Here is a 55,719-nt window from a genome sequence, read left to right as displayed (position 1 = left end):
GATCGAATGCCGGTAATATGGCCGACGCGCCGGCCATCACACAATGGGCAGGGAGATATAACGACAAGTGGCTCCCGGCGCGAAATTCAGGTGAAGACGGCTTTCGAGCCATTGATCAAACAGGGAGGAACAGCCCATGCCTCTGACCATCGGAGTGCTAGCGGAGACTGCTTCCGGCGAACGACGCCTGTCGGTCGTACCGGATGTCGTGAAAAAGTATCTGGGCCTGGGGGCCCGGGTGGTGTTGCAGCAGGGCGCGGGAGTGCCGGCGCACTTTCCGGACGCGGTGTTTGCGGACGTGACGTTTGCCGCGAGCGCGGCCGAGGTGTGCGCGCAGTCGGACGTGGTGTTCTGCGTGCAACCGCCGACCGAGGACGTGATTGCGCAGCTGAAGCCGGGCACCGTGCTGCTGGGCATGCTGCAGCCGTGGGCGAGCGCCGCGCGCGCGCGCCAGCTGGCCGAAGGCCAGGTCACCGCGTTCGCGCTCGAACTCCTGCCGCGCATCTCGCGCGCGCAGAGCATGGATGCGCTGTCCTCGCAGGGCGCGGTGGCGGGCTACGAGTGCGCGCTGATCGCCGCCGACCATAGTCCGAAGTTCTTTCCGATGCTCACCTACGCCGCCGGCACGATCCGCCCGGCCAAGGTGCTGGTGATCGGCTGTGGCGTGGCGGGGTTGCAGACCATCGCCACCGCGCGGCGCATCGGCGCCATGGTCGAGGCCTACGACGTGCGGCCCGAGACGCGCGAGCAGGTCGAGTCGCTGGGCGCCAAGTTCGTCGACACCGGCGTGTCGGCGGCGGGCACGGGCGGCTACGCGCGCGAGCTCACCGACGAGGAGAAGGCCAGGCAGGCCGAGCGCCTGGCCAAGGCCGTCGCGCAGTGCGATGCGCTCATCACCACCGCGGCGATTCCGGGCAAGCCCGCGCCGCGCATCATCACCGCCGAGATGGTGGCGAAGATGAAGCCGGGCGCGGTCGTCGTCGACATGGCGGCCGAGACCGGCGGCAACGTCGAAGGCACGGTGGCGGGCGAGAAGGTCTGGATCCACGACGTGCTCGTGATCGGACCGGTCAACATCCCCAGCCGCATGCCGGTGCATGCGTCGGAGATGTACGCCAAGAACCTGTTCAACTTCATCTCGCCCTTCATCCAGGACGGCGCGCTCGCGCTCGACTGGGACGACGAGGTGATGGCCGGTGCCTGCCTCACGCACGCGGGCGAAGTGCGCCACGCTGGCGTCAAGCAGGTCCTGGGGCTGTAAGGGAGAACGATCATGGAAGGAATTGCAGCGCTGTATATCTTCATGCTGGCCGCGTTCACGGGATACGAAGTGATCTCGCGCGTGCCGGTGATCCTGCACACGCCGCTGATGTCGGGCTCGAACTTCGTGCACGGCGTGGTGCTGGTGGGGGCGATGGTGGTGCTCGGCCACGCCGACCCGGACGATCCGGTGCAGCTTCTCATCGGTTTCGTCGCGGTGTTCCTCGGTGCGGCCAACGCCGCGGGCGGCTACGTCGTCACCGAGCGCATGCTGGCGATGTTCAAGGGTGGCAACAAGAAGGAAGGGGGCGCATAAATGGTCAACGGATTCATTCAGGCGTCCTACTTTGCGGTCGCGGTGGTGTTCATCCTGGGGCTCAAGGCGATGAGCTCGCCGGTCACGGCGAGAAAGGGCATCGTGTGGGCGGGCTACGCGATGGTCGCGGCGACGGTGGTGACCTTCTTCACGCCCGAGCTGAACAACGTCGGGCTGATGGTGCTGGCCATCGTGTCGGGCGGGGCGGTGGCGTGGTGGAGCGGCAAGACGGTGAAGATGACCGACATGCCGCAGATGGTCGCCATCTACAACGGCATGGGCGGCGGGGCGGCGGCGGCGATCGCCGCGCTCGAGTTCGCCCGCGGCGAGGTGCATGGCCCGGTGGTGGCCACGCTGGCGGTGCTCGGCGCGCTGATCGGCTCGGTGGCGTTCTCCGGCTCGTGCATCGCCTACGCCAAGCTGCAGGGCATCATGAAGAACGCCTACCGGCTGCCGCAGCAGAACCTGGTGAACGTCGCGCTCGCCGCGGTCACCGCGCTGCTGGGCCTGGCGATCATCGTGTCGGATGCGCCCGCGTCGGTGCTCATCGTGCTGTTCTTCGTGCTGGCGCTGGCGCTGGGGGTGGTGCTGACCAGCCCGATCGGCGGGGCCGACATGCCGGTGGTGATCTCGCTGCTGAACGCCTTCACCGGACTGGCGGTGGGCTTCGAGGGCTACGTGCTGGGCAACCCGGCGCTGATCGTGGCGGGCATCGTGGTGGGCGCCTCGGGCACGCTGCTCACGCAGCTGATGGCCAAGGCGATGAACCGGCCGATCTCCAACGTCATCTTCACACCGCTGAGCGGCGCGGCCGCGGGCGGCGAAGGCGAGGCGATCGAGGGCACGATGAAGGAGTTCTCCGCGCTCGACGCCGCCTCGGTGATGCGCTACGCGAGCAAGGTCATCATCGTGCCGGGCTACGGCATGGCGGTGGCCGGAGCGCAGCACAAGGTGTGGGAGATGGCGCAGCTGCTCGAAGAGGGCGGCGTGGAGGTCGTCTTCGCGATCCACCCGGTGGCCGGGCGCATGCCGGGCCACATGAACGTGCTGCTGGCCGAGGCCGGGGTGCCCTACGACAAGATCTTCGATCTGGAGGAGATCAACGCCGACTTCCCGCAGGCGGACGTGGCGCTGGTGATCGGGGCGAACGACGTGGTCAATCCGGTGGCACGCACCGACAAGACCAGCCCGATCTACGGCATGCCGATCCTGAACGTGGACATGGCGCAGAACGTGATCGTCGTCAAGCGCGGCAAGGGCGCAGGCTACTCGGGCATCGAGAATGCGCTGTTCTACAAGGACAACTGCCGCATGCTCTACGGCAGCGCGCAGCAGGCCATCGGTGAGGTCATCACCCACGTCAAGGCGCTGGAGGCCTGATCCTGTAACCGCCGGCCGTCAGGCTGGCGGGAAGGGCTCAAGCTTAGGTACGATCGGGCCGTAATCGGAGGCATCTTTCCTCCGGTTGCGGCCCGATGTCATTTCAGCGTGCTCTGATTCTTGTCGCCCTGTTGGGCGCGTCTGCCGTTCAGGCCCAGCAGGGCGGGCAGCCGGCCGCGCCCGCCGCCCGCGATGTGGAGCCGGTCAAGCTGCCTGCCGTCCCAGAGTGGCGCCGGACGGACAATTACCGCTTTCCGGCCATCGGCAGGACGGTCGCAGATATGCAGAACCTGGCGTACGCGATGCAGTTGCGCGATTACTGCGCAGACCGCCGCGTGAGCGACGATTTCGTGCGCGAACAGTTGACGCGCTTCGGCCGCCTGACCGGGCGCGACGAAACCTGCGCCAGCTTGATGGACTACTGAATGGCAGTGCGTAGGCTGCGCACGAAGGCCTGTGCGTCGAGCGGCGGCCCGAACAGCGGTCCCTGCTGCAGGTGGCAGTCGAGTGCACACAGGAAGTCCTGCTGGGCGCGGGTTTCGACGCCGCGTGCAAAGACCTCGAGCCCCAGTGTCGCAGCCATGCCTGCCATCGCCTCCACCACGGCTTCGCATTCCTCGTCACGACCGACACCGCGCACCAGGTCAGGATCGAGCTTCACCGCCTTGAGCGGATAGCGCTTCAGGCGCCGGATGGAAGACATGCCGCGACCGAAGTCGTCGATCGCGAGCCGGACACCCATTGCCGACAGCGTCGTCATTGTCTGCAACAAGGAGGGGCTGTCCGTCTCCAGGATTCGCTCGTCGAGATCGAGCTCCAGGCGGTCGGGGGCGAGATTGCTGTTCTCGAGTACGAGGCGCACGCATTCCGCGAAGTCGCCGTGCAACAGTTGTTCGGTGGCGACGTTCACGGTCAGTCGCGGAGGCTGTCGACCGGCAGGGCCCGCGGGCCACAGGCGGCCATAGCGGCAAGCGGTGTTCAGGACCCAGTCGCCGAGGCGCGCGATCAGCTGCGGGTCGCGGAGTGCACCCTTGAAGCGGCCGAAGGGGATCAGTCCCAGTTCGGGGTGCTGCCAGCGCAGCAAGGCCTCGCCGGCGCACAGTCGCCCGGAGCGGGTCTCGACGAGCGGCTGAAAGTGCAGGGTGAGGTTGCCGTTGTCCAGCGCCGAGCGCAGGCCGGTTTCAAAAGCATCCAGCCCCGACTGCCAGGCGGTGCCCTCGAGCATGCGCGTGCCAGGCAGGGCAGACCGCAGCTGGCTGGATTCGATGTGCGAGGCGAAGTGCTGCGACGTGGGGTCTGCCGCGAGTTGTCCGAGTCGCTGCGGGTGTGTGCCAGCCGGGCTGAGAATGAGGGCGTGCAGGCCTGGACGCAGGCGCGGGGCGCACAACACCTGGAGTTCGCGCGTGCCGCCTTCGGGCAAGGCGACGGTGATCAGGCTGCGGCGCTCGCCCTGGATCAGCAGCCGGGCGCGCACGTCGAGGAAAGCTTCTTCCGTCGGGAACAGCGCGCTGAGCGAGCGGCCGGCAACCTGTCGATAGTCACGTCCGAGCAGGTGGCAGGCGGCACTGTTGGCGTCGAGGATGAACTCGTCGCCGGTGATGATAAGGCCTTCGTCGATGAGTTCGAGCAGCGCGAGATAGACGCCAGCCTCCGCGCCTTCGGAAAGGTCGGGTACGAAGGGTTCGGCAGGGGATGGCGCGCCGGGCGGGCGTCCTGGAATGTTCACGGGCGGCAGGTTCTCGAAGGATGTTCAGGATCTACGGCAACGATCCGAGAATACTTTACGCCACTGTGCCGCCGATGATCGAATAAGCCGCCCCGAATGCCCTATTTCCGGCCCAGGCCTCCAAGCAACACCGCAATGGGGCGTTGCGGGCGACGCAGTGGATCGGGTTTGCCCTGCGCTGCCAGCGTGGGCTGGAGTTCGGGTGGGGGCGCCGAACCGGTTGCTGCGGTGGGTTCGTAAGGCTTGCTGAAGTCGAAGCCGTCTGCCGCGATGGGCGATTTATGCCGCGAGGGGCGCGTACCGACCGGACCCGGCGCACGTCCGCTGCTGGCGCGCGGCGTACGGGGCGACTCCTCGGCCGGGGTGGAGGCCGGCCGCCGGGAACGCGAGCGGCTGCCCGCCTCGAAGAACTCCGGCTCGGGGTCGAAGCCGGGCACGACTTCCTGTGGAATCTCGAGCTTGATCAGCTTCTGGATCTCGGCGAGGCGGTGCTTTTCTTCCGCGCACACGAGCGACACCGCGTTGCCCTGATGGCCGGCCCGGCCGGTACGGCCGATGCGGTGCACATAGTCTTCGGCCGTGTGCGGCAGCTCGAAGTTGATCACATACGGCAGTTCGTCGATGTCGATACCGCGTGCCGCCACGTCGGTGGCGACCAGTACGCGCAGCTTGCCGCTCTTGAAAGCCTCGAGTGTTTCGGTGCGTTGTTGCTGCCCCTTGTCGCCGTGGATGGCGTCGGCGGAGATGCCGTGGCGTTCGAGGAAGTGCGCAAGCCGGCCACAGGCGAGCTTGGTGTCGACGAATACCAGCGCCTGGGTGTCGGGCTGGTGGCGCAGGAGATGCGCCAGCAGGTTGCGCTTCATACCTGATGACACCGGATGCACGCGGTGGGTGATCGTCTCCGACACCATGTTGCGGCGAGCGACCTCGATCAGCTGCGGGTTCTTCAGCATCTGGTCGGCGAGTTTCTTGATCTCGTCGGAGAAGGTGGCCGAGAACAGCAGGCTCTGGCGATTGGCCGGCAGCAAGGCGAGGATGCGCTTGATGTCGGGAATGAAGCCCATGTCGAGCATGCGGTCGGCTTCGTCGAGCACCAGCACTTCGACCTGGGACAGGTTGATCGATTTCTGTTCGACGTGATCCAGCAGGCGGCCCGGTGTGGCGATGACCACCTCGATGCCGCGGCGCAGCTCGGCCTGCTGGGGCTTGATGTCGACCCCGCCATAGACGCAGATCGAGCGCAGCGGCAGATGCTTGCTGTAGGTCTTGACTGACTCGTAGACCTGCATCGCCAGCTCGCGCGTGGGCGCGAGGATCAATGCGCGCGTGGCGTGGCGTGCCGGCGAGGTGCTGGTGTTGGCGTGGCGGGCGATGCGGTGCAGCAGCGGCAGGGTGAAACCGGCCGTCTTGCCCGTGCCCGTCTGGGCGCCGCCCATGACATCGTGGCCGGCAATGACGGTGGGGATGGCCTGGCGCTGGATCGGCGTCGGCTCGGTATAACCGGCGTCGGCGACGGCCTTGAGAAGTTCGGGTATGAGGCCGAGATCGGCGAAACTCATGGGTGCCTTTGGGGTGGACGCGGTCGACAGCCGACCGCCGGATTGCGGAAACCCGGATTATACACAGCACACAAAACCGTTACGGGACAGGGGCTTCGCACATGCCAGCGCTCCCTTCCCCTGTGCGCTCAGCGTTTGAGCGTGAGGAAGGCCGTGACCTCCTCGCGGTCGTGGTACAGGTGCTTGATCCGCAGGTCGAAGGGGCCGACGCTGTTGAGCCGCTTGCGGATCAGCTCGCGGCATTGCTCCACCGCCTCGAGCCGCCGCTTCATCGGCAGCTTGAGGTTGAAGACGGTGTAGCGGCAACGTCCGGTGGCGATCCACTCGGCCATCAGGGAGGCGATGCGCGAGGGCTGTTCGACCATGTCGCACACCATCCAGTCCACCGCGCGCTGAGGGCGCCAGGTGAAGCCGTCGGCCTTCAGGTGCTCCACCATCTCGGTCGCCATCACGCTGTCGCGCAGCGGACCGTTGTCGATGGCAGTGACGCGCAGGCCGCGATGCACCAGCTGCCAGGTCCAGCCGCCCGGGGCCGCGCCCAGGTCGACCGCGCGCTGGCCGGCGCGCAGGATGCTCTCGCGCTCGTTGTCATCGAGCAGGGTCATGAAGGCCTCGGCGAGCTTCATCGTCGAGCGGCTGGGGGCGTTCGAGGGCATGCGCAGGCGCGGGATGCCCATCGGCCACGGCGCGCACTGGTCGCTCTGTCCGGCGGCCAGCCAGGCCGTGGTGGCGTCGGTGAACAGCACGTGCAGCACGGGCAGGCCGGTGCGGCTGCTGCGCAGGCAGCCGGCCTTCTCGAGTGCCTTGGTCAGGGGTTCGGTAAAGCGCTTGCAGAAACCGGAACGCTGCTTGGCTTCATCGGTGTCCGGGGTTTCGAGCACCACGCTGCAGAAGCGTTGTCCCGAGGCCTTTACGGCTTCGACGATGGGGGTGGCGCGATCGCGCTCGGGCAACTCCTCGACGCGTGCGAACCACGGCAGCAGCTGGCGGGCGAAGCAGGGGCGGCGCCAGTCCGTGGCGTTGCCGAAGCTGCCCAGCGGCGTGGGTTCGAAGGTCTCGAAGACGACGTAGCCGGTATCGGGCTGGGCGCGCACGTAGCCGATCAGGCCGGCTTCGGCTGCGAGGTCGTCGAGCTCTCCGGCCAGTTCCTTCTCGAAGCCGGCGCGGCAATAGCCGATCAGGCCCGAGCTCAGCAGGCCGGCGGCGGGGGTGTGTTGATTCATCGGGATGGGGCGCGTGGGCGCGATAGGATGGCGGGGCCCGGTTCGACGGGCGAGGCTGCCGATGATAAGCCGCCGCGACCGCGCAGGCGAGCGCGGATGTGTTCGTCAGCGTGTCGCGGGCTTGGGTGTGTCGTTGGCCGCCGTGCCGTTCGTCGGTGCGGGCGCAGTCCTGGCTTCGCTCGGGACGAGCTTGGACGGCACGATGTCGAGCTTGTGTTCCATCATGTAGTCGTTCATGTCGCGCCATCCGGCGAAGACCGCGGCCTTGTCGGCTGCGGTGTTGAGGGTGTAGCAATCTTCGAGCGAGCGTCCCGAGTGGCGGCATGCGCCGCCGATGGCGCGCCCTTCGGCCTCCTTCGCCGCAGCTTCGCGCGCGGGGTTCGGGAGTTCGAGCAGGTCGGCGAGCATGTCGCAGCCGCCCAGCGCGGGCAGCAGGGCAATGAGGACGATCGCGTGCAGCAACGGCAGGAAGGGCGTGGGGCGCATGGGGTCGGACCGGATGAGGGCTTGAGGGGTATAACGGCAGGGCCGCGGGGATCTTGAAGAGGCGTCCGGCGCGGCGGCGTCGCGGCGCAATCGTCACGGATGTTACAACTGAGACCTCTCAAGGCAAGGCGCCCGCACTATAATCCGCGCGTCCGATTATGGGCGCCTGCCCGACCTCTCTTATCAAGCGGCATCTCCATGAATATTCAGCGTTTCAAGACGGTCGTTGCATCCCTCGCTGCCATCGCGACGGGCTGCGCTCTGGCGCCTGTCGTACAGGCGAGCGCCGAGCAGCAGATCCAGCTCTACCATCGTTTGCCCGAATCGAAGGCCACTGCGGTGAAGGAGCTCGTCGAGCGCTTCAATGCGCAGGCGAAGGGGGTCAAGGTCGTCCTGTCCGATGCGGATTGGCGCAGTGGTTCGCCCCATCTGCTGATCCTCGAGGGCGAGGACGAGGAGAGCTTCGTTGCCGGCAAGCCGCGCTACAAGCCCCTGCATGCGCTGATGAAGGAAGCCAAGGTGCCGCTGCAGACCTTGCGTCCGCCGGCGATGATGACGCGCACGCCCGTCGATGCGAAGGGGCAGTTGCTCGCGCTGCCGGTGGGCCTGTCGACGCCGGTGCTGTTCCTCAACCGCGATGCGCTGCGCAAGGCGGGCGTCAATCCCGATACCGCGCCGGTCGCGACCTGGTTCGAGCTCCAGGAAACGCTCGGCCGACTCGCCGACTCTGGCCATAGCTGCCCCTATACCGTGGCAGAACCGGGGCGCGTCATGGTCGAGAACCTCAGTGCGTGGCATAACGAGCCGGTGGCTGCGGCGCGGGGCAAGACCGTTGCGCCGTCGTTCAACGGTATGTTCCAGGTCAAGCACGTGGCGATGATGGCGAGCTGGGCGCGGGCGCGTTACCTGCACGTGTTCGACCATCGCAGCGAGGCCGAGCGACGCTTTGCAGCCGGTGATTGCGCGGTCATCGCAGCGCCGTCCGAAAGCTGGGTCGATTTCCGTCGCTCGGGCAAGATCGATATCGCGGTCTCGCGCCTGCCTTACCACGAGGATTTCCCGGGGGCGCCGCAGAATACCGTGGCCGACGGTCCGGCGCTGTGGGCGGCCGCCGGCAAGAAGCCCGACGAGTACAAGGCGGTCGCACGTTTCATCGCCTTCTGGCTGCAACCCGAGAACCAGGTGGCCTGGCAGCGCGAGACCGGCTATCTGCCCCTGAACCGGGCCGGCATCCTGGCGTCGCGCAGCGAACTGCTCGGCGATGACCTCGATAACGTCCGCGTCGCGGTCGAGCAGCTCACGAACAAGCCCGCGACGGCCGACTCGGGCGCCCAGCCCGTGGTCGAGCGCGAACGCGTGCGTCGCATTCTCGACGAGGAACTCGCGGGCGTCTGGGCCGACAGCAAGGCCGCCAAGGAGGCTCTGGACAACGCGGTGGCGCGCGCTTCGATCGGCAACTGATTCTCAGGGAGAGCGGGTGCGGCTTGACGGCGGTCGACGCCGGCGCCTACCATCCGCTCTTTTTCCGCCAGCGTGTCCGCCTTGTCCGTCAAGCAGCTTTTCGCGCCGATCGCCGCCGACATGCAGGCGGTGGATGCGGTCATTCGTAACTGCCTCCACTCCGACGTCGTGCTGATCCGTCAGGTGGCGGAGTACATCATCCACAGCGGCGGCAAACGCCTGCGTCCCGCGCTCGTGCTGTTCACGGCGGGGGCCATGGGCTACAAGGGCACGCAGCATCATGAGCTTGCCGCCGTGGTGGAGTTGATCCACACGGCGACGCTGCTGCACGACGACGTCGTCGACGAATCCGACCTGCGTCGCGGCAACAAGACCGCCAACGCCATGTTCGGCAACGCCGCATCGGTGCTGGTGGGCGACTTCCTCTACACGCGTGCGTTCCAGATGATGGTCGACGTGGACAGCATGCACGTGATGCGCGTGCTGGCCGATGCGACCAACGTGATTGCCGAAGGCGAAGTGCTGCAATTGCTCAACTGCCACAACGCCGACGTGGTCATCGACGACTACCTGCGCGTGATTCGCTACAAGACGGCCAAGCTGTTCGAGGCCGCCTCGCGCCTTGGCGGTATCCTGGGTGGTGCGGATGAAGCGCTCGAGGCGCGCCTTGCCGCGTTCGGCATGCACCTCGGCACGGCGTTCCAGCTCATCGACGACGTGCTCGACTACTCTGCCGAGGAGGCCGACACGGGAAAGCATCTGGGTGACGATCTCGCCGAAGGCAAGCCCACACTGCCCCTGATCCACGTCATGCAGCACGGTACGCCCGAGCAGGCCGCACTGGTGCGTGGCGCCATCGAGAATGGCGGTCGTGACGATTTCGCCGCGGTGCTGGCCGCGATCCAGGCCACGGGGGCGCTCGACGAAGCGCGTCGTTACGCCCAGGCGGAAGTGAAACTCGCGATCGACGCGATTTCGATTCTTCCCCCTTCCATTTTCAAGGATGCGCTGCTACAATTATCGGACTTTGCAGTTGCGCGGAATCACTGATATATTAGTGGGCTTCGCGAAGAAGTAAAAAGCGTCGGGGAATAGCTCAGCCTGGTAGAGCACTGCGTTCGGGACGCAGGGGCCGGAGGTTCGAATCCTCTTTCCCCGACCACCAATTCCCGTCAAGAAACCGCCCTCGTGGCGGTTTTTTGTTTTCCGCGCCCTGTTCTCCGTGGGGGCGTGTAGCCAGGCGGCGATGCGCAAGATCATCCACTGCGATTGCGATTGCTTCTACGCCTCGATCGAGATGCGCGACGATCCCTCGCTGGTCGGGCGGCCGATTGCGGTCGGCGGGCGTGCCGAAACGCGCGGCGTGATCGCAACCTGCAACTACGAGGCGCGTGCCTTCGGCGTGCATTCTGCGATGTCTACCGCGCGTGCGCTGCAGTTGTGTCCGCAGCTGGTGCTGCTGCCGCCTGACTTCGAGCGCTACCGTGCGGCGTCGCGTACGATCCTCGACATCTATCGCGACTACACGCCGCTGGTCGAACCGCTGTCGCTGGACGAAGCCTACCTGGACGTAACGGGCATCGATCGCTGCCGGGGATCGGCCACCCTGATGGCGCAGGAGATCCGGGCGCGCATCCAGGCCGAGGTGGGTATCACGGCGTCGGCCGGCATTGCCCCCAGCAAGTTCGTCGCCAAGGTGGCCAGCGACTGGCACAAGCCCAACGGGCAATTCGTCGTACGCCCGGAGGAGGTCGACGCCTTCGTTGCCGCGCTGCCGGTGAAGAAGATCTTTGGCGTCGGCAAGGTCACCGCAGCCAAGCTTCGTCGCAGGGGCGTGGAGACTTGTGCCGACCTGCGGGCATGGAGCCTGGCGGAATTGACGCAGGCATTCGGCAGCTTTGGCGCGAGCCTGTACCGTCTGTGCCGCGGCATCGATGACCGGCCGGTGAAGCCGGACCGCATCCGCAAGTCACTGTCCGTCGAAACCACCTACGCGAGCGACCTGGCCGATCTTGCGGCCTGCCAGGCGGCGCTGCCGGCCCTGATCGCCGAGTTTCGCGTCCGGTTCGAGCGGGCACGCGAGACGCGGCCGGTGCACAAGGCCGTCGTCAAGGTCAAGTTCGCCGATTTCACTCAGACGACGGCAGAGTGTGTCGCTGCAATGCCCGATGATGCGGTGTGGGGCGCACTGCTCGACGAGGCGCACGCACGCCGGGGCCGGCCCGTGCGGCTGCTCGGGGTGGGTGTGCGCTTCGTCGAGGATGAGGACGGCGTGGGCGGGCAGGAGGCGCAGATGCCGCTGTTCGATGCCCTGCCGGACGAGGCGTGCGGCGGACCGTAGCGCTGCCCGGGCTGGTCAGCTCAGGCCGTCTTCAGGCGTTCTTGCGCTTCTGCCACAGCACGTCGCCACGGCCGCCGGCGCGGTTGAGCACGCGGCCAAGCACGAACAGCAGGTCGGACAGCCGGTTCAGGTACTGACGCGGGGCATCGTTGACCGCCTCTTCCAGTGCCAGTGCCACCAGCGCGCGCTCGGCGCGGCGGCACACGGTGCGGGCGTGATGGGCATAGGCTGCGGCGCGGGTGCCGCCGGGCAGGATGAAATCCTTCAGCGGCTCGAGGTCTTCGTTGAAGCGATCGAGTTCGTTCTCGAGGTGGGTCACCTGCTTCTCGGTGATCATGCTCATACCCGGGATGCAGACTTCGCCGCCGAGGTCGAACAGATCGTGCTGCACGTCGGTGAGCAGCGTGCGCACGTCCTCGGGCAAGTCCTCGCACAGCAGCAGGCCGACGATGGCGTTGGTCTCGTCGACCTCGCCCAGTGCGTGGATGCGCAGGCTGTTCTTGGAGACGCGCTTGCCGTCGCCCAGGCCGGTGGTGCCGGCGTCGCCGGTGCGGGTGTAGATCTTCGAGAGGCGATTACCCATGGTGTGCTCGTGTCCCGTTCGTAGGTTGACGTGAACGTCAATTATAGGCGAAGCCCGTCGTGGCGCGGGGCGGCAAATGACGCGCTTAAGCTCATGATAAACTTGCGCATTCGCCTGCAGCGCGGGCCAATCGTCCAGAAAACACGTAAACTTCCATGAAATCCGCCGAAATCCGCGACGCCTTCCTCAAGTTCTTCGAGTCCAAGGGTCACCAGATCGTTGCCTCCAGCTCGCTGGTGCCGCACGAGGACCCCACGCTGCTGTTCACCAACGCCGGGATGAACCAGTTCAAGGACGTGTTCCTCGGCTTCGACAAGCGTGCCTACACGCGTGCCACCACCTCGCAGAAGTGCGTGCGCGCCGGTGGCAAGCACAACGATCTCGAGAACGTCGGCTACACCGCGCGGCATCACACCTTCTTCGAGATGCTGGGCAACTTCAGTTTCGGTGACTACTTCAAGCGCGACGCGATCTCGTACGCCTGGGAACTGCTCACCGAAGTCTTCAAGCTGCCCAAGGAAAAGTTGTGGGTCACGGTGTATGCCGAGGATGACGAGGCCTACGACATCTGGACCAAGGAAGTCGGCGTGCCGGCGAAGCGCGTGATCCGCATCGGCGACAACAAGGGCGCGCGCTACGCCTCGGACAACTTCTGGATGATGGGCGACACCGGTCCCTGCGGTCCGTGCACCGAGATCTTCTACGACCACGGTGAGCACATCTGGGGCGGTCCCCCCGGATCGCCCGAGGAAGACGGCGACCGCTACATCGAGATCTGGAACAACGTGTTCATGCAGTTCAACCGCGACGAGCAGGGCGTGATGCATCCGCTGCCCAAGCCCTCGGTGGACACCGGCATGGGGCTGGAGCGCATCTCGGCGGTGTTGCAGGGCGTGCACGCCAACTACGAGATCGACCTGTTCCAGGCGCTGATCAAGGCGGCCGCGCGCGAGACCTCCGGTGCCGACATGGACTCTCCGTCGCTGAAGGTGCTGGCCGACCACATCCGTGCCTGTTCCTTCCTGATCGCCGACGGCGTGATCCCGGGCAACGAGGGCCGCGGCTACGTGCTGCGCCGCATCATCCGCCGCGCCATCCGCCACGGCTACAAGCTCGGCGCGCGTGCAGCCTTCTTCCACAAGATGGTGCCGGACCTCGTGGCCGAGATGGGCAGCGCCTATCCCGAGCTGAAGGATGGCGAGCGCCGCATCATGGACGTGCTGCGCCAGGAGGAAGAGCGCTTCTTCGCCACCATCGAGAACGGCATGGCGATCGTCGAGGCCGAGCTCGCTGCGATGGAAACGGCCGGCAAGAGGGTCTTCGACGGCGATACCGCCTTCAAGCTGCACGACACCTACGGGTTCCCGCTCGACCTCACCGCCGACATCTGTCGCGAGCGCGAGGTGACGGTGGATGCCGCGGCCTTCGATGCGGCGATGGCGCGCCAGAAGGAGCAGGCGCGTGCCGCCGGCAAGTTCAAGATGGCGGCCAACCTCGAGTACGAAGGCCCGGAGACCACCTTCCACGGTTACACGCTGCTGGAGGAGAAGGGCAACATCCTCGCGCTGTACAAGGACGGTGCGGCGGTCAACGAACTGCTCGAGGGCGAGATGGGCGTGGTCGTGCTCGACCACACGCCGTTCTATGCCGAGTCCGGCGGCCAGGTCGGCGACCGCGGCGAGCTGCGTGGCGCGGCCGGCATCTTCGGCGTGGAGGACACACAGAAGATCCAGGCCGCGGTCTTCGGCCACCACGGCGTGGTGCGCACCGGCAAGCTGGCCGTTGGCCAGGGCGTGCTCGCCCGGGTCGATGTCGCCGCCCGTGCCGCCACCGCGCGCAACCACTCGGTCACCCACCTCATGCACAAGGCCCTGCGCGAGGTGCTCGGCGCCCATGTGCAGCAGAAGGGCTCGCTGGTCGATCCGGACAAGACCCGCTTCGACTTCGCGCACCCCGCGCCGATGACGGCCGAGGAGATCCGCGAGGTCGAGGAGATCGTCAACCGCGAGATCCTCGCCAACTCGGCGACGCAGGCCGAGGTCATGGCGCTGGAGGCGGCGCAGAAGTCCGGCGCGATGATGCTGTTTGGCGAGAAGTACGCCGACGAGGTGCGCGTGCTGTCGATCGGTACGTCGAAGGAACTGTGCGGCGGCACCCACGTCTCCCGCACCGGCGACATCGGTCTGTTCAAGATCATCGGCGAGGGCGGTGTCGCTGCCGGCATTCGCCGCGTCGAGGCGATCACCGGCGAAAACGCCCTGCGCTACGCCCAGGAGCAGGAGCGCCGCGTGCAGGGGATGTCGGCGCTGCTCAAGGTCCAGCCCGACGAGGTCGCCGAGCGCGTCGCCGGCATTCTCGACAACGTGCGCGCGCTGGAGAAGGAACTCGCCCGCCTCAAGGCCAAGCTTGCTGCCAGCCAGGGCGACGAACTGGTGAGCCAGGCGGTGGAGGTCGGCGGGATCAAGGTGCTCGCTGCGGTGCTCGAAGGCGCCGACGTGCCGACCCTGCGCGATACCATGGACAAGCTCAAGGACAAGCTCAAGTCCGCCGCGATCGTGCTGGCGAGCGTGCGCGAAGGCAAGGTCAGCCTGATCGCCGGCGTCACCGCCGACCAGACGGCCAAGGTCAAGGCGGGTGAGCTGGTCAACTTCGTCGCCCTCCAGGTCGGCGGCAAGGGCGGCGGTCGGCCGGACATGGCGCAGGCGGGCGGTACCCAGCCCGAGAACCTGCCGGCAGCGCTGGAGGCGGTGCAGGGCTGGGTCGCTGCGAAGCTCTGATCCGGCGATCTCGCTTGAAGCAAAAAGGCCGCAGGGATGCGGCCTTTTTTTGGTTCTTCGCGCGATGCTGGGTTGCAGTTCAGGCGGTTTCGGCGTCCATCTCGCGGTCGAACTCGTAGATCAGATCGTCCGCCAGGTCGTCGAGTTCGGCGAGCGTCAGGCTGAGGTACTGGGCCACCGGCGCCCTTGCCTTGCTCCAGTCGGTGTCGTTGCGTGTGCGCAGGTGGGTGCTGGCCACGTGCTCGCCGATCGCATTGATTGCCACCAGCGTGCGGGCGTCGTCGCCGAGATCGTTCAGACCGTCGAAGATCGAGTAGTCATGGTGGCACAGGATGCCGAGGCTCACGGCGTCGTTCAGGCCCCAGGTTCGTGCCAGGAAATACCCGACGATGGCGTGATTGGTGCCGAGCGCCTGGTCCTCCACGTCGGTGAACCAGCCCTCCGTGCAGGTGTTCGCCTGGCCGAGCACCGCCTTGTAGCCGTCGAAACGCTGGATCAGCAGCGGCATGCCGCAGTCGTGGAACAGGCCGAAGGTGTAGGCCGTTTCAGGTCGTGCTGCGCCGGTGCTGCGGGCCAGCCGCGCGTTGGCTGCGGCGGTGATGCGTGAGGTATCCCAGAAGCGCTCGAGCGAGACGTCCTCGACGGCGATCGCGCTGCGCAGCAGGGCTTCCTGCACGAGGTTGGTCACGGTGCCGAAACCCAGCAGGCGGGCCGCATCGGCCACCGATGCAATGCGTTTGCCGCGACTGAACAGGGGGGAGTTGGCCGAGCGTACGACCAGCGAGGCGATGCCCACGTCCTCGCCGATGAGGGTTGCGATGCGACGGTCGCTCGCGTCCGGGTTGTTCAGCTCGTCCATGATCTGGACGAGCACCGCCGGGCAGGCCGGAATATTGACGCCCTTCAGCGCGTGTTCGAGCGCCCCGAGATTGAGACTGTTCGTCTTGTACGACATTTTTCTTGTTCTTCCCTCGCCACACAGAGCACTCATGATGAAGCTGCGGGCGATGGCCGGCAAGCCTTGTCGCGTTGCACTGCGGAAATATTCCTCGCGGGTGCGTGTTGTCGGCGGCGGCAGGCCCTTGCGGGCCACCGCGGACGTTCAGAAGGGTAGGTCGAGCCCGGGCCACACGCCGTTGATCGCAGTGCGGAATGCGGACTGGATCCGGGTCAGTGCGTCCGCATCGTCTGCCTCGAAGCGCAGCACGACGACCGGCGTCGTGTTGGACGGACGGGCCAGGCCGAAGCCGTCGGCGTACTCGATGCGCACGCCGTCGAGGGTGATCACCGCTTGTGCGCCGTCGAACCGCGCCGATGCTTTCAGGCGCTTCACGAGTTCGAAGGGCTCGCCTTCGTTCATCTTCAGGTTCAGCTCCGGCGTGCTGACGGCGTTGGGCAGCGCCTTCAGGGCGGCATTGGCGTCAGGACGTGCGGACAGGATCTCGAGCAGGCGGGCGCCCGAATACAGGCCGTCGTCGAAACCGAACCAGCGTTCCTTGAAGAACATGTGGCCGCTCATTTCGCCGGCCAGCGGGGCGCCGGTCTCCTTGAGCTTTGCCTTCACCAGTGCATGCCCGGTGTTCCACATCGTCGGCTTGCCGCCGCGCGCGCGGATCCAGGGCGCCAGGTTGCGCGTGCATTTGACGTCGAAGATGATCTCGCCGCCCGGTACGCGCGACAGCACGTCTTCGGCGAACAGCATCAGCTGGCGGTCGGGGTAGATGATCTCACCGTCCTTGGTCACGACGCCGAGACGGTCGCCGTCGCCATCGAAGGCCAGCCCGAGTTCGGCGTCGGTTTCGCGCAGCATGCGGATCACGTCCTGCAGGTTCTCGGGCTTGGACGGGTCGGGGTGGTGGTTGGGGAAGCGGCCGTCGACGTCGCAGAACAGTTCGACGACCTCGCAGCCGAGGCGGCGGAAGAGTTCGGGGGCAATGCCGCCGGCAACGCCGTTGCCGCAATCGACGACGATCTTCATCGGGCGTGCGAGCTTGACGTCGCCGGCGATGCGCTCGATGTAGGCGGCGCATACGTCCGCGGTGCGCACTTCGCCCGCGCCATGGGCGAGGTCGTCCTCCGCGATGCGGCGGCGCAGATCCTGGATCATGTCGCCGAACAGGGTCTGGCCGCCCAGGACCATCTTGAGGCCGTTGTAGTCGGGCGGGTTGTGGCTGCCGGTGACGGATACGCAGGAATCGCAGCCGAGCTCGTGCGCGGCGAAATAGGTGAGCGGCGTGGGCACGCAGCCGATGTCGACGACGTCGACGCCCGCGGCGCGGATGCCGTCTGCCAGCGCGGTGGCAAGTGCGGGGCCCGACAGGCGTCCGTCACGGCCCACGGCGATTGCCGTCTGCTTCCGCGCCCGGGCTTCGGAGCCGAGTGAGTGGCCGATTGCGCGGACGGCATCGGGCGTCAGGACGGTGTCGACGATGCCGCGGATGTCATAGGCCTTGAAGATCTCGGGGGCGGGCGTGGCGTAGCGTGGTGTGCTCATCGGGCGGCTGCGTGGCGGAAACGAAAAGCGCGATTCTATGCCGAGTGGCGGTCATTCGTTCGCTTGCCGGGCCCGCATCAGCCAAACACGTGCGCGGGCATCGCCTGGCGTGCGCCAGCCGTCCGGCTCTCAGCGCAGCGTGTCGAAGTGGGCCAGCAGGCGCTGGCCGAGCCAGTCCTGCGTTCCCGGCCAGTCGCCGCCAAGGAAGCCGACGTGGCCGCCGCCCGCCGGACATTCGAAAGTGACTGTTGCGGGCAGGGTCAGCACATCGGGCAGGGCCTTGGCCGGCACGAAGGGGTCGTTGGCCGCGTTCAGGACCAGCGTGGGGCAGCGGATGCCGCGCAGCCAGGGGCGCGCCGAGGCGCGGCGCCAGTAGTCGCCGACGTCGGCGAAACCATGCGCGGGCGCGGTGTACGCGTCGTCGAAGGTTTCGAGGCTGCGCGCCTGGGCGATGCGTGGGGCATCGAAGCGGCCCGGGTGTTCCGCGCACTTGGCCAAGGCCTTCGTCTTCAGCGTTGCCAGGAAGTGCCAGGTATAGACGAGGTTGAAGCCGCGCCCGAGTGCGGCGCCGGAGAGGGTCAGGTCGAGGGGCGCGCACACGCTGGCTGCAGCGGTGACAAGTTCTGCCGCCTCGTGTTCGCGTTCGCCCAGCCATTTCAGCAGGGCGTTGCCACCGAGCGAGACGCCCGCGGCGAACAGCGCAGCTCCATCCGCAGCAACACGAAGGCGGCGGAGGATCCAGTCGATCTCCTCGCTGTCGCCCGAGTGGTAGGCGCGTGCGAGACGGTTCGGACTGCCGCCGCAGCCGCGGAAATGCACCACCACGCCGCGCCACCGACGCGCCGCGACGGCGGACATCAGCGTGCGTGCGTAATGCGAACGGCTCGAGCCTTCGAGGCCGTGGAGCAGGACGACGAGCGGCGCCTGTGCTTCGCCCGCCGGAAGCCAGTCGAGTTCGATGAAGTCGCCGTCCGGCGTGTTCCAGCGCTCGCGCCGGTAGGGCGGTAGCGGCCCTTTGCGGGCGACCGGCCAGATGGTCTGCACATGGCCGCCGGGTAGCCACCACGGAGCGCGATACGCGGCGACGCGAGTCATCCTTCAGTGCACCACGCGCGGTGACAGGTCGCCGAAGTCGGCGGCATCGGGCACTGGAGAGGCATGGTGCATGACCATCCGCCAGCCCAGTGCGCCACGGATGTAAACATTGGTGGCCGCGATCAACGGTGAGCGCGCCGTGGCGCCCGCGACGCGGATGTTCTCGAACACGCTATGTACCGCCACCATCGCGTTGCCGCTGACCACGGCTTCGCTGACGTCGACCTGCAGGTGGGCGCCGCCGGACAGCATCTGCCGCCAGGCCTCACGCACGGCCTGCAGGCCGACGATGCGGGGGCCGCCCGGATGGATGCAGGCGATCTCGTCGTCCTCGGACCACACCGACATCATGGCGTCGAAGTCGGCGCGGGCGAGCGCGTCGTAGAACGCGGCTTCGGCGTCCGCCGCGGAGGTGTAGATCGGTTTCTTGATGCTCATGGTCCGGCTGGAAAAGACCGGGGGCCGAATACCGCGGTATTGGCCCCCGTGTTGATCGTTCGTCAGCGTTCCGTCGGTTCCGGCCCGTCGGTCAGTGATGGCCCTTCGGGCGCTCGCCGGTGAAGACGTAGTGTGCGCTGCAATACGGGCATACCGCTTCGCCCGTTTTCAGCACGTCCAGGAAGACGCGCGGGTGGCGTGCCCACAGCGGCGCGCCGGGCGGCGGACAGTGCAGGGGTAGATCCTTGGCGCTGATGGCGACGGCCTGGGTCTTGTCGGTGTTCTCAACCATGACGCAAATCCTCTGGACGGGAAATCAGACGTAGGCGAGCCAGTGCTCGTATTCCGGGGCGCGGCCATTGACCACGTCGAAGAAACGCGCCTGAAGCTTGGTCGTGACCGGACCGCGCTTGCCTTCGCCGATGATGCGGTCGTCGAGTTCGCGGATCGGGGTGACTTCGGCTGCGGTGCCGGTGAAGAAGGCTTCGTCAGCGAGGTAGATGTCGTCGCGGGTGAGACGCTTGGATTGCACTTCCAGGCCGAATTCGCGGGCGATGGTGATGATCGAGTCGCGCGTGATGCCGGTGAGCGCCGAGGCGATCTCGGGTTCGTAGATCTTGCCGTCCTTGATGATGAACAGGTTCTCGCCCGCACCTTCGGCGACGAAGCCCTGGTTGTCGAGCAGCAGCGCCTCGTCGTAGCCCATCTTGGTCACTTCTAGGTTGGCGAGGATGGAGTTCGGGTAGGTCGCTGCCAGCTTGGCGCGCGGCATCGTCGAGTTGACGTGGTGGCGGGTGTAGGACGAGGTCTTGACGCGGATGCCCTTCTCCAGGCCTTCCTCGCCGAGGTAGGCGCCCCACGGCCAGGCAGCGATGGCGACATGCACGGTCGCGCCGCGGGTGGAAATGCCCATCTTCTCCGAGCCGTAGAAGGCCAGCGGACGCAGGTAGCAGGACTCGAGCTTGTTGGCGCGCACGACCTCCTTCTGCGCCTCCATGAGTTCATCCTTCGAGTAGGGGATGTCCATCATGTAGATCTTGCCGGAGTTGATCAGGCGCTGGGTGTGCTCGGCCAGGCGGAAGATTGCCGTGCCCTTGGCGGTGTTGTACGCGCGTACGCCTTCGAAGACGGCCAGACCGTAGTGCAGGGAGTGGGTCAGCACGTGCGTGGTCGCTTCGCGCCACGGAACGAGCTTGCCGTCTTGCCAGATGAAACCGTCGCGATCAGCCATGGACATGATTGGGTTCTCCACCTCAGGAAGTTGATTCGGCAGCCCGCGTCCGGCGGGCGTAACCTGCGGATTCTAGCGCAAAGGCAGGGTCTGCGAACGCCGCTTTGCTGGCGCGGAAGCCTTGCTGCGGTGGGGAAAGGCGCTGTCGCGCGCTAGAATGCACGGCTGGAATCAAAGGAGTGCGAATTGAGCGATCGCGAGTGGAAGCCCAACGTCACCGTTGCCGCAGTCATCGAGCGTGAGGGCCGTTTCCTGCTGGTCGAGGAGCATACGCCCGAAGGCTTGCGCTTCAATCAGCCGGCCGGCCACCTCGAGCCGGGGGAGTCCCTGCTCGAGGCGACGGTGCGCGAGGCGCTCGAGGAGACCGCGCACCGCTTCTTGCCCGAGTACCTGGTCGGCATCTACCAGTGGACGCGTCCGCAGGGCGACATCACCTACCTGCGCTTCGCCTACGGTGGCCGTATCGAGGGCGCGGAGCCGGGCCGCAAGCTCGACGACGGCATCGTCCGGGCGGTGTGGATGACGATCGACGAGGTGCGTGCGACGGCCGACCGCCATCGCAGTCCGCTGATCCTGCAGTGCATCGAGGACTGGCTCGCCGGGCAGCGTCACCCGTTGTCGCTGGTGCGGCACTACTGATCCTGCGGAGCGATGATCCGTCTGCTCCTGGTCGTGCTGCTCGGTACACCGCTGCTCTCACAGGCGATGACGCTGCGCGGCGATGCGGGGAATACGGACGAGGGCCGGGTCAGCATCTGCTACAACTACGGCTGCAAGCAGCAGGGGGAGGTGCGCTACGCTGCCAGCACGCTGGCCCGGCTCGGGCACCGCCTGGCCAGCGCGCGCAGTGCCGCCGAGGAGCGTGATTCGATTGCCGAGGTGCTGGGGCGGCTGTACCGGGTGGCCGCGACGCAGACTCCCGTGGGCGCGGATCGCAGCGGCAACTTCCTCGATGGGGGCGTACATGGGCGCATGGATTGCATCGACCACTCGACCTCGACCACGCGCCTGCTGCAATTGCTCGAAGCGCGAGGCGGGCTGCGTTTCCACCGTGTGGTGGAACCGGCGCGGCGCACGAGCGTGATCTTCCAGCACTTCAGTGCGGTGATCGAGGAACTGTCGCTGGCCGAGCGCCTCGAGCGTCTGCCACCGGGCGAGGCCCTGGCCGGATGCAACTGCACCGAGGACGGACTGGTGATCGAAGGGCCGGACGGCGCGGAAGCGGCCCGGCCCGGCGAACGTTATGCGGTCGACAGCTGGTTCGTCGACAATGGCGAGCCGGCGGTCGTGCTGCCGCTTGCCGAATGGCTCAATGGAGGGGGACCGAATGTCCAGTAAGTACGGGATTCAGGAAGGAAATGGCATGAAGGTCGTGGTCGGCATGTCCGGCGGCGTGGACTCCTCGGTGACGGCCCTGCTGCTCAAGCAGCAGGGCTACGCGGTCACCGGCCTGTTCATGAAGAACTGGGAGGACGACGACGATTCGGACTACTGCTCGACGCGCCAGGATCTGGTCGATGTCGCCTCGGTGTGCGACGTCATCGGCATCGACCTCGAAGTGGTCAATTTCAGCGCGGAGTACAAGGACCGCGTGTTCGCCGACTTCCTGCGCGAATACGAGGCCGGCCGCACGCCGAACCCCGACATCCTGTGCAACTCCGAGATCAAGTTCCGCTGCTTCCTCGATCACGCCATGCAGCTCGGCGCCGAGCGCATCGCCACCGGTCACTACGCCCAGGTGCGCGAGTGGACCAACGACGGCCGCACCGAGTACCAGCTGCTCAAGGCCGAGGACGGCACCAAGGACCAGAGCTACTTCCTCTACCGCCTCAACCAGGCGCAGCTGGCGAAGACGCTGTTTCCGCTCGGTGCGCTGTACAAACGCGAGGTGCGCAAGATCGCCGAGCAGGCCGGCCTGCACGTCGCAGCCAAGAAGGACTCGACGGGGATCTGCTTCATCGGCGAGCGCCCGTTCCGCGAGTTCCTGATGCGCTACCTGCCGACGAAGCCGGGCGAGATCCGTTCGCTCGACGACGAGCGCGTGCTGGGCGAGCATCAGGGCCTGATGTATCACACCATCGGCCAGCGCAAGGGCCTGCACATCGGCGGCCTCAAGGGCAACCAGGACGAGGCGGGCGAACACGACGCCTGGTACGTGGCGAAGAAGGACATCAAGGCCAATGTGCTGTACGTGGTCCAGGGCCACGACCACCCGGCCCTGTTGCGCGACCGTCTGGTGGCGACCGACCTCAACTGGATCGCGGGCCGCGACCCGCACACCAACTGGGTGTATACGGCCAAGCCGCGCTATCGCACGCCCGACCAGCCGTGCGAGATCGACCGCATCGCGGACGGCAGGGCCGAGATCGCCTTCGCCCAGCCGCAATGGGCGCTCACGCCGGGGCAGAGCGTCGTGGTCTATGAATCCAAGGTCTGCCTGGGCGGCGGCATCATCGTCTGAGCTCCGCCGGCACGCCGGTCTTCCTAGTAGGGCAGCTGGCCGGCCAGCGGGGGCTGGCCCTGCAGGCGGGCGCGGGCGGCGAAGGTTTCCATGCGCTCGATGAACTCACGCGTGCTCTTGGGCATCGGCACGCGGGCGCGGGTGATGAAGGTGACGAGGTCGCGCCCCTGCAGCAACAGGCGCTGGCCGTCGGCGGCGAGTTGCTGATCCGCGGCATTCACGCTGTGCGAGAGTTGGGGCGCGAAGGCGGCGAGCTCTTCGGATGCGACGACGAAGTCCGACCACACGTCGAAGATGTCCGGGTCGGTACGCAGGGTCTCGCACTTGACCTTGGCAGCTGTCGTGAAATGGGCGATCAGTCGCTGGATGCCGTCGTACATCGGAATGGCCCCGAGGGTCGAGGACATGACGGCGCCCAGTCGGTCGATGTCGCGCAGTGTCTGGGCGATCTTGATGTAGCGACTGTCGTAGAAGGCCTCGACCGGAATCGAGAAGGCGCGGAAGGGTTCGCCCCACAACTCGTCGATGCCTTCCTCGCCGCTGCGGTGCAGGACCAGGCGTCCGAGGTTGAGTGCCTCCTGCAGGCAGAAGCCGCACTCGCGCATCAGCGCGTTGTCGGTGTCGATCTCGATGCCGAGTTCCTGCAACTCCACCAGCTTGGTGAAGATGTCGGTGGCGCGATTGAATAGCGCACCCGCCAGCATCGCGCCCTTGACGCGCTTGCGCGCGGGATCCTGTTCGGCCTCGTAGGCGCGCCGCGTGTCGTCCAGACGTTTGCCGGGGATGTTGATGCCGTGCTCGACGTGATTGAACAGCCGGCGCGTCAGCGCCTGGATGAGCTGCTTCTTCGCCTTCAGGGAGTCGGCCGGCGGATCGTAGACCTTGATCCAGTAGCCGTCGTAGTACACACGACGCATGCCGTCGATGATGGCCACCGTCCCTTCGGCGATGGGCGGGTTTATGTCCGTCTCGACTTTCATTGCGTCCGGAACCGTTCCAGTGTGCTGGCCGCGACCGTCAGGTGCTGCTGACGGGGCGGTTGTCGGCGTGGGCCGAAAGGCGGCGGGTCGCCAGGGTGCGACGACGCTTGGCGATCACCTTGAAGCGCCAGAACGCCTGTGCGCCCAGGTAGCCGATGAGGGCGCCGGAAACGGCCATGATCGCCATGCCCAGCAGCAAGGGCTGCCCGATGCCGGTGATCCAGGTCCAGGCCTGGCTGAGCGAATCCAGTACCGCGAAAGGGGCTTCCGCCGTCTGGGCCTCGACCGCGGCCGGTACCGGCGCACCGATGATGTGCGCACCCAGCCGATAGGCGAAGTAGTAGAGCGGGCCGTAGGTGAAGGGGTTGCTGACCAGCGTCGAGACCGCGGCGATCCACAGGTTGCCACGCAACAGCAGCGACGCGATGGCGGCGGCGGGAATCTGCGCCACCGGGATCATCAGCCCGAAGAAGGCGCCGACCGCTACACCGCGCGCCACGGCGCGGCGGTTAATGTGCCACAGCAGCGGGTCGTGGATGCGCGGTCCGAGCCAGCGCAGCAGGCGACTCTGCTTGATGGTGTCGTGCGAAGGCAGGAAGCGTCCGAGCATGGTCCGGTCCGGGGCGAATGCGGCATCTTACGCAATGCGGAGGAAAGAACAAGCTCCCCGCCCGAGGGAGCTTGGACCGTCGGTTTCCGTCTTGCAAGTGGATGATTCTCGGCCAGTTCGACCGCATCCGCCGTGAGGAATTCACCACCTGGACAACAATCCCTCCGCGCCCTGTGACGGGGAGGGCGCCATCACGCCTCAGAGCAACTCGGAGGGGATCACGGCCCGCAAGACCGTCTGGGTTTCGTCGTCCCTGACCCGGTTGGTGAACCACCACAGCGCCCCCTTCTTGATCGTCCAGTCCGCTTCCTCGCCGGATAGCAGCAGGGCAGCGAGACGGCCGAGCGCCGGCTGGTGGCCGACGACGAGCGCGGCACCGCTGGCGTCCGGCCAGCCCGTGGCCGCCAGGATGTCGGCCACGCTGCCGTCGGGGGCGAGGCTGCTGACGATCTCGAAGTCGTCGGCGAAGGCGCTGGCCGTCTGCCGGGTGCGCAAGGTCGGGCTCACCAGCACGCGCAGGTGCTTGGGCTTGTTCTCCGTCAGCCAGGCGGCCATGCGCCTGGCCTGCTTGTGGCCGCGCTGGGTGAGCTCCCGGGCGTGGTCGGGGCTGCCGTCGACCGCTTCGGCGTGGCGCCAGAGCAGGAGATCCATTCGCTTCTCCGTTGAATCAGGGGCCCGCATCATGCGTCCTGACTGTTGCAGGGGCATGACGTCGCTGCCTTGCGCTGAGGTCGTGCTCACCATGGCGCCTTGCCCCACAGCAGCGGCTCGCAGTCATGCAGCACGCGCCGCCGCAGCCGTGCGTAGCGGGGAGCGTGCCAGCCCAGCACGAAGGCTGCTGCCGCCTGCAGCGACGGGTCGGTCTGGCTCCAGGCCCGCAGCCGCCCGCGCGCGATGTCGACGTCCTGCAGGAAACCCAGTGTGCCCTGCGCCCGCACCAGACCTTCCTGATAACGCGCAACGGCTTTGTGGGGGAACAGCGGGGCGAAGAACTCGATGCCGTAGCGCAACTGCTTGAAGCCGATGCGCAGGACGTGCAGGCGCGTCGGCTCGAGCGTGCTGGCCGCATCGAACTGACGGCGCGCGCGCTTGCGCAGCCGTGCCATGCGCAGCCGGGCGAAAGTGCGCAGATCGGCCGCGGCGACGAGGCTGCCGCCGGGAAGCTGCAGCAGTTCGGCGCTGAGTTCGAGCAGGAGCCGCCCTTGCATGGCCGTGTCGAGGGCCTGTGCGGCGGCGTGGCGGGCGTGCTCGCGCGCACGCGCGACCGTTTGCAGCAGGCCGGCGTACGAGGCCTCGTCGGCGAGTCCCTCGGCGATGACGGGTTCGAGCAGCTCGGTGTAGAACACGTCGAGGTCGCGGGCGTCGCCGAAGCGGTTGGCATTGTCCCGCAGGCGCGCGTTCCACTGGCCGGCGAACTCGGCAGGCAGCGCAGGTGCAAAAAGCTTGATCAGGGCCCGCAGGCGGCGCAGTGCGACGCGCAACTGATGGATGAAGTCCGGAGGAATCGCGTCCGCGTCATCGATCGACAGTGCCGCTGCGGCGTTGGCCTGCCACTGGCGTACGCAGGCGAAGGCGAGGCTGCGAAAGGCTTCGACCACGTTCTGCCCGGCTTCGAGCGTCGATGGCTCGGCGCGTGCGGCTTCGAGCGGTGTGCCGAGGAACAGGCGGTAGCCGCGTTCCGCCTTGGAAATGTCGGCCGGCATCAGCGGCAGGGTCTGTGCAAGTTCGCAGGCGAGAGCGAAGAGATCGGCCGGCTGTCCCTGTTCCAGCTCGAGCTCCAGCTCGCAGATCGGCGCCTGTCGCGCGATGCCGTCGGGCGTGGTCACGCTCACCTCGCCCTGGTCGATCATCAGCAGGATGCTGACGCCTTCGCGCGGGCTCAGGCGACGCGTTTCACGGCGAAAGCGGGTGGTGAATACCGGCACCAAGGCGTCGGCATGGCGCGCGAGCAGTTTGGCGGCCTCAGGCACGTCCACCTGCGAGAAATCGAAACTGCCCGAGTAGGGCTGCTCCCATTCGGGGCGCTGCGACAGGCCGCCGCTCGACACCGCGGCGCACTTCACCGTCTGCAGCCAGATGCGTCCCTGGCGGCGGGTGCGCAGCGCGACCTTGCGCGCCTTGAGCTGGAGTTCGGGTGTGTCGTAATACGTGTTGTCGAGGGTGACGGCATTGCCGAGCTTCTCGGCGCCGGCCAGCAGGGGATGGCGGCGCAGCGCAGGCAGCGCGGATCTTGGCAGTGCGAGCTTCAGCTCGATTTCGTGGCTCATGACGCTTTTCCCCCGGCAGGGGACTCGATGGAGGGCGGCTTGATTCTAGTCGCCCGCTTCCGGCGCGTCATGCACGGCTTGATGACAGCCCGGGGCCGCCGTTCTCACTCGTCGAACACCTGCCCCCACAAGGCGATGACCGGTCGGCGTGCCGTCTCGGCCTCGTCCTCGGGAACGCGCGAGGGCAGGTCGTTCAGGCGTTGCCGGTGCTGCAGGCGGCGCAGTTCGCGATAACTGTCGGCGCAGGCCGCCGCCAGGTCGGCCGGGATCAGCCCGAGTTCGCCGCTGATCCGCAGCAGCGCGATGTTGCCGAGGTTGCCAGTGAGCTGGGGGTGTTCATGCGCATGACCCAGCACCAGGTACTGGATCAGGAACTCGACGTCGATCAGGCCGCCGGTGTCGTGCTTCAGATCGAACAGCTCGCCACCCTTGCTGCCATGGGCGTCGCGCATCTTGTGGCGCATGGCGAGCACTTCCGCGCGCAGCGTATCAAGGTCGCGCTTCATGCGCAGCACCTCGCAGCGGATGCGTTCGAAGGCTTCGCCGATGGCGCGATCCCCGGCGGAAAAGCGGGCGCGCGTGAGCGCCTGGTGTTCCCACACCCAGGCCGATTCGAGCTGGTACTTGCGGAAGGCTTCGAGCGAGGTCGCGATCAGGCCGGAATCGCCGTTGGGGCGCAGCCGCAGGTCGGTCTCGAACAACTGCCCGGCCGCGGTCTGGCTGGACAGCCAGGTGTTGGTGCGCTGCGCGAGGCGCGTGTAGACCTCGGCTGACTCCGGCGCGTCGTCGTCGTACAGGAACACGATGTCCAGGTCCGAGGCATAGCCCAGCTCCTTGCCGCCGAGCTTGCCGTAGCTGATGACGGCAAAGCGCGGCGTCTCGCGGTGGCGGATCTTGATCCGGCTCCAGCAGCGCGGCAGGGTCAGGTCGAGCATGATGTCGGCCAGCTCGGACAGATGGTCGGCGAGCTTCTCGACCGTCAGCAGCCCGGCGATGTCCTGTGTCAGCAGGCGGAACACCTGGGCGTGGTGCTGCTCGCGCATCACGTCCATCTGGCGCTCCATGTCGGGCTCGAGGGCGTCGAGTTCGGCGGAGAGGCTTGCGCGGAGGGCCTTGAAGTCCGGCGCGGTCTTGAGGTTGCGCGCGTCCAGCATCTCGTCGAGCAGGATCGGGTGGCGGGTCAGGAACTGTGCGCCCCAGCGCGATGCGCTCATCAGGTCGGCGACGCGGCGCAGGGCCTGCGGATACTGCTGCAGCAGCGCGAGGTAGGCGCCGCGTCGGCCGATACCTTCGAGCAGGTCGAGGCAGCGGGCGAGCGTGTCGTCCGGTCCCGGGGTGGCCGCGGCCGCCTCGATCACGCGCGGCATCAGCGCGTCGAACCGGCTCTTGATGTTGTTCGGCAGCTGGCGGTAACGGGGGCTGGCATGAATGGAGGCGAGGCGTTCGGCCCCGGCGCGGGGGTGACGGTAGCCGAGTTCGCCCAGCGCGTGGGCCACGCTGTCGACGTCCTCCGCGCCGGCCCAGGTCGCGTCGAGGCTATGGTCTTCCTCGGACGGGTCGCCGAAGACCGCCTCGAAATGACGGCTGACGACGGCACGGTGTGCGTCCAGCGCGTCGATCAGTGCCGGATAGTCGGCGAAGCCCATCGCCTCGGCGATCAGGGCCTGGTCGGACGCCTTGCCCGGCAGGTCGTGCGTCTGTGCGTCGTCGAGGTACTGCAGGCGGTGCTCGAGCCGGCGCAGGAAGTCATAGGCCGCGGACAGCTCGTTTACGGCTTCGGCCGACAGGATGCCGCGCTCGGGCAGCAGGGCGAGCGCCTTCAGCGTCGGGCGCACCTGCAGCGCCTTGTCGCGACCGCCGCGGATGAGCTGGAACACCTGGGCGATGAATTCGATCTCGCGGATGCCGCCCGGGCCCAGCTTGACGTTGTTGGCACGGTCGCGGCGGGCCACCTCGCGCCGGATCTGCGCGTGGAGGTCGCGCATGGCGTTGATGGCGCCGAAGTCGAGGTACTTGCGGAACACGAAGGGCCGGGCGATGTTCTGCAGCTCGGACCAGCGCTCGCCGCGCAGCACGCGCGCCTTGATCCACGCGTAGCGCTCCCACTCGCGGCCCTGGGTGACGAAGTAGTTCTCCAGCATGTCGAAGCAGCACACCAGCGGGCCCGAATCGCCGTTGGGGCGCAGGCGCATGTCGACCCGGAACACCTGGCCGTGTTCGGTGATCTCGGCCAGCGTCTGGATCAGCTGCTTGCCCAGCCGTTCGAAGAACTCGAAGTTGCTGATGACCTTCTTGCCGCCGGTGTCGCCATCCTCGGGGTAGATGAAGATCAGGTCGATGTCGGAGGAGACGTTCAGCTCGCGCCCGCCGAGCTTGCCCATGCCGATCACCAGCAGTTCCTGTTCCCAGCCGGTGGGCGACAGCGGCAAGCCGTAGCGTTCGACGAGCGCGGCGCGCAGCACGTCGTGGGCATGGCAGATCGCCACCTCGGCCAGCACCGTCATCGTCTCGGTGACTTCGGCAAGCGGCGCAGCGCAGCTCAGGTCGCGCACGATCAGGTGGCACAGCACCCAGATGCGCAGCTGGCGCAGGGCCGGTCGCAGCGCGATTTCGGCGCTCCCGGACGCCGCTTCGCGTGCGGCCAGGAAGCGCTCCATCGTCGCCGCGTCGATCGCGCCGCCGATGCTTTCCGTCAGGGCCCCGCCCAGCCACGGATGGCAGTCGAGCATGCGCGACAGATAGCGAGAATGGCGGCGGGCATCCTGCACGGACTGGGGCAGCGGCTGCGATGCGTTCTGGATGGCGGACATGTTGCGGCTCCGGTGCCTTGGGTGTGATCGTTGGTAGAATGTGGCCCCTCGCGGCAGTTGGTGCCGGCGGGCGCAGAAAGACTAGTTTAGCCGCGCCCGGCCGTCCGGCGTGTGCCTGCGGGAGCCCGGGAGCGGGGCCATGCGCAATCCTGCGCGGTGTGGTCGTCCGTCCTTCCCGAATTCCGGCCCGGCAAGCCGGTGCGATCCCTGATGAATCCGCTGCCCGAGCCCCCCTCCGCATCGCCCGCGCCGCCTGTGCCTTGCCGCAGGCCTTGGGCGCGCGTGCGTGCGGTGGGCGGCGGCGCGTTGCGCGCCCTCGTGCTGCTGTGGATCGTGTTCGCGGGTGTGCTGCTGCTTGTCCGCCACGTGGTGCTGCCTTCGGTGGGAGAGTTCCGTGCCGAGATCGCGGCCGCGGCCAGCAAGGCGCTCGGCATGCCCGTGGCGATCGATGCGATCGAAGGACGCTGGGATGGCTGGCGCCCGCGCCTGGTACTGCAGCGCGTGAGCTTTACCGACGAGGCCGGACAGGCCGTCTTGCAGCTGCCGCGAGTGGATGCGACGCTGGCCTGGTCCTCCCTGCTGCGGCTGCAGCCCCACTTCCACCGCCTCGAGATCGCCTCGCCCGAGATCGCGTTGCGACGCGAGCCCGATGGCCGCCTGCGGGTCGCCGGGCTGGCGGTTTCCGCCGGCGGTGAGCGTGACAGCGGCACGCTCGACTGGCTGCTGGCACAGCGTCAGATCGTGATCCACGACGCCCGGGTGCGCTGGGACGATCGCCTGCGTGGCGCTCCGGAGTTGCTGCTCGAGCAGGTCGAGTTCCGCCTTGACCAGCGTCTCGGTCCCCGGCGCTTTGCGCTGCGTGCGCAGCCGCCGCAGGCGCTGGCCTCGACGCTGGATGTGCGTGGGGAGTTGCGGCGCTTCGATCCGGCCAGTCCGTTGGCGTCGACCGGACGCCTCTACGTGTCGCTGGATCGGGCCGATCTTGGCGGGTGGCGACCTTGGGTCGATTACCCATTGCCGCTGGAGGGCGTGGGCGGCGTTCGCGCGTGGCTCGAGTCGCACACCGAGTCGCGCTTCGATTTTTCGCGCGGGCTGGATTTTGCCCGAGCACCGGCGCGCGGCTTGTCCGTCGCGGCCGATCTTGCCCTCGACGGCGTGCGCACACGGCTCGGTGAGACACTGCCGGTGCTCGAACTGGAGCGGCTCGACGGACACCTCAGCGTCGACGTCGAGGCCGACGGCTACAAGGTCGCCACGCGCGGCCTCGCGTTCCGCACGGGAGACGGGGTGGCGCTCGCGCCGACCGACCTCGACCTGGCGTTCCGCCACCGCGATGGGGGGGGCGGGGGCAGCCTTGCGGCAAACCAGCTCGATTTCCCCGTGCTGGCGCGGCTGGCCGCCCATCTGCCCTTGAGCGATGGGGTGCGCGCGCAACTCGCGGGCCTCGCCCCGCAAGGCGTGCTCAGCGCCCTGCGTCTGCGCTGGCAGGGTGATCCCGCGGCGCCGGACAACTGGGGCGTTTCCGCTCGCTTCGCCGGGCTCGGGCTTGCCGCCCGCGACAGCCTGCCGGGGCTCGGCGGACTGAGCGGCAGCCTCGACGGAGACGAGCGCGGGGGACGTTATCGCCTCGACAGCCGCGATGCCCATATCGATCTGCCCGAGGTGTTCGAGTCGGGCCGCCTGGCGTTTGCGCAGTTGCGCGCTGAAGGGGGATGGCAGCGGCGCGATGGGCGGCTCGAGATCACGCTCGACAGCGCGCGCTTCGAGAACGTCGATGCGGCCGGGACCGCGTCCGGCGTCTACCGCCCCCAGCCCGATGGAGCGGGCGAGATTGACCTGCAGGCGCGTCTCTCGCGTGCGGAGGGGACGTCCGTCTGGCGCTATCTGCCGCGTGTGGTCAACCAGGACACGCATGAATGGGTCCGCAGGGCGATCCGTCGTGCCGAGGTGCCCGAAGCCAACCTGCGCTTGCGCGGCGCGCTCGACGACTTTCCGTTCCGCGAGGGAGGAGGCGAGTTCCGCGTGACGATCCGGGTCGTCGACGCCTTGCTCGACTACGCGCCGGGCTGGCCCTTGATCGACGGTATCTTCGGCGAGGTGCGCTTCGAGGGGCCGGGCCTGCGCATCGAGGCGGCCCGCGGGCGCATCCTGGGCGTGGTGCTGTCCGAGGTCGTGGCCGAGGTGCCCGATCTCGATGCCATGCCCTCGCCGGTGATGCGCATCGCGGGCAAGGCCGCGGGGCCGACCGCCGAGTTCCTGCGCTTCGTTTCCGAGAGCCCGGTGTCGGCACGCATCGGCGGCTTCACCGAGGGCATGCGGGCCGAAGGCCGGGGTGCGCTGGACCTGCGCCTTGCGCTGCCGCTCAAGGAGATGGACGCGTCCACGGTAGATGGCGAATTCCGCTTCGGTGCCAACCGCCTGTGGTTGGTCGAGGGGCTGCCCGTGCTGGAGGATGCCGGGGGGCGCCTGCGCTTTACCGCCGATTCACTGTCCATGCCGGAGGCACGGGCGCAATTCCTCGGCGCGCCGGCGCGAATCACCGCGCGGACGCAGCCCGATGGCGTGGTGCGTTTCGATGCCGGCGGCGCGCTGAATGCGTCGGCGCTGGCGGCCGTGTGGGACCTGCCGGTCGCGGACCATCTGTCGGGCAGTGCGCCATGGCGCGCCGTGGTGCAGATCGACAAGGGCGCCACACGGCTGGAAGTGGATTCGGAACTGGCCGATCTGAGCTCCAGCCTCCCGGCACCGCTCAACAAGCGGGCCGGCGAGCGCTGGCCATTGCGCGTGCGCTTCGAGGCGCCTGCTGAAGCGACGGCGAAACGGCCCCCGCGCACGCTGACGCTGAGCCTCTCCGATTGGCTGAAGGCGGAACTCGAATGGCCGGGGGACGGGACGCCCGTGCGCGGGGGGCTCGGTCTCAATGCCGCAGCGCGTGAGCCCCTGCGCATGGCCGAGCGTGGGCTGATGGTGGCGGCGACTTTCGAGTCGCTGGATGCGGATGCGTGGCGCAGGGTGCTCGACACCGGGAGCGACGCGCCGTCAGCCGGGGTCGGCGCGGCCGGTTCGCTGCCGCTGGCGGGCGTGTCCGTGCAGGCAGGGCAGCTGCAGGCCTTCGGCCAGCAGTTGAAGGACTTCAGCCTGCGTGCCGTCGCGGACGAAGGCGGCTGGAAGGCCAGGCTCGCGAGCGATCGCGCGGTCGGGGAACTCGACTGGCGCGACGCGGGCGCGGGCGCGCTCCATGCCCGCCTGGAGCAGCTCCGCGTCGGTGATGCGCAGGAGGGCGACGGCGAGAGGACAGCACCGGGTGCCGAGTCGGCCAACGAAGAAGACCAGACGCCACCGCGCCATTTGCCCGCCCTGGACGTGGTCGCGGAGCGTTTCGTGCTGCGCGGCAAGGAGTTGGGGCGTCTTCAGCTGTTTGCCCGCAATCGCGCGGGCGTGTGGCAACTCGAGCGTCTCGACGTGGCCAATGCGGACGGTCGCCTGCGCGGCAGCGGCGAGTGGCGTACCGCGGGTCGCCAGGCCACCGCGCTCGACTTCAATCTGGAGACGGCCGACATCGGTCGATTCGCGAAACGCCTCGGTTACGACGAGGTGGTACGCGGCGGCAAGGCGACACTGAGCGGCCGGCTCGACTGGCAGGGCGCCCCGACACGCATCGACTATCCGACCCTGGGAGGCAGCATGAAGCTGCGGGCCGAAGCCGGACAGTTCAACAAGCTGGAGCCGGGGGTCGGGCGGCTGCTCGGCATCCTCAGCCTGCAGTCTCTGCCGCGGCGCATCACGCTCGATTTTCGCGATGTCTTTTCCGAAGGATTCGCCTTCGATGGCATTTCCGGTAGCATCGACGCGGTCCGCGGTGTGATGCGCACTGAAGACCTCGAGATTCGCGGACCTGCTGCCCGCGTGCGCATGCGGGGCGCAACCGATGTGCAGGCGGAGACGCAGGACCTGCGCGTAGCGGTGCAGCCGACCCTGTCCGAGTCGGTCGCCATCGGCGCTGCGGCCGGCCTGCTGAATCCGGTCGCTGGGGTCGTGACCTACCTCGCGCAGAAAGCGCTGAGCGACCCGATCGAAAAGCTCTTCGCCTACGAATATGCGATCACTGGCTCCTGGGACGACCCTCAGGTCCAGCGCATCAGCGCGACGCAGCCGGCGCCCGCGCAGTGAGGCCGAATCCGCCCGGCACGAACGCAACCACGAACCGAAGTCCTGCATGAATCCAGCACGCTCCGCGCCTCCTTCCCCACGTTCCGCAGCCGGAACGTTCCGCATCGCCGCCATCCAGACCGTGTCCGGGCCCGACGTGGCGCAGAACCTGGAGGTGGTTGCCGGCCTGGTGGCCGAGGCCGCCGCCGCGGGTGCGCGACTCGTTGCGCTGCCCGAGTACTTTCCGGTGATCTCCGCCGACGAACAGGCCAAGGTCCGCATTCGCGAGCACGACGGCAGTGGTCCCCTGCAGTCCTGCCTTGCCGATCTGGCGCAGCGGCACGGGGTGTGGCTCGTCGGTGGCACGATCCCGCTGATGGCCGAGGCCGACGACAAGGTGCGCAACAGCACGCTGGTGTTCGACGATCAGGGCCGGCGCGTCGCCCGTTACGACAAGATCCATCTGTTCGGCTTCCAGCGCGGCGCGGAGCGCTACGACGAATCGGCCACCATCGAGGCCGGCGGCGAGGTGTGCGCCTTCGACGCGCCGGTCGGGCGCGTTGGGCTGTCGGTGTGCTACGACTTGCGTTTCCCCGAGCTTTTCCGCGCGATGCGCGAGGTCGATCTGATCATCCTGCCGGCCGCATTCACCTACACCACCGGCCGTGCGCACTGGGAGGTGCTGCTGCGCGCGCGCGCGATCGAGAACCAGTGCTACGTCATGGCGCCGGCACAGGGCGGGCGCCATCCGAGCGGGCGCGTCACCTGGGGGCATACGATGATCATCGACCCTTGGGGCGAAGTGCTGGCGTGCCAGGAAGAGGGGCCCGGCGTGGTGCTGGCCGATCTCGATCCGGCGCGCATCGCCAGCGTGCGCGAGAGCCTGCCCGCGCTGCGTCACCGTTGCCTCGGCTGACGCCCGAGAACCGAACACGGCGCGATCGTTTTCGCGCACCGCCGGTCCAATCCGGCAACGAATCCAAGGATTACGCATGAGCAAGAGCCAGAACCCGCTGAAGATCGCCGATCGCTACCTGCTGTCCCCGCATGGCCTCGGGGAGGCCGAGCTGGAGAAGACTTTCCGCAAGCTGATGCGCCACGACATCGACTTTGCCGACCTGTACTTCCAGTACCAGCGCTCCGAGGCCTGGAGCCTGGAGGAGGGCATCGTCAAGTCGGGCAGCTTCGACATCGAACAGGGCGTGGGCGTACGTGCGATCAGCGGCGAGAAGACCGCCTTCGCCTACTCCGACGACATTTCGCTCGATGCGCTGGTCGGCGCTGCGACCGCGACGCGGGCGATCGCCGCAGCCGGTGAGCGGCGCCGCGTCGGCATCGTGCCGCACAAGCTCAAGACCCGCCTGTACCGTGCCGACGACCCGCTCGATTCGCTCGACGACACGGCCAAGGTCAAGCTGCTGGAGCGCCTCGAAAGCTTCGCCCGCGCCGAGGATCCGCGCGTCACCCAGGTCATGGCGCACATCGCGGGTTCGTGGGAGGTGGTGATGGTGGCGCGCAGCGACGGCCATCTGGCAGCCGACGTGCGTCCGCTGGTGCGGGTGTCGATCACCGTGATCATGGAAGAGAACGGCCGCCGCGAGCAGGGCAGTGCCGGCGGCGGCGGCCGTTACGACTACGGCTACTTCTGCGACGACCGCCTGCACGACTACGCCCGCGCCGCGGTGCATCAGGCCAGCGTCAATCTGGCGGCCGACCCGGCGCCTGCGGGCACCATGCCGGTGGTGCTTGGGCCTGGCTGGCCGGGCATCCTGCTGCACGAGGCGATCGGCCATGGGCTGGAAGGCGACTTCAACCGCAAGGGCAGCTCTGCCTTCTCCGGGCTCCTAGGTCAGCAGGTCGCAGCCAAGGGCGTCACCGTGGTCGATGACGGCACCCTGCAGGACCGCCGCGGTTCGCTGTCGATCGACGACGAGGGCAACCCGACCGAACGCACCGTGCTGATCGAGGACGGCATCCTGACCGGCTACATGCAGGACATGATGAACGCACGACTGATGGGCATGCCGCTGACCGGCAACGGCCGGCGCGAATCCTTTGCCCACCTGCCGCTGCCGCGCATGACCAACACCTACATGCTGAACGGCGACAAGGACCCGGAAGAGATCATCAAGTCGGTGAAGAAGGGGCTGTACGCGGTGAACTTCGGTGGTGGCCAGGTGGACATCACGTCGGGCAAGTTCGTGTTCTCGACCGCCGAGGCCTACCTGATCGAAGACGGCAAGGTCACGCGACCGGTGAAGGGCGCGACGCTGATCGGCAACGGTCCCGACGTGCTCACCAAGGTGAAGATGATCGGCAACGACATGATGCTCGATCCGGGCGTGGGCACTTGCGGCAAGGACGGCCAGAGCGTGCCGGTCGGTGTCGGCCAGCCGACCATGCGCGTCGACGGGCTGACGGTGGGCGGTACGGCCTGAGAAGGTCTTACCCCGGCGGTGCCCGGTCTCGGGTTCAGCCACCGCCATGTGAGTTCAGAAAAGGGCCAGCTGTGGCCCTTTTTGCCGTGGCGGTCGAAAGGCCGTGGTGTCCAGGTTGCGACGCGAACGCCCCAGGCCCAGTCGGGCATGCAGCCGGTTCATGCGCTGGCGGTAGAGTTCGGCCACCACCCCTTCGCCGCGCATGCGACTGCCGAAGCGCGGATCGTTGGCGCGTCCGCCGCGCAGGTCGGCGACGCGGCTCATGACGTGCCGCGCACGGTCGGGGACATGGGCGTGCAGCCAGTCCTCGAATACGTCCTTCAGTTCGAGCGGCAGACGCAGCACGACATAGCCTGCGGTACGCGCACCGAGCGCGTGGGCCGCCTCGACCACCGCTTCCATCTCGTGATCGTTCAGGGCCGGAATCAGCGGCGCAAACAACACGCCGACCGGCACGCCGGCTTCGTGCAGGCGGCGGATCGTCTCGAGCCGCCGTGCGGGGCGGGCGGCGCGCGGCTCGAGACGGCGAGCGAGCGCGTCGTCGAGCGTCGTCACCGAGACCATGACCTCCACCAGATCATGTCGTGCCAGCTCGGCCAGCAGGTCGAGGTCGCGCTCGATGAGGGCCGACTTGGTGATCAGGCTGACCGGGTGGCGGGCTTCGAGCAGCACTTCGAGCAGTTGCCGCGTGAGACCGGTGTGGCGCTCCACCGGCTGCCAGGCATCGGTGTTCATGCCGAGCGCGATCGGCGCGCAGCGGTAGCCGGGCGCGGCCAGCTCCTTGCGCAGCAAGTCTGGGGCATCGGGCTTCCAGAACAGCTTCGTCTCGAAATCCAGCCCGGGCGACAGGTCGAGGTAGGCGTGGCTGGGGCGGGCGAAGCAATAGACGCAGCCGTGCTCGCAGCCACGATAGGGGTTGATCGAGCGATCGAAGGGGATGTCGGGCGAGCTGTTGTAGTTGATGACGCGGCGTGCGTTGTCGACGAAGAGCTCGGTACGCAGCGGTGCTGGCGCGTCGTCGTCCGGCCAGCCGTCATCGAAGGCGTCGCGGCGATGGACGAGGAAGCGCCCGCCCGGGCGGATGGTGCTGCCGCGCCCGCGCAGCGGCGACGTTGAGGTCAGCGCCGGTATTGCCAGCGAGATGGGTGCTGAGCTGTTTTTATATACAGTCATGAGGCGGAAGTGTCCGCCTCATGATTCCTGTCGTCAAGTGTGTGCAGGGGGCGAAACCGGGGCTTCGATCGAGGCGCCCGTAGCCCGTCTCAGCCCTGGACCGGCTTCTTGACCTTGTCCTTCAGGTCGCCGGCTTCGTGCTTGTCGCCCGAGCAGTTGCTCGGCAGGTTGATCTGCGCGGTCGACAGCAGGCTGGCGGCCTGGGCCGGGGTGCAGATGGAGTAGGCGAGCGCCGTCGTCGTGATGAGGGCGGCGATGGTCTGGCGTTTGATCATGTCTGGCTCCGTGGGATCTTCTTCGTTGTTCAGCGATCGACCGCCGGGCCTTCTCCGCGGAACAGGTCGGGAGTCAGGCCGTGGCGCTGCAGCAGCCGGTAGAACTCGGTGCGGTTGCGTTCTGCCAGTCGTGCGGCATCCGAGACATTACCGGCAGTCAGCTTCAGGATCTGTATCAGGTAGTTTCGCTCGAAGCGACGCTTGGCCTCGGCGTAGCCCAGTGCCTCGATCGGTCTCACGCGCAGGGCGCGCTCGACGAGGGTGCGCGGGATCAGCTGGGTCGTCGCCAGTGCGCAGACCTGCTCGACCACGTTCTGCAACTGGCGGACATTGCCGGGCCACTGGGCGGTGGCGAGTGCCTCCAGGGCGTCGGGGGCGAAGCCGCTGAGGTCCTTGGCGTATTTGACGGCTAGTCCGCGAAGGAAATGCTCGGCCAGCAAGGGGATGTCCTCACGTCGTTCGGCGAGTGTCGGCAGCTCGAGGCTGACGACATTGATGCGGTAGTAGAGATCCTCGCGGAACTGTCCGTCGGCGAGCGCGGCATCGAGGTCGCGGTGCGTTGCCGAGATGATGCGCAGGTCGACCGGCTCGGCGCGCGTGGCGCCGACGGGGCGCACCGCCCGCTCCTGCAGCACGCGCAGCAGCTTGACCTGCAGCGCGAGCGGCATGTCGCCGATTTCGTCGAGAAAGAGGGTGCCACCGTGAGCGGCCTGCAGCAGGCCCGTGTGATGGTGGGTGGCGCCGGTGAAGGCGCCGCGCACGTGGCCGAACAGCTCGGATTCGAGCAGGGGCTCGGGGATGGCGCCACAGTTGATCGCGACGAAGGGCGCCGCGGCACGCGGACTGGCGCGGTGGATGGCGCGTGCAAGCAATTCCTTGCCCGTGCCGCTGTCACCGCGGATGAGCACGCTGGCATCGGACGCCGCGATCAGACGGGCCTCGTCGAGCAGGGCGTGCATGCGCGCGCTGTGACTGATCAATTCGGCGCGCCAGTCCTCGTCCGCCTTCGGGCCCGTGCCCGGCGTCGGCGCAGTCCGCTGCAGCGTCTGGGCAAGGGTGGCGAGCAGTGCCTGGCTGTCGAACGGCTTCGTGAGGTAGCCCGCGACGCCGCGCGAGGTGGCCTCGACGGCATCGGGAATCGTGCCGTGGGCCGTCAGCAGGATGACGGGCAGTGCCGGGTGTTGTTGGCGGATCTCCTCGAACAGCGCAAGGCCGTCACCGTCAGGAAGGCGCACGTCGCTGAGGACGAGGTCGAAGCGTTCGACGCCCAGCAGGCTGCGAGCGGCTTCGATGCTCGCGGCAGCGCTGACGCGATAGCCGTTCGCCTTCAAGCGCATCGACAGCAGCCGCAGCAGGTCGGGGTCGTCATCGATCAGCAGCAGCTGCGGGCGGTTGCGGGCGGGCGCCGTCGCAGGCTGGCGAAGACTCGTCATGGGCGCCTCACCGCTGCGGTGCCGGGCCGCGTGGCGCGAGGCTGCGCTCGATCTCTGCCAGGGCGTCGAGCTTGCGCTGCAGCGCTGCGCTGCGCTGTTCGCTCTCTTCCAGCGCTGCCGTGCTGCGTTCGAGTTGCTCGGTGAGGCGTTCGTTGAGCGTGCTGAGTCGCTGCCTTTCGCTGAGCTGTTCCAGCAGGGCACGTGCGTAGGGGTGCAGCGCGCGGGCGTTCGGGTCGTCGGCTGCGAGCAGGCCTTCGAGCAGGCTGCGGGCGCGTGCGAGGTTGGGCGGTCGTTGCCCGGCGGCACGGATCGCACGTGTCAGTGTCTGTTCGGCGAGATTGACCTGGGCGACGGGGCGCGGTGCTTCGGCCGGCGGCGCGGGAGGCGGCACCGCGCTGCAGGCCGCGAGGCCGGCGAGCCCAAGCACCGACACGATGCGCCAGGCCGGCGGCAGCAGGGTTCTAGGTCGCATGGGGCAACTCGATCCGGAAGTGGGCGCCGCGCTCGGCGGGCAGCGCGAACACCTTGCCGCCATGGGCGGCGATGAACTCGCGCACGATGGCCAGCCCCAGCCCGCTGCCTTTGGCGCTGCGCTGGTCGGGCTGGCTGCCCTGGAAGAAGGGTTCGAAAATGCGTTCCAGCTCTGCCGTCGCGATGCCGGGGCCGCTGTCGATGCAGTCGATGAGCACGGTCTCGCCATCGCGGGCGAGCTCGATGCGGATGCGATCGCCCGCGGGGCTGAAGCCGATCGCGTTGGCCAGCAGGTTGGACAGGGCGATGCGCAGCTTGCCGGCGTCGGCCTGGACCAGCGGGGCCTCGCCGTCGATGTCGATGCGAATGCCCCGCGCCTGGGTCTGGAGCTGAAGCTCGGCAACGGTTTCGCGCACGAGTGGCAGCAGTGCCGTGGCGCGCAGTTCGAGCCTGCGGGCGTCGAACTGGGTCGCGTTGTAGTGCAGGAGCTGTTCGATCCGTTCCTGCAGTGCGCGGGTGTTGTGTTCGAGAATGGCGCTGACCTCCCGTTGCTCGGGCGTGAGCCGCCCGAGGACTCCGTCCGCCAGCAGCGAGACGCCCTCGCGCAGTGAAGCGAGCGGTGTCTTCAATTCGTGCGACACGTGGCGCAGCACCCGGTTGCGGTGCGCCTCGAGTTCGGTCAGGCGGAGGCGTAGCCAGTCGAGCTGCTGGCCGACCCGGCGCAGGTCGGCCGGTCCGTCCACCTCGATGACCTGCGTGAGCTGGCTGTCACCGAGCGCGGCGATCGCCTTCTCGATGCGTCGCAGCGGACGCAGCAGCCACCAGCCGGTGAGTGCGGCGAGCGCCATGGCGATGGCGACTGCGCCGAGGATCTGGGCCGTCAGCTGCTTGCGGCGTGCGTCGAGGGTGTCGAGCAGCGCACGTTCATCCCTTGCCACATGAGCGCGTGCTTCCGCGGCAAGCTGCTCGTTGATCCCGCTAAGCGCCAGCAGGGTCTCGGCACTGCCGGGGGAGGCTGTCGCCGCAGGCAGTGGTGGCCCCGCAAGTTCGCGCCCGACCGCCAGCACGATGTTCCCGGCGTGCTGGCGCCACGCGTCGGCCAGGGGCGCGAGCGCGGGGTCGAGCTGCTCGATGCGCGTGAGCGCCCGCAGCGCTTCATCCCGCGCGGCGAAGAAGCGCTCGCGGATGGCTTCATCTTCCAGCACCAGGTACTGCCGGGCACTGCGCTCGAGATCGACCGAGCGTTCGGCCAGTTGCTGCACGCTCGCGTTGAGGGTGATTGCCGCTGCACTGCGTTCGCGGCCCTCGCGCGCGAACTGCTCGAGCGCCATCCAGCCGCTGGCGGCCGCTGCGCCCAGTACGCCGGCGATGAGGAGAAAGCTGGCCAGCAAGGTCAGGCTGAATGACGGACGCAACATTGAAGCCACTCGGCGACAGTTGGAATGCAAGCCCGAGAGTTTAGGGTAGCGAAGCGTGACGTAGATCACGCAAATGCAAGCCCAGGTTACGGACCGACTTTGCTGTCGCTCTCAGGCGACATGGCAATAGGCTTGTAGAACAGGTGCTTGGAAGCAGTGCGGGCAAATCATGTCGGGCTTTGGCGACAACTGGGCATGCCTAGGCTGCCCGTGGGCAACGCCCGATCTCGGGATGTCTGCCGCAAGTGTCTGATGATGAGGGAGAACTCAGATCAGGCACGGCTTCTGCTAGTACGGCTGATGACCGTACCGGACGGTCCGAGCCCAGTTCAAGGAGAAGTCATGTTCAACAAGCCGAATCTGTTCCCGAAAGCCGCCGAACCCCTCAGCCCGCGCGGCCCGTCCGCGCGGTCGGGCATGGGCGTCAGCAGCAGTGCGCCGTCCGGTGTGGGCGTGTCAGGCGAGTCGGCCTCGCTGCGCGACGCTGCGCCGGCTGCGGTCGTCGCCACGCCGGTCGAGGAGACGAAGGTGCCGGAGGCATTCGATGGGGCGGCCGGCGGTGGCAGCCGTCTGATCGTTGGCCCCGACGTCAAGCTGAAGGGCGCCGAGATCCTCGACTGCGACACCCTGGTCGTCGAAGGCCGCGTCGAGGCGACGATGGACAGCCGTGTCATCCGCATCGCCGAGAATGGCGCCTATGCGGGGACGGTCGGCATCGACGTCGCCGAGATCCACGGACGCTTCGAAGGCGAACTGACCGCGCGCCAGCAACTGATCATCCATGCCACCGGCCGCGTCAGCGGCAAGATCCGCTACGGCAAGATCCTGATCGAGGAGGGCGGCGAGATCTCGGGTGACGTTCAGTCGCTGGCGAAGGCGGGCGCGAAGGAGGCCCTGCGCGCGGTGGAGAGCCGCAGCACGGAAAGCAAGCCGCTTGCGGCGGTGGCTGGCTGAGGCTGGAGAGTGCCGGTCGCGGCTCGCGTAGCGCGGGCCGGCCGGTCTCAGTTGGCGGGCGTGGTCGCGCTGGCGACCGTGCCGGCTGCCAGCTGCTGGGGCTGCCAGCTCCAGTGCTTCTCCCACGCGGCACGCACCAGGTTCGGGTATTCGGCCTTGCCCAGGCTGCCGTTGTAGCGGCCGAGCGCGCGGAAGAGGTTGCCCTTTTCGATGTCGAGGTAGTGGCGCAGGATCGTGCAGCCGTAGCGCAGGTTGGTGCGCAGGTGGAACAGGTTGTCGTCGGGCCGGTTCATGACCTTGAGCCAGAACGGCATGACCTGCATGTAGCCGCGCGCGCCGGCGGACGAGATCGCATACTTCCGGAAGTTGCTCTCGACCTGGATCAGGCCGAGCACCAGCTGAGGGTCCAGCCCGGCGCGCGTCGCCTCGTAGTGGATGCTGGTGAGCAGTTCGGTGCGGTAGCTGGCATCGGGGATGCGCTTCTGCAGGCGGCGCGACATTTCCGCCAGCCATTGCGCGCGTTCGCCGGCATCCGGGATCGGTAGCGTCGGCGCGGCTGCGTCACTTACCGCTTCGTGCAAGGCCGCCCGTACGCTGGCCGCCAGCGGCTCGTACTGCTGCGCCCCCGCGACTGCCGTGCCGCTCGCCAGCGCGAGCAGCAGCGCGGCAGCGAAGCGGGTCAGTGAGCCATGGGGGCGCATGATGGATCAGGCCTTGTCGAGGGCGCCCAGCACGTGGGCTGCGATGTTGCCGACGGCCAGCTTGGTCGCTTCGGCATCGCGACGCCCCTGGTATTCGACCTGGCCCTCCTTCAGCCCGCGGTCGCCGATGGTGACGCGGTGCGGCACGCCGATGAGCTCCCAGTCGGCGAACATTACGCCCGGACGTTCGTCGCGGTCGTCGAGGACGGCGTCCACGCCGGCTGCGATCAGCGCGTCGTAGAGCTTCTGCGCCTCGTCGCGCACCGCCTGCGACTTGCCCCAGCCCACCGGGCAGATCACCACTTCGAAGGGGGCGATCGCGCGCGGCCAGATGATGCCGCGAGCGTCGTGGTTCTGCTCGATCGCGGCGCCCAGGATGCGGGTGACGCCGATACCGTAGCAGCCCATCTCGAAGTGCTTGGGCTTGCCGTCCTCGTCGAGGAAGGTGGCGTTCATCGCCTTGGAGTACTTGGTGCCGAGGTAGAACACGTGGCCGACCTCGATGCCGCGCTGGATGGCCAGCACGCCCTTGCCGTCCGGGCTGGGGTCGCCTTCGATCACGTTGCGGAGGTCGGCCACCAGGTCGGGCTCGGGCAGGTCGCGGCCCCAGTTGACGCCGGTGAAGTGGAAGTCCGCGTCATTGGCGCCGCAGATGAAGTCGGCCATGTGGGCGACGGTGCGGTCGGCGATGACCTTGACCGGCTGTTTCAGCCCGATGGGGCCGAGGTAGCCCGGCTTGCAGCCGAAGTGCTCGAGGATCTCGGCCTCGGTGGCGAAGCGGAAGCCGGACTTCAGGCCTGGAAGCTTGCCGGCCTTGACCTCGTTCAGTGCGTGGTCGCCGCGCACCAGCAGCAGCCAGACGGTGACGCCGGCCGGGTTGCCCTTGTCGTCGAGGTCGTCGGTGGCGAGCACCAGCGACTTCACCGTGGTGGCGAGCGGCACGCCGAGCAGTTCGGCGACGTCCTCGCAGGTCGCCTTGCCGGGCGTGGGGGTCTTTTCCAGCGCCTTGGCGGGTTCGGCGCGGCGTGCGATCAGCGACACCGCCTCGGCCAGCTCGATGTTGGCGGCGTAGTCGGAGTCGGGGCAGTAGACGATGGCGTCCTCGCCGGTGTCGGCGATGACCTGGAATTCGTGCGAGCGGTCGCCGCCGATGGCGCCGGTGTCGGCCGCCACCGCGCGGTATTCGAGACCGAGGCGGTCGAAGATGCGCTTGTAGGCGGCGAACATGATGTCGTAGCTGCGCCCGGCGGCTTCCTCGCTGCGGTCGAAGGAGTAGGCGTCCTTCATCGTGAACTCGCGCCCGCGCATGACGCCGAAGCGCGGACGGCGCTCGTCGCGGAACTTGGTCTGGATCTGGTAGAAGTTCTTCGGCAGCTGGCGGTAGCTCTTGAGCTCCTGGCGCGCGATGTCGGTGACGACTTCCTCGGAGGTGGGCTGCAGCGCGAAGTCGCGTTCGTGGCGGTCCTTGAAGCGCAGCAGTTCGTCACCCATCTTGTCCCAGCGCCCGGTCTCGTCCCACAGCTCGGCGGGCTGAACCATCGGCATGATCAGCTCCATGGCGCCCGCGCGGTCCATCTCCTCGCGCACGATGGTCTCGACCTTGCGGATCGAGCGCAGGCCCATCGGCATGTAGCTGTAGATGCCGGCGGCAACCTTGCGGATCATGCCGGCGCGCAGCATCAGCTTCTGGCTGACGACTTCGGCGTCGGACGGGGCTTCCTTGAGAGTGAAGAGATGGAACTGGCTGGCGCGCATGAGGGTCTTTGCGTAGAAGGCGTTGTGTCGAGCGCGGGATTCTAGCGCAAGGCACTGCCTCGGAAGGACTGGATCGGCTTCAGGCTAGTCGATGCACAGCGGTGGTGCGCTTTCAAACGGACCCCAAGTGTGAAAAAATCGGTGTCAATCAACCGAATTTGAAGGTTAGTCATGCTGGATCGTGAAGGCTTTCGCCCGAACGTCGGCATCATTCTGGTCAACGCGCGCAATGAGGTTTTCTGGGGCAAGCGCATCCGCGAGCATTCCTGGCAGTTTCCGCAAGGTGGCATCAAGCACGGCGAGTCGCCGGAGCAGGCCATGTACCGGGAGTTGTTCGAGGAAGTCGGCCTGCGTCCGGAACACGTCAAGATCCTCGGTCGCACGCGGGGCTGGCTGCGCTACGAAGTGCCAAAGCACTGGATACGGCGCGAGTGGCGCAACACCTATCGTGGTCAGAAACAGATCTGGTTTCTGCTGCGGCTGGTGGGGCGCGACTCCGACGTCTGCCTGCGCGCAAGCTCGCACCCGGAATTCGATGCCTGGCGATGGAGTAATTACTGGGTGCCGCTGGATGCGGTGATCGAGTTCAAGCGGCAGGTGTACCAACTGGCGCTGATCGAACTCGCACGCATCCTGTTTCGCTCGCGTTCGTTCGAGTTGCCGGACAGCTACCGCTTGCCCGACGCCGACGTGCCCGTCTCCGTGGTGCTCGGGGGCTCGCAGCATTGAACGGCGGTCGGTGAAGCACAACCCCTATGGAGATCTCCGCGAGTGAGTTCCCGCGCACAACGCATCATCGGCGGGGCGCTCGTCGCCCTCGCGTTCGTTTCCGGCAGCGCGTCTGCCGGACTGTTGGTCGAGGCCGACCCCGACTGGAAGGAGGGCGAGGTGGCGATGCCGCCGGCCGGCGACGAGTCCCGCCTGCGGAGCTTCTTCGTCAGCAGTGCGTCGGCCAACCAGTTCTTTGTCGATGAGGGCAGCGTCAGCCTCGGTGAGGATCGCGTGGTGCGGTACACGCTGGTGGTTCGCACCACGGGCGGCGCGGAGAACGTCACCTTCGAGGGCATCCGCTGCGCAACCGGGGAGCGGCGCATCTACGCAAGCGGCCGCAAGGATGGCACCTGGACGCCGATGAAGAACAGCGCCTGGCAGCCCATCAGCGACAACGCCTACAACCGCCCGCGTGCCGCGCTGGCCTACGAGCATTTCTGTGACGGGCCGGCGGCGCCGCGCAATCGCGAGCATGCGCTCGAGTTGCTGCGCAATCCGCGCGATCCGTCCAAGTCCTACGGAGTCCGCTGATGATCGATCAGGCCGTTATCGAGTTTGACAAGGCGTTGCGTACGGTCTTCGCGCCGGCACGCAGCGTGCGTCCGGTGCCGGGGGAGGCGCTCCCGGAGGCCGAGCTTGACGATGCGGAGCGTCGCCATGCGGCGGCGCTGATGCGCATCAACCATGTGGGCGAGATCTGCGCGCAGGCGCTCTACCAGGGGCAGGCCTTGATGTCGCGCGACCCCTCGATCCGGGATGCATTGAAACAGGCTTCGCATGAGGAAACCGAGCATCTGGCGTGGACCGAGCGTCGGATCGGCGAACTGGGCGGACGCAAGAGCCTGCTCAATCCGCTGTGGTACGGCGGGGCGCTCGCCATTGGCCTCTTGGCCGGCCGTTTCGGTGATCGCTGGAACCTGGGGTTTCTGGCGGAAACCGAGCGTCAGGTTGAAAGCCACCTCAAGGGCCATCTGGAGACGCTTCCTGCCCAGGATCACAAGTCGCGCGCGATCGTCGAGCAGATGAAGATCGACGAGGTCGAGCATGCAGATACTGCGGTCGGGTTGGGCGCGCACGAGTTGCCGGCGCCGATCAAGGGGGCGATGAAGCTGGCGTCGAAGGTGATGACGACGCTGACCTATCGCATCTGAACGGCGAAGGGTTGCGAGGCGGGCGCGGGGGAGAGCCTCGCGCCCGCATGACGCTCAGTCGGCTTCGATGATTTCGCACTCGTGTGTGATCTCGGCCGTCTTGCCAAGCATGATCGAGGCCGAGCAGTACTTTTCCGCCGAGAGGTGGATTGCGCGTTCGACGGTTTCGCGCTTCAGGTTGCGACCCGTAACGGTGTAGATGAAGCGGATCCGGGTAAAGACCTTCGGGTCGGCGTCGGCCCGTTCTGCCTCGAGGCGTACGCTGCAGCCGCGCACGTCGTGGCGGCCGCGCTTCAGGATGAGAACCACGTCGAAGGCCGTGCAGCCGCCCGCACCGGCCAGCATCAACTCCATCGGTCGCGGAGCAAGATTCCTTCCGCCCGCTTCCGGCGCGCCGTCCATGGCAACCAGATGGCCGGTGCCCGTCTCGGCGATGAAGCTCATGCCATCAACCCACTTGATGGTGCATTCCATTTGATTCGATCTCCTGTCGAGGTGTTGCATCCTGAGCGCGCGATGCGCGGGATGTCTTGGCGCGCGGATTCTACCGGAGTGGCGTGGGGTTGCCCGCGCGGATGCGCGGTGTGATTCCGGTACATGAAGGCGACGGTTGTTTGCTCAATACGCCTGCGTATTCGTGCGGTGCACAATAATGGCGGAGAGCGGACGCGGTCGTCGGGGATGAAGGGAATCTGGCGCGCCCGCAGGAGTATGAAAAATTGATATAAAACAATATCCTGACTTCGAATAAGGCGGGTTTATCGGAAAATCAAAACATTTATAGTGCGTTGCACAAAATAGGGCTTGCCTAGATAGGGAGGGGTGAGCATAATCCGTCTCAGTCGGATCGCTGACGCGGCAACAACGACGCGCCGATCCAAATGGTGTCTCCTCCACCCTCCTCCTTTGGTGTGGATTTAACGCAGTCCTCGCGGACTGCGTTTTTTTTGGTTCATCGCGCCTTTCCGGGGAAGGCGGCCTTGATCTTCAGGAAGAAATAGGCTGAATCCCGGAACCCGTAGGCCATACGCTTGATGACCTTAATGCGGTTGTTGACGCCCTCGAGAATGCTGGTGTTCAAGGGAAAGATGGCTGAGGCGAGGATGCCACGCAGGTACTTTCGGAGTCGCTTTGCAAAGGCGATCGCCGGCGCGATGCCGCTTTCGATCGCCAGGCGGTACCAGTCTTTCCATCTTCGGGCGCCGTCTCTGATCGATGGCGCAAACCAGATTTCCTTGATGGCGGTCTTCAGCAGATAGACGGTAGCCAGCGGTGCGTTGGCCGCCAGCAGTTCCTCGAGCTTGACCGCCTGCTCGTTGCCCAGGTTGTCGCGGTTGCGCAGCAGCAACCAGCGCGAGCGCTTGATGACCTGACGTTGTGCGGGCGCACTGCGCAAGGCATTGGCCTGATCGACGCGCACCCGGTCGACGACCTCCCGACCAAAGCGGGCGACGACATGGAACAAGTCATAGACGACTTCGGCGTTCGGGCAATGGGCGCGCACCTCCAGATCGAAGGCGGTGTTCATGTCCATTGCGACCGCCTCGATGTGCTGACAGCCCTCTTTGCCCAGCAATTCGAAGAAGGGCCGGATCGCCTCGCGGCTGTTGCCTTCGCCGACCCACAACACGCGCATACGTTCAGCATCCATGATCACCGTCGCGTAGCGGTGCCCCTTGTGCAGCGCGAACTCGTCCATCACCAACCGACGCACGCCCTGCGCATCGAAAGTGCCATACCGGGTCTGCAGACGCCGATGGTCGATGCGCTTGATGGTGTGCCAGTGCAAGCCCGTGAGTTGGGCGACGTGGGCGATCGGCAGGATCTGCACCAGCGCCTCGATCCAGGCGCGTAATCGGTGTGTGATGCGCTCACCCGTGTCGAGCCAGCTCAGGCGCTCGGCCGCCCGTGCGCCACACTGGTAACAGTCGAGGCGGCGAATCGGCACATCCAGCCAGACGCGTCGATCGAACCAGTCTCGATCGCGCACCCGGCGTCGCCGGCGCTCGTGGAGCAGAACACAGTCGCTACCGCAGCGCCCACATCGCGGGCGGTGTGAGGGGTCTTCAGCGAGGGTGAGAAGGAGCGAACCGTCGGCTCGCTCCTGGCATGAATCGACGAGGCGGCCTTCCCAGAAGACCACGCCCAACATAGCATCGCGCATGACGGGGAAGAGGAAGGGGATCGGTTTGTTTGGCGACTGCCAATCTACCAACCTCAGAACCGTCAACCACTACTTCCCCCAGATCGCGCGAAGAACCTTTTTTTTGCCTTTACGCCAAGTTTGCTTCTTAATGATTGACACGCAAGCCGTGATCTCATTAAGATTGCGAGCTTTCCGTTTGACGGCCTGCATGTCCGGCCTGACAAAAATCGAGGTTTTAAATGAAGACGTTTTCTGCCAAGCCGCACGAGGTCAAGCGCGACTGGTTCGTTGTCGACGGCACGGACAAGGTGCTTGGCCGTCTTGCCGCCGAAGTGGCTCGCCGTCTGCGCGGCAAGCACAAGGCCATCTACACCCCGCACGTTGATACCGGTGATTTCATCGTCGTCGTCAACGTCGAGAAGCTGCGCGTGACCGGCAACAAGGCGCAGGACAAGAAGTACTACCGTCACTCGGGTTACCCGGGCGGTATTTACGAAACCAACTTCACCAAGCTCCAGCAGCGTTTCCCCGAGCGCGTGCTCGAGAAAGCGGTGAAGGGCATGTTGCCGAAGGGCCCGCTGGGCTACGCCATGCTGAAGAAGCTGAAGTGCTACGCGGGTCCGTCGCATCCGCACACCGCTCAGCAGCCGCAAGTTCTCGAGATCTGAAGGAGCCGATAGATGGCTGTCACTTACAACTACGGTACCGGTCGCCGCAAGACTGCGGTCGCTCGCGTGTTCATCAAGCCGGGCACCGGCAACATCGTCGTCAACGGCAAGCCGGTCGACGAGTTCTTCTCGCGCGAAACGGGCCGCATGATCGTGCGCCAGCCGCTGGTCCTGACCGGCAGCGAGGGCAAGTTCGACATCATGGTCAACGTCACCGGTGGTGGCGAGTCGGGTCAAGCCGGTGCGGTGCGTCATGGCATCACCCGCGCTCTGGTTGACTACAACGCCGAGCTCAAGGGCGAACTGCGCGCTGCTGGCTTCGTCACCCGCGATGCGCGTGAAGTCGAGCGTAAGAAAGTCGGTCTGCGCAAGGCGCGCCGCGCGAAGCAGTTCTCCAAGCGTTAATCGCTGGTGCCTGCAACAAGAGCCGTCCCTCGGGGCGGCTTTTTGCTTTTCGGCATCGGGGAAAGGCAAGCCTCTGGTCGTCATCCGATCTTCACTGCATCGTGGTGGCGACAGTGCGATAATCGTGAGCGTGCCCTGTCTGCATTAGAGGAAGCGAGATGATCAAGGTTGGTGTTGTCGGCGGTACCGGTTACACGGGCGTGGAGTTGCTGCGCCTGCTTTCGCGCCACCCGGGGGTGACGCTCACGGCCATCACCTCGCGTGGCGAGGCGGGCATGCCGGTGGCCGAGATGTTCCCGAGCCTGCGCCGCCGCGTCGACCTGAAGTTCGTGACGCCGCAGGATGCGCAGCTCGAGAAGTGTGATGTGGTGTGCTTCGCCACGCCCAACGGCATCGCGATGAAGCAGGCGGCAGAGCTCGTTGCTGCCGGCGTGCGCGTGATCGATCTGGCGGCGGATTTCCGTATTCGTGACGTTGCGGAGTGGCAGAAGTGGTACGGCATGGAGCATGCCGCGCCGGAGCTGGTGGCGGAGGCGGTGTATGGGCTTCCGGAGGTCAATCGCGAGCAGATCCGCAAGGCGCGCGTGCTGGCGAACCCGGGCTGCTATCCGACTGCGGTTCAGTTGGGTTTCCTGCCGCTGGTCGAAGCCGGGCTGGTCGATACCGATCACCTCATCGCCGATGCCAAGTCGGGCGTGTCGGGTGCTGGCCGCAAGGCCGAGGTGCATACGCTGCTGCCCGAGGCGGCAGACAGCTTCAAGGCCTACGGCGTGCCTGGTCACCGCCATCTGCCCGAAATCCGTCAAGGGCTGTCACTGGCTGCTGGCTCCCAGGTCGGACTGACGTTCGTGCCGCATCTGACGCCGATGATCCGTGGCATCCATGCAACCTTGTACGGCCGCATCAAGCCCGGTGTCGATCTTCCGGATCTGCAGGCATTGTTCGAGAAGCGCTACGCGAACGAAACCTTCGTGGATGTGATGCCTGCGGGCAGCCACCCGGAAACGCGTTCGGTGCGTGCCTCTAACCTGTGCCGTATTGCCGTGCATCGCCCGCAGGGTGGTGACACCATCGTCGTGCTGTCGGTCATTGACAACCTCGTGAAGGGGGCGGCTGGCCAGGCGGTGCAGAACCTCAACATCATGTTCGGCTTCGATGAAGAAGCCGGGCTGGATATCGTGCCGGTCAGTCCCTGACGGGAACCTCGCACACGGAATACGATCCGATACTTTGACGATTGCAGAGCGGATGGCGCATCATCCGGCGCATACCCCACAGAGGAGAAAACATGAGCGCAGAAGTCGCAACCCCCGACATCCTGGTCTTCACCGATAGCGCGGCGAACAAGGTTCGCGAGCTGATCGAGGAGGAGGGCAATCCCGCACTGAAGCTGCGCGTGTTCGTCAGCGGCGGCGGATGCTCGGGCTTCCAGTACGGTTTCACCTTCGACGAAGAGGTGAACGAGGACGACACCACCTACGAGAAGAATGGCGTGATGTTGCTGATCGATCCGATGAGCTACCAGTACCTGGTTGGCGCCGAGATCGACTACACCGAAGGTCTCGAGGGTTCGCAGTTCGTCATCCGCAACCCGAACGCCACGAGTACCTGCGGCTGCGGCTCATCGTTCTCCGCGTGAGCGTTGTCCGCTGAAATGAAAATGGGGCGCTTCGGCGCCCCATTTTCTTGCCGCCGGCCCGCAGGCCAGTCGTCTTTCACTTCGCGCTCGCAAGCTCGTAATTGAGCAGGGCGAAACGCTCGCGCAGCGGTGCGGTGTCGCGCTGGAAGGCGACCAGTTCCTTCGGGCTCAGCGCATCGGCCATCGGCAAGGCAACGGACATCGGATCTTTCGGAACCTTGTTGATGTGCACCTCGTAATGCAGGTGCGGGCCAGTGCACCAGCCAGTGCAGCCGACGTAGCCGATCATGTCCCCCTGGCTGATGGCCTGACCCTTGCTGAGGCCCCTGGCAAAGCCGTTCAGATGGGCGTAATGGGTGGTGATGCCATTGCGATGCCGGAGCACGATCAGGTTGCCGAAGCCGCGCTGTGTGCCGACGAATTCGACGGTGCCGTCGGAGGTGGCCTTGATCGGCGTTCCGGTCGGTGCAGCGAAATCTGTCCCGTTATGGTTGCGCCAGCTCCGGTGGATCGGGTGCAGACGGCGGCCGAAACTGGAGCTGACACGCGAGAACTCGAGCGGTGAGCGCAGGAAGCCCTGGCGCAGACTCCTGCCGTCGTCCGAGTAATACTGTTCCTTGCCGCTTGCTCCGCGGTAGAGCACCACGGCGTGGCGCTTGCCCTGATTGATGAACTCCGCGGCAAGAATGCGCCCGGCGCGTACCGGGTTGCCTTCCTCGTAGATTGCCTCGTAGATCACATTGAAGCGGTCGTCCTTGCGCAGGTCGGTATGAAAGTCAATCCAGGTGCCGAAGATTTCGGCCATCTGGGTCGCGACGTTGTCGGGTACGCCCGCTGCATCGGTTGCGCCGAACAATGAACTGCGGATCACACCCGAGCGCATCTCGACCAGCGTGCTCTGCGCGACGCTTTCGGATTCGCGCAGCTTGAGTGTGCCCCTGTCATCGCGTTCGACGATCACACGGCGCTCGCCGTTGCCGAGCGGAAGGCTGAACGACTGCAGGCGACCATCCTGCTGGATCAGGGCCATCACGCTGCGACCTGCACGAAGCTGGCGAAGCGCCTGCTTGCCTTCGTCCGAAGCGGAAATGAAGCTCAGGGCTTCGGCGTCGTTGACATTGAGCCGGCGGAACAGCGCCTGCAATGTATCGCCGGCCTGAATCCGCTCGTTATGGACGAAGGGCAGGTCGGCCTCGGTTTCCAGCGCAATCTTCGGCGTGGGCAAGGTTTCGACCACGGCCTGTACTGGAATCGCCGCGATGTCTTCACCGGGCGCGACGGCCGTGGCCGCCACGACGCCCAGTAACGAGGTGCCGACGAGGCTGCTGAGAACCCATGGCCTCGCGCGCGTAAGGAGTTGTGCCGGCAGTTCGGCTAGAATTCGGGTCTTTCTCGCCTGCATGTGCTCACTGGGCCTGAATGGGCAAAAAATTTCCGGAAGTTTATCAAAGTTGCCCTTGCATCCGGGAAGGTATTTATGGAGAAATTGAATGACTGATGTTCAGGCGGCCATTGAGCTGATCAAACGCGGCAGCGATGCCCTTCTGCTCGAGGTCGAACTGGTCGAGCGCCTCAAGACCGGGCGTCCGCTTCGCGTCAAGGCCGGCTTCGACCCCACGGCGCCGGACCTGCATCTGGGACACACGGTACTCATCAACAAGATGCGTCATTTCCAGGACCTGGGGCACCACATCCTGTTCCTGATCGGCGACTTTACCGGCATGATCGGTGACCCCAGCGGCAAGAACGCAACGCGACCGCCGCTGTCTCGCGAGCAGATCATGGAGAACGCCAAGACCTATCAGGACCAGGTGTTCAAGATCCTCGACCCGGAGAAGACCGAGATCTGCTTCAACTCGACCTGGATGGAGGGGCTCGGCTCGGCCGGCATGATCCATCTCGCGGCGCAACAGACCGTCGCGCGCATGCTCGAGCGTGACGACTTCGCCAAGCGCTACGGCAACAACCAGCCGATCGCGATCCACGAGTTCCTCTATCCGCTGTGCCAGGGCTACGACTCGGTGGCGATGAAGGCCGACGTCGAGCTGGGCGGAACCGACCAGCGCTTCAACCTGCTGATGGGGCGTGAACTTCAGAAGCACTACGGCCAGCATCCGCAGTGCGTGCTCTTGATGCCGCTGCTCGAGGGGCTGGACGGCGTCAACAAGATGTCGAAGTCGCTCGGTAATTACATCGGCATCTCCGAGGCGCCGAAGGAGATCTTCGGCAAGACGATGTCGGTGTCCGACACCTTGATGTGGCGCTACTACGATCTGCTGTCCTTCCGCTCCACCGCCGAGATCGAGGGGCTCAAGCGCGACGTCGAGGGCGGGCGCAATCCGCGCGATGTGAAGGTGATGCTGGCGCAGGAACTGGTCGCGCGCTTCCACGGCGCACGTGCGGCGGAGGAGGCGCTGGCGGATTTCGAGGCCCGCTTCCAGCGCAACGCCATTCCGGAAGACATTCCGCAGGTGAATGTGGTCGCCGGCAGCGAGGGTATTCCGCTGTTCCAGGTGCTGAAGCAGGCCGGGTTGACGGGCAGCACGTCCGAAGCCATGCGCATGATCGAGCAGGGCGCGGTGAAGCTCAACGGCGAGCGCGCGGACGACAAGGGCTTGCTGCTCAAGGCGGGCGAGACGGTCGTGATGCAGGTCGGCAAGCGCAAGTTCGCCTCGGTGGTGCTGGCTTGACCCGCGTGCGCGCGAGGGGCATGAAGTGAGCGCAGCTGAAGCGTCGCGCCCCATCGGCGTGTTCGATTCGGGCGTCGGCGGCCTGACCGTCGTCCGCGCGCTGATGGAGCGCCTGCCGCTGGAGAGCATTGTTTACTTCGGCGACACGGCTCGCGTGCCTTACGGCGTGAAGTCGGTGGCGACGATCGAGCACTTCACCGCGCAGATCACCGACTTCCTGCTGCGGCGTGACGTCAAGATGCTGATCATCGCCTGCAACACCATGGCGGCGGTCGCGGCCCATGTGGTGCACCGGCTGGCGCGCGGCATTCCGGTGCTCGACGTGATCGAGGCCGGCGCCCGCGCTGCCGTGTCGACCTCGACCGGGCGGCGCATCGGCGTGATCGGCACGCCGACCACGATCAACAGCAACGCCTACGCGCGACGCATGCACGAACTCGATCCGTCGGTGCGCGTGTATTCGCAGGCCTGTCCGTTGTTCGTGCCGCTGGTGGAAGAGGGCTGGCTCGACCACCCTGTGACGCGTCTGACCGCCCAGGAATATCTCCGTCCTGTGCTGGCGGAGGACGTCGACAGTCTGGTGCTCGGCTGCACGCACTACCCGTTGTTGAAGCCCCTGCTGCGCGATGTGGCGGGGGCGGGTGTGCGGCTGATCGACTCTGCCGTGACGACCGCAGAACTTGCTGCGCAGCGCCTGCAGCAGGTGGACCTGCTGCGCCAGGGGGGTGACGCGGCGGACTATCGCTTCGTGGTCAGCGACGTGCCGCTTCGCTTCCAGACGATTGGCGAGCGTTTCCTCGGCCGCTCCCTCGGTCCGGTCGAGAAGGTCGACTGGTAAGTGGAAGCGGGCAGGCAAATGCCGGTGATGACAAACCGTGCTCGATCAGGCTGGACCGGTCGCGACCGGTCGGCAAGGGTCTGAACACCACTCGCTCCAAGACCCGGCGTAAAGGCGCGAGCCGGTCAGGCCGGCCAACTCCATCGCGAGTATATTCACGCAGGCTGTAACGCCCGAACCGCATTGATGGACGACCTGCGTGGGCGAATGTCCTTTCAGCAGGCTGCCAAATTCCTCGCGCAGTACCGATGCCTGCTTGAAGCGACCGTTCGCTGTCAGGTTGTCGCGGAAGAAGCGGTTGATTGCCCCCGGAATGTGACCGCCGACCGGATCGAGGGCCTCGTTCTCACCGCGAAACCGGTCAGGGCTGCGCGCGTCGATCAGGACCATGTCGGGCTTGTCGAGGTGGGATGCGACAAAATCCGCATCGACGCGGGCCGCGCGCAGGGAAAGCGTGTAGGTGCTGGGCCGGGGGGGCGGAAGCTCGGTGTCGAGCGGGAGTCCCGCACGGCACCACGCCTGCAGGCCGCCATCCAGTACGGCGACGCGGTCATGCCCGAGCCAGCGCAACAGCCACCACAGGCGTGCCGCGAACATGCCGCCCGCGTCGTCATAGGCGACGACCTGGGTGTGATTGGAGACGCCACAGCGTTCGAGCCGCGCCGCAAGCTGCGCGGGATCGGGCAGGGGGTGGCGTCCGTTGCGTCCCGTCCTGGGGGCCGACAGCTCGGTCTCGAGGTCGATGAAGTACGCCCCCGGAAGGTGTCCGTCACTGTAGGCGTCGCGACCGAAGCGGGTGTCGCTCAGGTCGAAGCGGCAGTCGAACGCGACCCAGTCGGCGTCGTGAAGCCTTTGTGCAAGCTCGCCGGCCTCGATCAGGGTCGTGTAGGAGGCATTCACTCTACCGTCTCGGCAGCGCTTCCAAGCCAGTCGCGGGCCTCGGTCTCGTCGTCGAAGACCTGTACTTCGGCATCGACGAACAATTGAGACACCCATGCGCTCCAGGTCAACCACTGGTCGTCGGTGAGCACGGCGATGCGACGGAAGTCGTGGGCATGCTGGCGCGAGAACTTGATCTCCTCCCACGCGACGTCGAGCGTGAAACCCGCCATCTCGCGCAGGTCGAACATCAGGTCGATCGGGCCG

General features: G+C 66.7%; 52 protein-coding genes and 1 tRNA gene (1 of these 53 cut by a window edge). 25 read left to right on the top strand and 28 right to left on the bottom strand.

Annotated features, from left to right (window positions below; all coding sequences use genetic code 11):
- The first annotated feature begins 136 nt into the window (after nt 1-136).
- The 4 genes from C664_RS10295 to C664_RS10280 all read left to right on the top strand — a co-directional run bounded on the left by C664_RS10295 (nt 137) and on the right by C664_RS10280 (nt 3,381).
- Complete coding sequence (locus C664_RS10295; RefSeq protein WP_004259028.1) at nt 137-1,261, top strand: NAD(P) transhydrogenase subunit alpha; 1,125 nt, start codon at nt 137-139, stop codon at nt 1,259-1,261.
- 12 nt (nt 1,262-1,273) lie between these two features.
- The gene (locus C664_RS10290; protein WP_004259024.1) at nt 1,274-1,576 is read left to right on the top strand and encodes an NAD(P) transhydrogenase subunit alpha; all 303 of its coding nucleotides are present in this window, start codon (nt 1,274-1,276) and stop codon (nt 1,574-1,576) included.
- Nucleotides 1,577-2,956, top strand: coding sequence for an NAD(P)(+) transhydrogenase (Re/Si-specific) subunit beta (locus C664_RS10285; RefSeq protein ID WP_004259022.1), 1,380 nt, complete (start codon nt 1,577-1,579; stop codon nt 2,954-2,956). It abuts the gene before it with no gap.
- Between the two features lie 95 nt (nt 2,957-3,051).
- Nucleotides 3,052-3,381, top strand: coding sequence for a hypothetical protein (locus tag C664_RS10280; RefSeq protein ID WP_004259020.1), 330 nt, complete (start codon nt 3,052-3,054; stop codon nt 3,379-3,381).
- On the opposite strand, the gene C664_RS10275 is transcribed toward C664_RS10280, so the two are convergent.
- The 4 genes from C664_RS10275 to C664_RS10260 form a co-directional block, all read right to left on the bottom strand.
- Nucleotides 3,375-4,682 (bottom strand): EAL domain-containing protein, encoded by a 1,308-nt coding sequence (locus tag C664_RS10275; protein WP_004259017.1) that lies wholly within the window; start codon nt 4,680-4,682, stop codon nt 3,375-3,377. The genes C664_RS10280 and C664_RS10275 overlap by 7 nt on opposite strands.
- Before the next feature lie 101 nt (nt 4,683-4,783).
- Nucleotides 4,784-6,241, bottom strand: a complete 1,458-nt coding sequence (locus tag C664_RS10270; RefSeq protein WP_004259014.1) for a DEAD/DEAH box helicase — start codon at nt 6,239-6,241, stop codon at nt 4,784-4,786.
- Nucleotides 6,242-6,369: 128 nt separating this feature from the next.
- Nucleotides 6,370-7,464 carry a 23S rRNA (cytidine(2498)-2'-O)-methyltransferase RlmM gene (gene rlmM, locus C664_RS10265; protein WP_004259011.1) on the bottom strand — a complete coding sequence of 365 codons (1,095 nt, stop codon included), beginning with the start codon at nt 7,462-7,464 and terminating at the stop codon, nt 6,370-6,372.
- A 105-nt stretch (nt 7,465-7,569) separates the two neighbouring features.
- A complete protein-coding gene (locus tag C664_RS10260) occupies nt 7,570-7,950 on the bottom strand; it encodes a hypothetical protein (RefSeq protein WP_004259009.1) in 381 nt (126 codons plus the stop codon).
- 198 nt (nt 7,951-8,148) lie between these two features.
- Between C664_RS10260 and C664_RS10255 the strand changes: the two genes are divergently transcribed.
- The 4 genes from C664_RS10255 to dinB all read left to right on the top strand — a co-directional run bounded on the left by C664_RS10255 (nt 8,149) and on the right by dinB (nt 11,752).
- On the top strand, nt 8,149-9,411 hold the full coding sequence (locus C664_RS10255; protein WP_004259006.1) for an extracellular solute-binding protein: 1,263 nt from the start codon (nt 8,149-8,151) through the stop codon (nt 9,409-9,411).
- Between the two features lie 81 nt (nt 9,412-9,492).
- Complete coding sequence (locus C664_RS10250; RefSeq protein WP_004259003.1) at nt 9,493-10,461, top strand: polyprenyl synthetase family protein; 969 nt, start codon at nt 9,493-9,495, stop codon at nt 10,459-10,461.
- A gap of 35 nt (nt 10,462-10,496) precedes the next feature.
- Nucleotides 10,497-10,573, top strand: a tRNA-Pro gene (locus C664_RS10245).
- 84 nt (nt 10,574-10,657) lie between these two features.
- Nucleotides 10,658-11,752, top strand: coding sequence for a DNA polymerase IV (gene dinB / locus C664_RS10240; protein ID WP_004259000.1), 1,095 nt, complete (start codon nt 10,658-10,660; stop codon nt 11,750-11,752).
- A gap of 31 nt (nt 11,753-11,783) precedes the next feature.
- Here the strand turns inward: dinB and C664_RS10235 are convergent, their stop codons facing one another.
- Nucleotides 11,784-12,335 (bottom strand): cob(I)yrinic acid a,c-diamide adenosyltransferase, encoded by a 552-nt coding sequence (locus C664_RS10235; protein ID WP_004258996.1) that lies wholly within the window; start codon nt 12,333-12,335, stop codon nt 11,784-11,786.
- Nucleotides 12,336-12,490: 155 nt separating this feature from the next.
- On the opposite strand from C664_RS10235, the gene alaS reads away from it, so the two are divergent.
- Nucleotides 12,491-15,112, top strand: a complete 2,622-nt coding sequence (alaS, locus tag C664_RS10230; RefSeq protein ID WP_004258991.1) for an alanine--tRNA ligase — start codon at nt 12,491-12,493, stop codon at nt 15,110-15,112.
- Nucleotides 15,113-15,191: 79 nt separating this feature from the next.
- Here alaS and C664_RS10225 read toward each other — a convergent pair whose 3' ends face one another.
- From C664_RS10225 to C664_RS10200, 6 genes are all read right to left on the bottom strand, one after another.
- A complete protein-coding gene (locus C664_RS10225; RefSeq protein ID WP_004258988.1) occupies nt 15,192-16,067 on the bottom strand; it encodes an HDOD domain-containing protein in 876 nt (291 codons plus the stop codon).
- 147 nt (nt 16,068-16,214) lie between these two features.
- Complete coding sequence (locus tag C664_RS10220) at nt 16,215-17,606, bottom strand: phosphomannomutase/phosphoglucomutase (RefSeq protein ID WP_004258987.1); 1,392 nt, start codon at nt 17,604-17,606, stop codon at nt 16,215-16,217.
- Nucleotides 17,607-17,735: 129 nt separating this feature from the next.
- On the bottom strand, nt 17,736-18,701 hold the full coding sequence (locus C664_RS10215) for a YheT family hydrolase (protein ID WP_038011479.1): 966 nt from the start codon (nt 18,699-18,701) through the stop codon (nt 17,736-17,738).
- Nucleotides 18,702-18,704: 3 nt separating this feature from the next.
- Nucleotides 18,705-19,139 (bottom strand): YybH family protein, encoded by a 435-nt coding sequence (locus tag C664_RS10210; protein WP_004258983.1) that lies wholly within the window; start codon nt 19,137-19,139, stop codon nt 18,705-18,707.
- A 91-nt stretch (nt 19,140-19,230) separates the two neighbouring features.
- Nucleotides 19,231-19,431: a zinc-finger domain-containing protein gene (locus C664_RS10205; protein ID WP_004258980.1), complete on the bottom strand. Its 201-nt coding sequence runs from the start codon at nt 19,429-19,431 to the stop codon at nt 19,231-19,233.
- 24 nt (nt 19,432-19,455) lie between these two features.
- On the bottom strand, nt 19,456-20,376 hold the full coding sequence (locus C664_RS10200) for a branched-chain amino acid transaminase (protein WP_004258977.1): 921 nt from the start codon (nt 20,374-20,376) through the stop codon (nt 19,456-19,458).
- Between the two features lie 180 nt (nt 20,377-20,556).
- Here C664_RS10200 and C664_RS10195 point away from each other — a divergent pair, with 180 nt between their 5' ends.
- From C664_RS10195 to mnmA, 3 genes are read left to right on the top strand one after another with little or no spacing between them, the layout of a single operon-like run.
- Nucleotides 20,557-21,009 (top strand): NUDIX hydrolase, encoded by a 453-nt coding sequence (locus C664_RS10195; protein ID WP_004258973.1) that lies wholly within the window; start codon nt 20,557-20,559, stop codon nt 21,007-21,009.
- 12 nt (nt 21,010-21,021) lie between these two features.
- The gene (locus tag C664_RS10190; protein ID WP_004258970.1) at nt 21,022-21,708 is read left to right on the top strand and encodes a hypothetical protein; all 687 of its coding nucleotides are present in this window, start codon (nt 21,022-21,024) and stop codon (nt 21,706-21,708) included.
- Nucleotides 21,698-22,831 (top strand): tRNA 2-thiouridine(34) synthase MnmA, encoded by a 1,134-nt coding sequence (mnmA, locus tag C664_RS10185; protein ID WP_156480745.1) that lies wholly within the window; start codon nt 21,698-21,700, stop codon nt 22,829-22,831. Before C664_RS10190 ends, mnmA begins: the two co-directional genes overlap by 11 nt.
- Before the next feature lie 23 nt (nt 22,832-22,854).
- Here the strand turns inward: mnmA and C664_RS10180 are convergent, their stop codons facing one another.
- The 5 genes from C664_RS10180 to glnE all read right to left on the bottom strand — a co-directional run bounded on the left by C664_RS10180 (nt 22,855) and on the right by glnE (nt 29,498).
- Nucleotides 22,855-23,811 (bottom strand): hypothetical protein, encoded by a 957-nt coding sequence (locus tag C664_RS10180; protein WP_004258962.1) that lies wholly within the window; start codon nt 23,809-23,811, stop codon nt 22,855-22,857.
- A 37-nt stretch (nt 23,812-23,848) separates the two neighbouring features.
- Nucleotides 23,849-24,421 (bottom strand): DUF2062 domain-containing protein, encoded by a 573-nt coding sequence (locus C664_RS10175; protein ID WP_004258959.1) that lies wholly within the window; start codon nt 24,419-24,421, stop codon nt 23,849-23,851.
- 198 nt (nt 24,422-24,619) lie between these two features.
- Nucleotides 24,620-25,072, bottom strand: a complete 453-nt coding sequence (gene sixA / locus C664_RS10170) for a phosphohistidine phosphatase SixA (protein ID WP_004258957.1) — start codon at nt 25,070-25,072, stop codon at nt 24,620-24,622.
- 86 nt (nt 25,073-25,158) lie between these two features.
- Complete coding sequence (locus C664_RS10165; RefSeq protein WP_004258954.1) at nt 25,159-26,688, bottom strand: CYTH and CHAD domain-containing protein; 1,530 nt, start codon at nt 26,686-26,688, stop codon at nt 25,159-25,161.
- A gap of 104 nt (nt 26,689-26,792) precedes the next feature.
- Complete coding sequence (glnE, locus tag C664_RS10160) at nt 26,793-29,498, bottom strand: bifunctional [glutamate--ammonia ligase]-adenylyl-L-tyrosine phosphorylase/[glutamate--ammonia-ligase] adenylyltransferase (RefSeq protein ID WP_004258951.1); 2,706 nt, start codon at nt 29,496-29,498, stop codon at nt 26,793-26,795.
- Between the two features lie 210 nt (nt 29,499-29,708).
- Here glnE and C664_RS10155 point away from each other — a divergent pair, with 210 nt between their 5' ends.
- The 3 genes from C664_RS10155 (at nt 29,709) to tldD (ending at nt 36,085) form a co-directional block, all read left to right on the top strand.
- On the top strand, nt 29,709-33,668 hold the full coding sequence (locus C664_RS10155; protein WP_038011475.1) for a YhdP family protein: 3,960 nt from the start codon (nt 29,709-29,711) through the stop codon (nt 33,666-33,668).
- Between the two features lie 46 nt (nt 33,669-33,714).
- Entirely contained in the window at nt 33,715-34,563 is an 849-nt protein-coding gene (locus tag C664_RS10150) for a carbon-nitrogen hydrolase family protein (RefSeq protein ID WP_004258945.1), read from the top strand.
- Nucleotides 34,564-34,639: 76 nt separating this feature from the next.
- Nucleotides 34,640-36,085 carry a metalloprotease TldD gene (tldD, locus tag C664_RS10145; RefSeq protein ID WP_004258941.1) on the top strand — a complete coding sequence of 482 codons (1,446 nt, stop codon included), beginning with the start codon at nt 34,640-34,642 and terminating at the stop codon, nt 36,083-36,085.
- A gap of 54 nt (nt 36,086-36,139) precedes the next feature.
- Here the strand turns inward: tldD and C664_RS10140 are convergent, their stop codons facing one another.
- The 5 genes from C664_RS10140 to C664_RS10120 form a co-directional block, all read right to left on the bottom strand.
- Nucleotides 36,140-37,258 carry a PA0069 family radical SAM protein gene (locus C664_RS10140; protein ID WP_004258938.1) on the bottom strand — a complete coding sequence of 373 codons (1,119 nt, stop codon included), beginning with the start codon at nt 37,256-37,258 and terminating at the stop codon, nt 36,140-36,142.
- An 89-nt stretch (nt 37,259-37,347) separates the two neighbouring features.
- Nucleotides 37,348-37,533 (bottom strand): hypothetical protein, encoded by a 186-nt coding sequence (locus C664_RS10135; protein ID WP_004258933.1) that lies wholly within the window; start codon nt 37,531-37,533, stop codon nt 37,348-37,350.
- A 29-nt stretch (nt 37,534-37,562) separates the two neighbouring features.
- Entirely contained in the window at nt 37,563-38,966 is a 1,404-nt protein-coding gene (locus C664_RS10130; protein ID WP_004258931.1) for a sigma 54-interacting transcriptional regulator, read from the bottom strand.
- Between the two features lie 7 nt (nt 38,967-38,973).
- Nucleotides 38,974-39,438, bottom strand: coding sequence for a hypothetical protein (locus tag C664_RS10125; RefSeq protein WP_004258927.1), 465 nt, complete (start codon nt 39,436-39,438; stop codon nt 38,974-38,976).
- Complete coding sequence (locus C664_RS10120; protein WP_004258924.1) at nt 39,428-40,855, bottom strand: HAMP domain-containing sensor histidine kinase; 1,428 nt, start codon at nt 40,853-40,855, stop codon at nt 39,428-39,430. Before C664_RS10120 ends, C664_RS10125 begins: the two co-directional genes overlap by 11 nt.
- A 342-nt stretch (nt 40,856-41,197) precedes the next feature.
- Here C664_RS10120 and C664_RS10115 point away from each other — a divergent pair, with 342 nt between their 5' ends.
- Complete coding sequence (locus C664_RS10115) at nt 41,198-41,809, top strand: bactofilin family protein (protein ID WP_004258919.1); 612 nt, start codon at nt 41,198-41,200, stop codon at nt 41,807-41,809.
- Between the two features lie 47 nt (nt 41,810-41,856).
- Here the strand turns inward: C664_RS10115 and C664_RS10110 are convergent, their stop codons facing one another.
- Nucleotides 41,857-42,510 (bottom strand): lytic transglycosylase domain-containing protein, encoded by a 654-nt coding sequence (locus C664_RS10110; RefSeq protein ID WP_004258916.1) that lies wholly within the window; start codon nt 42,508-42,510, stop codon nt 41,857-41,859.
- 6 nt (nt 42,511-42,516) lie between these two features.
- On the bottom strand, nt 42,517-44,265 hold the full coding sequence (locus C664_RS10105) for a proline--tRNA ligase (RefSeq protein ID WP_004258914.1): 1,749 nt from the start codon (nt 44,263-44,265) through the stop codon (nt 42,517-42,519).
- A 171-nt stretch (nt 44,266-44,436) separates the two neighbouring features.
- On the opposite strand from C664_RS10105, the gene C664_RS10100 reads away from it, so the two are divergent.
- Genes C664_RS10100 through coq7 form a run of 3 tightly spaced genes read left to right on the top strand, consistent with a single transcriptional unit; the run spans nt 44,437 to nt 46,187 of the window.
- A complete protein-coding gene (locus C664_RS10100; RefSeq protein WP_004258910.1) occupies nt 44,437-44,994 on the top strand; it encodes an RNA pyrophosphohydrolase in 558 nt (185 codons plus the stop codon).
- A gap of 42 nt (nt 44,995-45,036) precedes the next feature.
- Nucleotides 45,037-45,567, top strand: coding sequence for a CNP1-like family protein (locus C664_RS10095; protein WP_004258906.1), 531 nt, complete (start codon nt 45,037-45,039; stop codon nt 45,565-45,567).
- Nucleotides 45,567-46,187: a 2-polyprenyl-3-methyl-6-methoxy-1,4-benzoquinone monooxygenase gene (coq7, locus tag C664_RS10090; protein WP_004258901.1), complete on the top strand. Its 621-nt coding sequence runs from the start codon at nt 45,567-45,569 to the stop codon at nt 46,185-46,187. Before C664_RS10095 ends, coq7 begins: the two co-directional genes overlap by 1 nt.
- A gap of 54 nt (nt 46,188-46,241) precedes the next feature.
- On the opposite strand, the gene C664_RS10085 is transcribed toward coq7, so the two are convergent.
- Both C664_RS10085 and C664_RS10080 read right to left on the bottom strand, forming a co-directional pair.
- Nucleotides 46,242-46,661: an OsmC family protein gene (locus C664_RS10085; protein WP_004258899.1), complete on the bottom strand. Its 420-nt coding sequence runs from the start codon at nt 46,659-46,661 to the stop codon at nt 46,242-46,244.
- A 478-nt stretch (nt 46,662-47,139) separates the two neighbouring features.
- Nucleotides 47,140-48,351 carry an ISL3 family transposase gene (locus C664_RS10080; RefSeq protein WP_443080555.1) on the bottom strand — a complete coding sequence of 404 codons (1,212 nt, stop codon included), beginning with the start codon at nt 48,349-48,351 and terminating at the stop codon, nt 47,140-47,142.
- 221 nt (nt 48,352-48,572) lie between these two features.
- Between C664_RS10080 and rplM the strand changes: the two genes are divergently transcribed.
- The 4 genes from rplM (at nt 48,573) to erpA (ending at nt 51,045) form a co-directional block, all read left to right on the top strand.
- On the top strand, nt 48,573-49,001 hold the full coding sequence (gene rplM / locus C664_RS10075) for a 50S ribosomal protein L13 (protein ID WP_004258894.1): 429 nt from the start codon (nt 48,573-48,575) through the stop codon (nt 48,999-49,001).
- 12 nt (nt 49,002-49,013) lie between these two features.
- The gene (rpsI, locus tag C664_RS10070) at nt 49,014-49,406 is read left to right on the top strand and encodes a 30S ribosomal protein S9 (protein WP_004258890.1); all 393 of its coding nucleotides are present in this window, start codon (nt 49,014-49,016) and stop codon (nt 49,404-49,406) included.
- 158 nt (nt 49,407-49,564) lie between these two features.
- Nucleotides 49,565-50,602 carry an N-acetyl-gamma-glutamyl-phosphate reductase gene (argC, locus tag C664_RS10065; RefSeq protein WP_004258887.1) on the top strand — a complete coding sequence of 346 codons (1,038 nt, stop codon included), beginning with the start codon at nt 49,565-49,567 and terminating at the stop codon, nt 50,600-50,602.
- A 92-nt stretch (nt 50,603-50,694) separates the two neighbouring features.
- Entirely contained in the window at nt 50,695-51,045 is a 351-nt protein-coding gene (gene erpA, locus C664_RS10060; RefSeq protein WP_004258884.1) for an iron-sulfur cluster insertion protein ErpA, read from the top strand.
- Between the two features lie 76 nt (nt 51,046-51,121).
- Here erpA and C664_RS10055 read toward each other — a convergent pair whose 3' ends face one another.
- Nucleotides 51,122-52,447 carry a peptidoglycan DD-metalloendopeptidase family protein gene (locus C664_RS10055; RefSeq protein WP_038011472.1) on the bottom strand — a complete coding sequence of 442 codons (1,326 nt, stop codon included), beginning with the start codon at nt 52,445-52,447 and terminating at the stop codon, nt 51,122-51,124.
- A gap of 88 nt (nt 52,448-52,535) precedes the next feature.
- Between C664_RS10055 and tyrS the strand changes: the two genes are divergently transcribed.
- Both tyrS and murI read left to right on the top strand, forming a co-directional pair.
- On the top strand, nt 52,536-53,735 hold the full coding sequence (gene tyrS, locus C664_RS10050; RefSeq protein WP_004258879.1) for a tyrosine--tRNA ligase: 1,200 nt from the start codon (nt 52,536-52,538) through the stop codon (nt 53,733-53,735).
- Between the two features lie 25 nt (nt 53,736-53,760).
- Entirely contained in the window at nt 53,761-54,573 is an 813-nt protein-coding gene (murI, locus tag C664_RS10045; RefSeq protein ID WP_004258872.1) for a glutamate racemase, read from the top strand.
- A gap of 45 nt (nt 54,574-54,618) precedes the next feature.
- Here murI and C664_RS10040 read toward each other — a convergent pair whose 3' ends face one another.
- Together C664_RS10040 and C664_RS10035 are read right to left on the bottom strand one after the other, a co-directional pair.
- On the bottom strand, nt 54,619-55,473 hold the full coding sequence (locus tag C664_RS10040) for a sulfurtransferase (protein ID WP_004258868.1): 855 nt from the start codon (nt 55,471-55,473) through the stop codon (nt 54,619-54,621).
- Nucleotides 55,470-55,719, bottom strand: partial view of an STAS/SEC14 domain-containing protein gene (locus tag C664_RS10035; RefSeq protein ID WP_004258864.1) — the 3' portion only. It continues 113 nt past the right edge of the window; 250 of the gene's 363 nt are visible here — the last part of the coding sequence; its start codon lies off the right edge, out of view; its stop codon occupies nt 55,470-55,472. Before C664_RS10035 ends, C664_RS10040 begins: the two co-directional genes overlap by 4 nt.

Origin of the sequence: Thauera sp. 63 (assembly GCF_000310165.2) — a bacterium.
Taxonomy (GTDB): domain Bacteria; phylum Pseudomonadota; class Gammaproteobacteria; order Burkholderiales; family Rhodocyclaceae; genus Thauera; species Thauera humireducens.
Note: the sequence above shows the minus strand (reverse complement) of the source record. Positions and strands in the feature narration are given on the sequence as shown.

Bases quoted from the DNA above. Each gene is read 5' to 3' on its own strand.
- C664_RS10295 (WP_004259028.1), top strand. From the start codon at position 137: ATGCCTCTGACCATCGGAGTGCTAGCGGAGACTGCTTCCGGCGAACGA.
- C664_RS10290 (WP_004259024.1), top strand. From the start codon at position 1,274: ATGGAAGGAATTGCAGCGCTGTATATCTTCATGCTGGCCGCGTTCACG.
- C664_RS10285 (WP_004259022.1), top strand. From the start codon at position 1,577: ATGGTCAACGGATTCATTCAGGCGTCCTACTTTGCGGTCGCGGTGGTG.
- C664_RS10280 (WP_004259020.1), top strand. From the start codon at position 3,052: ATGTCATTTCAGCGTGCTCTGATTCTTGTCGCCCTGTTGGGCGCGTCT.
- C664_RS10270 (WP_004259014.1), bottom strand. From the start codon at position 6,241: ATGAGTTTCGCCGATCTCGGCCTCATACCCGAACTTCTCAAGGCCGTC.
- rlmM (WP_004259011.1), bottom strand. From the start codon at position 7,464: ATGAATCAACACACCCCCGCCGCCGGCCTGCTGAGCTCGGGCCTGATC.
- C664_RS10260 (WP_004259009.1), bottom strand. From the start codon at position 7,950: ATGCGCCCCACGCCCTTCCTGCCGTTGCTGCACGCGATCGTCCTCATT.
- C664_RS10255 (WP_004259006.1), top strand. From the start codon at position 8,149: ATGAATATTCAGCGTTTCAAGACGGTCGTTGCATCCCTCGCTGCCATC.
- dinB (WP_004259000.1), top strand. From the start codon at position 10,658: ATGCGCAAGATCATCCACTGCGATTGCGATTGCTTCTACGCCTCGATC.
- C664_RS10235 (WP_004258996.1), bottom strand. From the start codon at position 12,335: ATGGGTAATCGCCTCTCGAAGATCTACACCCGCACCGGCGACGCCGGC.
- alaS (WP_004258991.1), top strand. From the start codon at position 12,491: ATGAAATCCGCCGAAATCCGCGACGCCTTCCTCAAGTTCTTCGAGTCC.
- C664_RS10225 (WP_004258988.1), bottom strand. From the start codon at position 16,067: ATGTCGTACAAGACGAACAGTCTCAATCTCGGGGCGCTCGAACACGCG.
- C664_RS10220 (WP_004258987.1), bottom strand. From the start codon at position 17,606: ATGAGCACACCACGCTACGCCACGCCCGCCCCCGAGATCTTCAAGGCC.
- C664_RS10215 (WP_038011479.1), bottom strand. From the start codon at position 18,701: ATGACTCGCGTCGCCGCGTATCGCGCTCCGTGGTGGCTACCCGGCGGC.
- C664_RS10210 (WP_004258983.1), bottom strand. From the start codon at position 19,139: ATGAGCATCAAGAAACCGATCTACACCTCCGCGGCGGACGCCGAAGCC.
- C664_RS10205 (WP_004258980.1), bottom strand. From the start codon at position 19,431: ATGGTTGAGAACACCGACAAGACCCAGGCCGTCGCCATCAGCGCCAAG.
- C664_RS10200 (WP_004258977.1), bottom strand. From the start codon at position 20,376: ATGTCCATGGCTGATCGCGACGGTTTCATCTGGCAAGACGGCAAGCTC.
- C664_RS10190 (WP_004258970.1), top strand. From the start codon at position 21,022: ATGATCCGTCTGCTCCTGGTCGTGCTGCTCGGTACACCGCTGCTCTCA.
- mnmA (WP_156480745.1), top strand. From the start codon at position 21,698: ATGTCCAGTAAGTACGGGATTCAGGAAGGAAATGGCATGAAGGTCGTG.
- C664_RS10180 (WP_004258962.1), bottom strand. From the start codon at position 23,811: ATGAAAGTCGAGACGGACATAAACCCGCCCATCGCCGAAGGGACGGTG.
- C664_RS10175 (WP_004258959.1), bottom strand. From the start codon at position 24,421: ATGCTCGGACGCTTCCTGCCTTCGCACGACACCATCAAGCAGAGTCGC.
- sixA (WP_004258957.1), bottom strand. From the start codon at position 25,072: ATGGATCTCCTGCTCTGGCGCCACGCCGAAGCGGTCGACGGCAGCCCC.
- C664_RS10165 (WP_004258954.1), bottom strand. From the start codon at position 26,688: ATGAGCCACGAAATCGAGCTGAAGCTCGCACTGCCAAGATCCGCGCTG.
- glnE (WP_004258951.1), bottom strand. From the start codon at position 29,498: ATGTCCGCCATCCAGAACGCATCGCAGCCGCTGCCCCAGTCCGTGCAG.
- C664_RS10155 (WP_038011475.1), top strand. From the start codon at position 29,709: ATGAATCCGCTGCCCGAGCCCCCCTCCGCATCGCCCGCGCCGCCTGTG.
- C664_RS10150 (WP_004258945.1), top strand. From the start codon at position 33,715: ATGAATCCAGCACGCTCCGCGCCTCCTTCCCCACGTTCCGCAGCCGGA.
- tldD (WP_004258941.1), top strand. From the start codon at position 34,640: ATGAGCAAGAGCCAGAACCCGCTGAAGATCGCCGATCGCTACCTGCTG.
- C664_RS10140 (WP_004258938.1), bottom strand. From the start codon at position 37,258: ATGACTGTATATAAAAACAGCTCAGCACCCATCTCGCTGGCAATACCG.
- C664_RS10135 (WP_004258933.1), bottom strand. From the start codon at position 37,533: ATGATCAAACGCCAGACCATCGCCGCCCTCATCACGACGACGGCGCTC.
- C664_RS10130 (WP_004258931.1), bottom strand. From the start codon at position 38,966: ATGACGAGTCTTCGCCAGCCTGCGACGGCGCCCGCCCGCAACCGCCCG.
- C664_RS10125 (WP_004258927.1), bottom strand. From the start codon at position 39,438: ATGCGACCTAGAACCCTGCTGCCGCCGGCCTGGCGCATCGTGTCGGTG.
- C664_RS10120 (WP_004258924.1), bottom strand. From the start codon at position 40,855: ATGTTGCGTCCGTCATTCAGCCTGACCTTGCTGGCCAGCTTTCTCCTC.
- C664_RS10115 (WP_004258919.1), top strand. From the start codon at position 41,198: ATGTTCAACAAGCCGAATCTGTTCCCGAAAGCCGCCGAACCCCTCAGC.
- C664_RS10110 (WP_004258916.1), bottom strand. From the start codon at position 42,510: ATGCGCCCCCATGGCTCACTGACCCGCTTCGCTGCCGCGCTGCTGCTC.
- C664_RS10105 (WP_004258914.1), bottom strand. From the start codon at position 44,265: ATGCGCGCCAGCCAGTTCCATCTCTTCACTCTCAAGGAAGCCCCGTCC.
- C664_RS10100 (WP_004258910.1), top strand. From the start codon at position 44,437: ATGCTGGATCGTGAAGGCTTTCGCCCGAACGTCGGCATCATTCTGGTC.
- coq7 (WP_004258901.1), top strand. From the start codon at position 45,567: ATGATCGATCAGGCCGTTATCGAGTTTGACAAGGCGTTGCGTACGGTC.
- C664_RS10085 (WP_004258899.1), bottom strand. From the start codon at position 46,661: ATGGAATGCACCATCAAGTGGGTTGATGGCATGAGCTTCATCGCCGAG.
- C664_RS10080 (WP_443080555.1), bottom strand. From the start codon at position 48,351: ATGCGCGATGCTATGTTGGGCGTGGTCTTCTGGGAAGGCCGCCTCGTC.
- rplM (WP_004258894.1), top strand. From the start codon at position 48,573: ATGAAGACGTTTTCTGCCAAGCCGCACGAGGTCAAGCGCGACTGGTTC.
- rpsI (WP_004258890.1), top strand. From the start codon at position 49,014: ATGGCTGTCACTTACAACTACGGTACCGGTCGCCGCAAGACTGCGGTC.
- argC (WP_004258887.1), top strand. From the start codon at position 49,565: ATGATCAAGGTTGGTGTTGTCGGCGGTACCGGTTACACGGGCGTGGAG.
- erpA (WP_004258884.1), top strand. From the start codon at position 50,695: ATGAGCGCAGAAGTCGCAACCCCCGACATCCTGGTCTTCACCGATAGC.
- C664_RS10055 (WP_038011472.1), bottom strand. From the start codon at position 52,447: ATGCAGGCGAGAAAGACCCGAATTCTAGCCGAACTGCCGGCACAACTC.
- tyrS (WP_004258879.1), top strand. From the start codon at position 52,536: ATGACTGATGTTCAGGCGGCCATTGAGCTGATCAAACGCGGCAGCGAT.